46 protein-coding genes are annotated in these 56,797 nt (G+C 63.0%); 28 read left to right on the top strand and 18 right to left on the bottom strand.

Annotation, left to right across the window (positions count from 1 at the left end; all coding sequences use genetic code 11):
• Positions 1–103: 103 nt before the first annotated feature.
• Positions 104–2,878, bottom strand: coding sequence for an AAA family ATPase (locus tag ACF07D_RS12220; protein ID WP_391505086.1), 2,775 nt, complete (start codon positions 2,876–2,878; stop codon positions 104–106).
• Positions 2,879–3,253: 375 nt separating this feature from the next.
• Here ACF07D_RS12220 and ACF07D_RS12215 point away from each other — a divergent pair, with 375 nt between their 5' ends.
• The 5 genes from ACF07D_RS12215 to ACF07D_RS12195 all read left to right on the top strand — a co-directional run bounded on the left by ACF07D_RS12215 (position 3,254) and on the right by ACF07D_RS12195 (position 11,770).
• A complete protein-coding gene (locus ACF07D_RS12215) occupies positions 3,254–6,715 on the top strand; it encodes a hypothetical protein (protein ID WP_391505085.1) in 3,462 nt (1,153 codons plus the stop codon).
• A gap of 101 nt (positions 6,716–6,816) precedes the next feature.
• The gene (locus tag ACF07D_RS12210; protein WP_391505084.1) at positions 6,817–8,340 is read left to right on the top strand and encodes a SpaH/EbpB family LPXTG-anchored major pilin; all 1,524 of its coding nucleotides are present in this window, start codon (positions 6,817–6,819) and stop codon (positions 8,338–8,340) included.
• A gap of 51 nt (positions 8,341–8,391) precedes the next feature.
• Positions 8,392–9,339, top strand: coding sequence for a class C sortase (locus ACF07D_RS12205; protein WP_391505083.1), 948 nt, complete (start codon positions 8,392–8,394; stop codon positions 9,337–9,339).
• Positions 9,336–10,805, top strand: a complete 1,470-nt coding sequence (locus ACF07D_RS12200) for a SpaH/EbpB family LPXTG-anchored major pilin (RefSeq protein ID WP_391505082.1) — start codon at positions 9,336–9,338, stop codon at positions 10,803–10,805. Before ACF07D_RS12205 ends, ACF07D_RS12200 begins: the two co-directional genes overlap by 4 nt.
• A gap of 2 nt (positions 10,806–10,807) precedes the next feature.
• A complete protein-coding gene (locus tag ACF07D_RS12195; RefSeq protein ID WP_391505081.1) occupies positions 10,808–11,770 on the top strand; it encodes a class C sortase in 963 nt (320 codons plus the stop codon).
• 63 nt (positions 11,771–11,833) lie between these two features.
• Here ACF07D_RS12195 and ACF07D_RS12190 read toward each other — a convergent pair whose 3' ends face one another.
• On the bottom strand, positions 11,834–12,154 hold the full coding sequence (locus ACF07D_RS12190; protein ID WP_391505080.1) for a hypothetical protein: 321 nt from the start codon (positions 12,152–12,154) through the stop codon (positions 11,834–11,836).
• A gap of 12 nt (positions 12,155–12,166) precedes the next feature.
• Positions 12,167–13,363 (bottom strand): N-acetylglucosamine-6-phosphate deacetylase, encoded by a 1,197-nt coding sequence (locus ACF07D_RS12185; protein ID WP_391505079.1) that lies wholly within the window; start codon positions 13,361–13,363, stop codon positions 12,167–12,169.
• A 115-nt stretch (positions 13,364–13,478) separates the two neighbouring features.
• Between ACF07D_RS12185 and ACF07D_RS12180 the strand changes: the two genes are divergently transcribed.
• The 4 genes from ACF07D_RS12180 to ccsB all read left to right on the top strand — a co-directional run bounded on the left by ACF07D_RS12180 (position 13,479) and on the right by ccsB (position 16,746).
• Complete coding sequence (locus ACF07D_RS12180; protein WP_255808876.1) at positions 13,479–14,198, top strand: VTT domain-containing protein; 720 nt, start codon at positions 13,479–13,481, stop codon at positions 14,196–14,198.
• A gap of 76 nt (positions 14,199–14,274) precedes the next feature.
• Positions 14,275–14,637 (top strand): helix-turn-helix transcriptional regulator, encoded by a 363-nt coding sequence (locus tag ACF07D_RS12175; protein ID WP_119281678.1) that lies wholly within the window; start codon positions 14,275–14,277, stop codon positions 14,635–14,637.
• Between the two features lie 13 nt (positions 14,638–14,650).
• Positions 14,651–15,643 (top strand): SRPBCC domain-containing protein, encoded by a 993-nt coding sequence (locus tag ACF07D_RS12170; protein WP_391505078.1) that lies wholly within the window; start codon positions 14,651–14,653, stop codon positions 15,641–15,643.
• 134 nt (positions 15,644–15,777) lie between these two features.
• Positions 15,778–16,746 (top strand): c-type cytochrome biogenesis protein CcsB, encoded by a 969-nt coding sequence (ccsB, locus tag ACF07D_RS12165; RefSeq protein ID WP_391505160.1) that lies wholly within the window; start codon positions 15,778–15,780, stop codon positions 16,744–16,746.
• Positions 16,747–17,225: 479 nt separating this feature from the next.
• On the opposite strand, the gene ppk2 is transcribed toward ccsB, so the two are convergent.
• The 10 genes from ppk2 to ACF07D_RS12115 form a co-directional block, all read right to left on the bottom strand.
• Positions 17,226–18,179: a polyphosphate kinase 2 gene (gene ppk2, locus ACF07D_RS12160; RefSeq protein ID WP_391505077.1), complete on the bottom strand. Its 954-nt coding sequence runs from the start codon at positions 18,177–18,179 to the stop codon at positions 17,226–17,228.
• 34 nt (positions 18,180–18,213) lie between these two features.
• Positions 18,214–18,528, bottom strand: a complete 315-nt coding sequence (locus ACF07D_RS12155; RefSeq protein WP_119281675.1) for a metal-sensitive transcriptional regulator — start codon at positions 18,526–18,528, stop codon at positions 18,214–18,216.
• Between the two features lie 9 nt (positions 18,529–18,537).
• Positions 18,538–19,524 (bottom strand): EamA family transporter RarD, encoded by a 987-nt coding sequence (rarD, locus tag ACF07D_RS12150; protein ID WP_255808877.1) that lies wholly within the window; start codon positions 19,522–19,524, stop codon positions 18,538–18,540.
• Entirely contained in the window at positions 19,505–19,957 is a 453-nt protein-coding gene (locus tag ACF07D_RS12145; protein WP_119281673.1) for a GNAT family N-acetyltransferase, read from the bottom strand. The genes rarD and ACF07D_RS12145 overlap by 20 nt, the downstream gene beginning before the upstream one ends.
• Before the next feature lie 40 nt (positions 19,958–19,997).
• Positions 19,998–20,906: an ROK family protein gene (locus ACF07D_RS12140; protein ID WP_255808878.1), complete on the bottom strand. Its 909-nt coding sequence runs from the start codon at positions 20,904–20,906 to the stop codon at positions 19,998–20,000.
• A complete protein-coding gene (locus tag ACF07D_RS12135) occupies positions 20,903–22,411 on the bottom strand; it encodes a glycoside hydrolase family 3 protein (protein WP_391505076.1) in 1,509 nt (502 codons plus the stop codon). Before ACF07D_RS12135 ends, ACF07D_RS12140 begins: the two co-directional genes overlap by 4 nt.
• Entirely contained in the window at positions 22,408–23,328 is a 921-nt protein-coding gene (locus ACF07D_RS12130; RefSeq protein WP_391505075.1) for a carbohydrate ABC transporter permease, read from the bottom strand. Before ACF07D_RS12130 ends, ACF07D_RS12135 begins: the two co-directional genes overlap by 4 nt.
• Entirely contained in the window at positions 23,325–24,188 is an 864-nt protein-coding gene (locus ACF07D_RS12125; protein WP_391505159.1) for a carbohydrate ABC transporter permease, read from the bottom strand. The genes ACF07D_RS12130 and ACF07D_RS12125 overlap by 4 nt, the downstream gene beginning before the upstream one ends.
• A 184-nt stretch (positions 24,189–24,372) precedes the next feature.
• Positions 24,373–25,722: an extracellular solute-binding protein gene (locus ACF07D_RS12120; RefSeq protein WP_119281669.1), complete on the bottom strand. Its 1,350-nt coding sequence runs from the start codon at positions 25,720–25,722 to the stop codon at positions 24,373–24,375.
• A gap of 101 nt (positions 25,723–25,823) precedes the next feature.
• Positions 25,824–27,014: an ROK family transcriptional regulator gene (locus ACF07D_RS12115; RefSeq protein WP_391505074.1), complete on the bottom strand. Its 1,191-nt coding sequence runs from the start codon at positions 27,012–27,014 to the stop codon at positions 25,824–25,826.
• Positions 27,015–27,405: 391 nt separating this feature from the next.
• Here ACF07D_RS12115 and ACF07D_RS12110 point away from each other — a divergent pair, with 391 nt between their 5' ends.
• Both ACF07D_RS12110 and ACF07D_RS12105 read left to right on the top strand, forming a co-directional pair.
• Positions 27,406–31,998 (top strand): ExeM/NucH family extracellular endonuclease, encoded by a 4,593-nt coding sequence (locus ACF07D_RS12110; RefSeq protein WP_391505073.1) that lies wholly within the window; start codon positions 27,406–27,408, stop codon positions 31,996–31,998.
• A gap of 178 nt (positions 31,999–32,176) precedes the next feature.
• Positions 32,177–33,244 (top strand): ABC transporter ATP-binding protein, encoded by a 1,068-nt coding sequence (locus tag ACF07D_RS12105; protein WP_119281666.1) that lies wholly within the window; start codon positions 32,177–32,179, stop codon positions 33,242–33,244.
• Between the two features lie 230 nt (positions 33,245–33,474).
• On the opposite strand, the gene ACF07D_RS12100 is transcribed toward ACF07D_RS12105, so the two are convergent.
• Genes ACF07D_RS12100 through ACF07D_RS12080 form a run of 5 tightly spaced genes read right to left on the bottom strand, consistent with a single transcriptional unit; the run spans position 33,475 to position 38,046 of the window.
• Positions 33,475–34,317 (bottom strand): IclR family transcriptional regulator, encoded by an 843-nt coding sequence (locus tag ACF07D_RS12100; RefSeq protein ID WP_391505072.1) that lies wholly within the window; start codon positions 34,315–34,317, stop codon positions 33,475–33,477.
• Positions 34,318–34,329: 12 nt separating this feature from the next.
• Positions 34,330–35,322: a 2-phospho-L-lactate transferase gene (gene cofD, locus ACF07D_RS12095; protein WP_255808887.1), complete on the bottom strand. Its 993-nt coding sequence runs from the start codon at positions 35,320–35,322 to the stop codon at positions 34,330–34,332.
• Positions 35,319–36,194: an ABC transporter ATP-binding protein gene (locus ACF07D_RS12090; protein ID WP_391505071.1), complete on the bottom strand. Its 876-nt coding sequence runs from the start codon at positions 36,192–36,194 to the stop codon at positions 35,319–35,321. Before ACF07D_RS12090 ends, cofD begins: the two co-directional genes overlap by 4 nt.
• A complete protein-coding gene (locus ACF07D_RS12085; protein ID WP_391505070.1) occupies positions 36,191–37,243 on the bottom strand; it encodes a FecCD family ABC transporter permease in 1,053 nt (350 codons plus the stop codon). The genes ACF07D_RS12090 and ACF07D_RS12085 overlap by 4 nt, the downstream gene beginning before the upstream one ends.
• On the bottom strand, positions 37,240–38,046 hold the full coding sequence (locus tag ACF07D_RS12080; RefSeq protein WP_391505069.1) for an ABC transporter substrate-binding protein: 807 nt from the start codon (positions 38,044–38,046) through the stop codon (positions 37,240–37,242). Before ACF07D_RS12080 ends, ACF07D_RS12085 begins: the two co-directional genes overlap by 4 nt.
• A 389-nt stretch (positions 38,047–38,435) precedes the next feature.
• Between ACF07D_RS12080 and ACF07D_RS12075 the strand changes: the two genes are divergently transcribed.
• The 17 genes from ACF07D_RS12075 to ACF07D_RS11995 all read left to right on the top strand — a co-directional run bounded on the left by ACF07D_RS12075 (position 38,436) and on the right by ACF07D_RS11995 (position 56,336).
• On the top strand, positions 38,436–39,005 hold the full coding sequence (locus tag ACF07D_RS12075; protein WP_391505068.1) for an amino acid synthesis family protein: 570 nt from the start codon (positions 38,436–38,438) through the stop codon (positions 39,003–39,005).
• A 32-nt stretch (positions 39,006–39,037) separates the two neighbouring features.
• A complete protein-coding gene (locus ACF07D_RS12070) occupies positions 39,038–40,402 on the top strand; it encodes an aminotransferase class III-fold pyridoxal phosphate-dependent enzyme (protein WP_255808897.1) in 1,365 nt (454 codons plus the stop codon).
• The gene (gene hydA / locus ACF07D_RS12065) at positions 40,399–41,850 is read left to right on the top strand and encodes a dihydropyrimidinase (RefSeq protein ID WP_391505067.1); all 1,452 of its coding nucleotides are present in this window, start codon (positions 40,399–40,401) and stop codon (positions 41,848–41,850) included. Before ACF07D_RS12070 ends, hydA begins: the two co-directional genes overlap by 4 nt.
• A gap of 57 nt (positions 41,851–41,907) precedes the next feature.
• Positions 41,908–42,912 (top strand): LLM class flavin-dependent oxidoreductase, encoded by a 1,005-nt coding sequence (locus ACF07D_RS12060; RefSeq protein ID WP_255808900.1) that lies wholly within the window; start codon positions 41,908–41,910, stop codon positions 42,910–42,912.
• Positions 42,913–42,921: 9 nt separating this feature from the next.
• Complete coding sequence (npdG, locus tag ACF07D_RS12055) at positions 42,922–43,593, top strand: NADPH-dependent F420 reductase (protein ID WP_255808902.1); 672 nt, start codon at positions 42,922–42,924, stop codon at positions 43,591–43,593.
• Positions 43,593–44,414, top strand: a complete 822-nt coding sequence (locus ACF07D_RS12050) for a carbon-nitrogen hydrolase family protein (RefSeq protein WP_255808903.1) — start codon at positions 43,593–43,595, stop codon at positions 44,412–44,414. The genes npdG and ACF07D_RS12050 overlap by 1 nt, the downstream gene beginning before the upstream one ends.
• 108 nt (positions 44,415–44,522) lie before the next feature.
• Positions 44,523–46,151 (top strand): NCS1 family nucleobase:cation symporter-1, encoded by a 1,629-nt coding sequence (locus ACF07D_RS12045; protein ID WP_391505066.1) that lies wholly within the window; start codon positions 44,523–44,525, stop codon positions 46,149–46,151.
• 42 nt (positions 46,152–46,193) lie between these two features.
• Positions 46,194–47,303, top strand: a complete 1,110-nt coding sequence (locus ACF07D_RS12040) for a zinc-binding dehydrogenase (protein WP_255808905.1) — start codon at positions 46,194–46,196, stop codon at positions 47,301–47,303.
• On the top strand, positions 47,296–48,585 hold the full coding sequence (locus ACF07D_RS12035; RefSeq protein ID WP_255808906.1) for a Glu/Leu/Phe/Val dehydrogenase: 1,290 nt from the start codon (positions 47,296–47,298) through the stop codon (positions 48,583–48,585). The genes ACF07D_RS12040 and ACF07D_RS12035 overlap by 8 nt, the downstream gene beginning before the upstream one ends.
• A 58-nt stretch (positions 48,586–48,643) precedes the next feature.
• Positions 48,644–50,092: an aldehyde dehydrogenase family protein gene (locus tag ACF07D_RS12030; protein ID WP_391505065.1), complete on the top strand. Its 1,449-nt coding sequence runs from the start codon at positions 48,644–48,646 to the stop codon at positions 50,090–50,092.
• A gap of 76 nt (positions 50,093–50,168) precedes the next feature.
• Positions 50,169–50,969, top strand: a complete 801-nt coding sequence (cofE, locus tag ACF07D_RS12025; protein ID WP_255808908.1) for a coenzyme F420-0:L-glutamate ligase — start codon at positions 50,169–50,171, stop codon at positions 50,967–50,969.
• A gap of 4 nt (positions 50,970–50,973) precedes the next feature.
• A complete protein-coding gene (locus ACF07D_RS12020; protein ID WP_391505064.1) occupies positions 50,974–51,606 on the top strand; it encodes an NTP transferase domain-containing protein in 633 nt (210 codons plus the stop codon).
• 267 nt (positions 51,607–51,873) lie between these two features.
• Entirely contained in the window at positions 51,874–52,674 is an 801-nt protein-coding gene (locus ACF07D_RS12015; RefSeq protein ID WP_255808910.1) for an ABC transporter permease, read from the top strand.
• Positions 52,667–53,455 (top strand): ABC transporter ATP-binding protein, encoded by a 789-nt coding sequence (locus ACF07D_RS12010; protein ID WP_391505063.1) that lies wholly within the window; start codon positions 52,667–52,669, stop codon positions 53,453–53,455. Before ACF07D_RS12015 ends, ACF07D_RS12010 begins: the two co-directional genes overlap by 8 nt.
• Positions 53,455–54,273, top strand: a complete 819-nt coding sequence (locus ACF07D_RS12005) for an ABC transporter permease (protein ID WP_255808912.1) — start codon at positions 53,455–53,457, stop codon at positions 54,271–54,273. The genes ACF07D_RS12010 and ACF07D_RS12005 overlap by 1 nt, the downstream gene beginning before the upstream one ends.
• Positions 54,274–54,316: 43 nt before the next feature.
• Positions 54,317–55,468, top strand: coding sequence for an ABC transporter substrate-binding protein (locus ACF07D_RS12000; protein WP_255808914.1), 1,152 nt, complete (start codon positions 54,317–54,319; stop codon positions 55,466–55,468).
• Between the two features lie 4 nt (positions 55,469–55,472).
• Positions 55,473–56,336, top strand: coding sequence for a nitrilase-related carbon-nitrogen hydrolase (locus ACF07D_RS11995; RefSeq protein WP_255808916.1), 864 nt, complete (start codon positions 55,473–55,475; stop codon positions 56,334–56,336).
• Positions 56,337–56,797 lie beyond the last annotated feature (461 nt).

Raw genomic sequence — 56,797 nt, 5'->3', positions numbered from 1 at the left:
TCCGCTGGTCTGCGCGCCCGCCCCCCCCCCCCCCCCCCCCCCCCCGGCGCCGGGGGGGGGGGGGGGGGGCCCCCCCCCCCCCCAACCCCCTCCCGTTTGGCAGTTAAGCGGTTGTTTCTGGCAGCCCGTCGAGCAGGCCCATTCGGCCGGCGCGGAGAATTGCCGCATCGCGATCACGTACGCCGAGTTTCTTGTAGACGGATGCGAGGTGCTTCTTGACAGTTCCCGCTGTAATGAAGAGGCTGGCCGCAGCGTGATTCGCGTTTCGGTGCTCGCTGATCGCGGCCAGGGTGCGAAGCTCCATCTCTGTGAGTTGCTCGTATCTGTACGCACGCGACTTCTCAGGGATGGCGTCGAGCGCATCGACGATGTCGCACGCCCCCGCATCGCGGGCAGCTACGGCAAGCTCGCGAAGTTGCTCGAACGGCACGCTCACGAGCATCGCTGGAAGAAAATACTTGTCAATGAGCGCGGCGGCCGATGCAAGCGAGTTGATCGCCTCCGTGGGACGGCCACAGCCCCACGCAGCAACGGCCGTGATCATTCGCCTGTCGACGCGTTGACGTTTCGTCGTGCCTGGGTCGCCAACGGACTGGGCGATGAGTAGCGCCTCGACGTCGTTGCCCGAGAACAGCGCGAGCCGGGCTCGTTCGAGCCTGAACACTGGTTCCTCGGAGGGAACAGCCGCGAGCAGCGCCTCGGATCTCGCAAGGTTTCCTATCGAGGAGTTCAGCATCGCTTCGAAGTTGATGACGTACTTGCACCACGCCTTCGGGATCGGCGCGCGCCCCTCAGTGTCCTCGAGCCCAGAGGCGAGGTGTGCGAGTGCGAGCTCGGTACCTCGCGAGTCGCGGATCGATGCGGCCTCTGCAATAAGGAGCAGCGGCCACGGCTCAAGCCGGTCGGCTATTGGCGCGAGCCGCTCAACGGCGACCGCGAGTTTTTCCGGGTCGCGGTTCTCCTCAGCGAGGTGGGCTCTCGCGATCTCGATTCCGACCCATGCGATCCCTGGGGCCTGCGCCTTGGTCGAAGCGACGATCTCGTCGTATTCGTGAACGAGCTCGCCTGCTCGGCGAATGTGTCCGTCAATGGTGTCGGTGAAGGCAAGTTCAGAAAGCGCAGCGAGCAACCAGTTGCCGCCGGACTCTGGGTCAGTCACCGTGCGCGTTGATGCGTGAGGGAAGCCGTGCCACGGCGTCGAGAGTTTCCGCTCGGAGCGGCGGCGCAGCCGCTTCAGGTTGCGCCGGGCGCGTCCGAAGTCGCCGACAGACAAGGCTGTCGCTGCTACCTCGCGGTAGAACACCGAAAGCGAGCCGTTGCCCGTCAACACTGCGGGGGACTCGCTGTCGGAGCCGCCCGGAATCGGGAGCGCGGGTACGTGATCGGGTGCGAGTCTTCCCTCGATGTGGTGCATGTAGGCCTCGGCGTCGTCGAGGTTGCCGAGCACACGGTTGAGCACCATCGCCTCGCAGAGGAGCTGCAGATGGATTGGGCCGGGGGGAGTCGATGCGCCCTCGGGGAGGCGGCGCTGCAAGCCAAGCTGCCAGACGCGCAGGAGAAAATTCAGTCGCGACGGGGCGACACCCACACGCGGGTTCTCGAGAAACAAGAGCGCGGCGGTAAGCGTTGGGTGCTCGAGAAGCACCTCCTCAGAGAGCGATCGGAGCGCTCGCATTGCCCCGTCGACCTCGTCAGTGATCGTCGTGAAGTTCTGAGCAAGCGTGATTTCTGCGGCTTCGAACTCCTCTGCCGCACAGAACAATCTGAAGGCGGTGAACGGGGCTGTGCCAGCAATCTCGTGCGCGCGGCTACTGTAGAGACGCTTGCGCTCAGCAACGTCAAGCGCGCTCACTGCGTAGTCAGCGAACGGCGCCCGCACGGATCGGTGGCACCGGTACTCTGGCGCTCCTGTGCTCGTGACTTCCATTAGGAAGCCGTGCTCGGTCAGGTAGTTGAGCGTTTCGCTGACCGTAGGCTCATCGGCGCCAACGATGGAGCGGATCTGGTTGACGCTCAGAAAGTCGATCTGCGCAGCCGCAAGGATGACCCGCCTGGCCTCCTCGCTCATGATCTCGAGCGAGGCCATCGCGAACGCGTTGAGGTTCGCGAGCGGATCGAAGCTGTGGGCCGCGGGCCCGTCCGCCCAGATACGGCCCTCGGCTGTGTCGGAGTAGAGTCCGTCGGCGCCAAGGTTCAGCGCGGCGCGGATTGCGAGCGGCCAGCCTTCTGTCCGTTCAAGCGCGGTCGTGAGGTTGGGGCTCTCCGGAACCCGCAGCGACTGTGTGAGCTCGAGCGCCTCCGCCGACGTGAGGCTCAGGTCATCGACCCCGATCAATCGAACTCGGGTTGTCGCGCTCACGAGGGGGCCGTCGAGGAGTGTCACGCCGCGCCCAATGATGATGAGCGTGAGCAGAGATGACTCTGCCGAGAGCTCAGCGAGGGCCATATCTGTATCTGCCGAGGTTGCGTGGTGGAAATCGTCGATGACGAGCGTGACTGCTGTGTGCAGGCCGCGCGCAAGACGCATCACAGTCGATAGCGGATCGGCGCCCTCGCGCGCGACGTAGTCGGAGCGCGACGCGAGTGCCTCCGCGAGTTCGTTCCAGAGGGCGTGCGGTTCGCGTTTGGAAGAATGCACCCAGAACACGGGAAGTGGCCCGTCGCTGTCGTCACCGAGCCAGTCGGCAATTGTTGCCGTCTTCCCATACCCCGTCGGTGCGTACACGAGCGTCAGCCGCTGCTTCCCCGCGGATCCAGCGGTCTCCTCAACGAGCCGTTCAAGCAGGCGGCACCGGCTCGGCAGGGCAACGCGGCCGCCATCGACGAGCGGGCGTGGCAAATGGGAAGCCGATCCTGAGGCTTCATGTGTGCGCAGCATAGAGCCTTTCTCAGTGGGTTACCGGCCGGGGGTAATGAAGGGGGTAGGTCTCTCAGTAAGGGTGAAGATCAGGGGGAAGGTGCCATCAATGCTAGTGCGCACAGTCCTAGACCACCCTATGCTGAACCTCGGTGCCACGGAACTGTTTTTTTGTACCAAATTTGTTCTGGCTTTGAGCGCCGATATGACGTCGCCGCTGAGGAATGATCCTCGCGGTGACTATCTCTCACCAACGTTGGTCTTGGGGAAGACCACGAGGGTGGCGTCGCACACATGTGCGCGCATAGTAATTGGGGGAACAAAAGGTTGGGGAAGCCTCGCAATAGGGGGATTGCGACGGGCGCGCTCATATTGAGCGCGCTCGTCGGAATCATCATGCCGCTCGCAGACACAGGGATCGCTTCGGCGCAGGCCGTTGAGCGCACCCTGGCGACGCCGGAAACTGACGCTGCACAGCAGCCAGATAACTCTCAGGAGGAGACCTCGGCGGGTGCGCCCGAGGAAACCCCTGCACAGCCCGAGGGCGAGGCAACGACGCCGACGCCCGAAGCAGAAGTGACCGCGCCCAAACCGGAGCAGCCTGCAAAACCCGCGACACCGGCGAAGCCGAAGTCGGCACGAGCGGCTGTCGCTTCGAACGCCCTGAGCTGCGTGCCAGGTGATGTCTACTCGATTTCGAGCGCCGGGCAACTGCAAAAGGTTGCCGTCAACGGCAAGAATGGCGTCGTTGAATCGGTGGGTCAGGCTGCCGGCACAGGGGAGTTCAATGGCCTCGGGATTGGCGATCGCGGTGCAACAGCTTACGCCTACAACCGAACAAACACTGCGGGGTTGTCGCAGGCCAGCAACGCGAATACTGTCTACAAGTTTGATCCAGCCAGTGGACGATGGAGTGCAACGCAGGCCAAGGTATCGTTGTCGTCCTCGGACGTCACAAGTCTGGTTGGTGGTGCAGTTGGGCCCGACGGTTCGTACTGGGTCGGTGGCTTCAACGCTGCTTCAGGATCAATGAGTGCGAACGGCGGGCTGTACTTCCAGCTGTGGAGAATGGCTCCCGGTTCTAATTCAATTGAACCTGTTGGGAAAATCGACCTGAGAAACCTCGTCAGCGGCGAAACTTCGCGTGTCGGCGTGAATGGTGACTTTGCTTTTGACACGGTCGGCAATGTCTATCTTGTGCGCGGTGTTGGAACGCAGTTGCAGGTATTCCGACTTGACAAGGCAAAGCTTGATGCTGGCAGCGGCTACCGAGCTATTGCTGGAGCCGAGCGGGTGGCGAGCGGCACCGCTCCGTTCAGCAATACGAATGGTATTGCCTACGACTCGAGCGGCAGGCTCTTCATCGGAGCAGGCACACAGCTCGGCTACCTGCAGCAAGAAGCCTCAGGCAGTTGGGGATCGCAGAACGTCACGCTGCCGTGGAACTCCGGATTCTCGACAACCGACCTTGCGACATGCAGCTTCCCGCCCACAGTGAAGATCCAGAAGGACCTTCCCGACGGCCGTGCATTCGCGAACGACCAGTTCAAGCTGCAGCTGAAGTCTGGCAACACCGTGCTTGGCGAGGCGACAACAACTGGCAACGACTCGGGCATTCAGGACGAGAAGGTTGGCCCGGTGCCAGTCGCGATCGGGGCGTCGATGTCGTTCACCGAGGTCGCGGGCAACTCGTCCACCGACCTGAAGAACTACGTCACGAGCTGGGAGTGCCTGCTTGATGGCAGGGTGCTCTGGAGCGACAAGAGCCTCGGAACGAGCTTCACAATGCCTGCCGAAGCGGCGGGTAAGGAGATCCTCTGCACGATCAAGAACTCCCTCATGGACGTGTCTAAGACAGCCATCGGGGCGGACGGTAAAGACCTGCCTTCCGGGACACCCGTCGACGAGAACGGCGTTGTCGGATACAAGCTCACTTTTGATAATCGTGCTGGCACGAACCCCGCCGTGGTGAACTACCGCGACTACCTCGCAGACGTGCTTGATGACGCGACGTTCTACAACCCGACGTCTCAGCAGCGTACGACAAGCCCCGTGATCACGCTCAGTGGGACAGGGCTCACGCATGCGTGGTCAGCTGCAGACAAGTGGCTCACAATTGGCGGCACGGTGCCGGCGAAGCAGATGCTCACCCTGACGATGTACGTGAAAGTCAAGGAGAACGCTGACGCGACCGCCGAGCGCCAGGCTGCGACCTCACCGCAAGGATTCTTCCTGCGCAACAAGCTTGCGCGCGGAACTGACCCGAAGCCGCCTACGGACTGCGTGCCTGGCCTGTGCGTCGAGAACCCGATCAATGCGTGGACTGTCACGAAGAGCTCGTTGCCTGCGAGCGGTGCCCGCCTGCACAAGGGCGGCAACGCGCACTACAAGATCACTGCGACGAAGCTCACCGGCACGACGACACTGAATGATCTCGTGCTGACTGACGATGTCACGCACGTGTTCAAGACTGCTGGCTGGGCCCCAGATGCCGCAGTTCCGAGCGGCGCGAAGAAGCACGGCGTCTACCTCTTCAACGCTGACGGCCGCACGATCGGTCTCAACGGTCAGCCAAATACCTCGAGCGCTGATACCTACGCGCCCGTGCAAGATGTTGCCGCCCCCAAGCAGGTCGACGGGCGTTGGATCGTCACCTCTGGCCCCGCCCTGAAGGTGCCGGCTCAGGCAGTGAGCGCCGAGATGTGGTTCGCCGTGCAGGCTGCCGAGAGTCCCGCCGGGATCCCTGACCCCAAAATTTGGCAGGGTGCCGGCAACGCGCCGACGACTGGCTGGACCTTCGTGAACTACGCGACGGGTATTGCGAAGGGTTCGCAGGGCAATGTCTTCGCGCCGAACGCCTGCGTCACCGGCAAGAACGTGCCGAACACCGCACTCGACCCGAAGTCGACGACCCCGGCCGACGCGCAGTTCCCCGCACAGTGCCAGGTGCGGCACGAGCTGAGCCAGAACTACTTCACGATTCGTAAGGACGCGGGCGGCGCCGGACTTGAGCGCTACGCCGACGACGTGATTCCGGGAACCACTGAGAAGTGGGATCCAGACTCGACTGGGCTGTGGAACATGGTTGGCCACAAGTTTGAGGTTCGTAACGACGTCGCCGGGAAGCCAAGTGCGTACCCAGCTGTTGAGCTCTGCCGCACCGACTACGCGGCAGACGGCTGGAACGGCGCGTGGGTGTCGAGCACTCGCGCAGCGGATGCTGGCGCGTGGGACTTCGGGCAGAACTCGAAGACGCTGCAGAAGCTCATCGACTGGAACACGATGAACCCTGACAACCAGAAGCCGTTGTGCGGCACGATCTACCCGATCGCCGACGGAGGTCAGGCTGGTCGCTGGCGCTCGGAGAACCTCTCGGCCGGCAACTTCTGGCTTGTCGAGACGCAGGCACCAAACCAGCAGCGCAGCACCGACGGCAAGCACGTGCGCGACGTCGCTGGCGTGCAGCGGCTCTCCCAGCCGATGCAGTTCACGATCTGGCCCGAGGCAGATGGGCCGGCGAACGGCCAGTCGATGCAGGGCCGCGGGCAGCTCGACGTCTCGAACGGCAAGGGAGGCGTGCTTGACCGGTGTAATCCGGGCGAGACAAACCCGGAGACCGGCGAGATCACGAAGGGTGGCACGGTCGCGGAGCGGCCCACCGCGTGTGTGAACCCCACCGGGTATCTCATGCTCGTGAAGGATCCGGCCCCGGTCCCGCTCCCGATGACAGGCGGCCAGTGGCTTCCGATCGTCCTCGGCGGTGGCGTCGCGGTGCTCATCGCGGCACTGGCTGGAACGGTGTGGTGGCGCAGACGTGCCGACCGTGAACCAGCGCGGGCCGGTCGCCACGCGGCATGAGCCAGGCCGAGCGAGACGCTCACTCTAGACACTCCGAACTCGGGGGCGGAGTAATCACCCCCAAGACCAACACACACCATCGTTTTCAAGAAGGGGAAACAATGTTGCATTCAAGAAAGCGCGGCTTTCTCGCGAGCGCAGGTGCGCTCGCGACCGCCGTGGCACTCGCATTCGGCGGTGCCACAGCTGCTCAGGCGGCACCGGTAGACACGATGCCCGACTCGTCCGGTCTCGTCATCACCAAGCTCGAGCAGCCCGCCGAGAATGGCGCTGCAGCAACTGGCCTCGAGCAGACCGGCCTGACTGCTCAGGCAATCCAGGGAGTCACGTTCGAGGCCTACAAGGTTCCGCTGGCGAAGAACCCGATGACGAACGAGGGCCAGCAGGAGATCGCTGACACGACCCTCACCGCTGCGAAGGCTGCAGTTGCATCGAAGGCAGCAGACCGCACCGGCGTCACCGACGCAGCCGGCGTTGTCCGCTGGGAGGGTGCGCAGGCGCTCGAAGCTGGTCTCTGGCTCGTCCGTGAGACCAACACGCCGGCTGGCGTCGTCGCAGCGGGTGACTTCCTCGTCGCCGCACCGCTCACCCACCCGACCGACCTCAACAAGTGGCTCGACACGATCTACGTGTACCCGAAGAACCACACTGTGCTCGGCCAGAAGACGGTCGAGAATGCCGCTGACCTGAAGGTCGGCGACACCGTCACCTGGACGATCACCGTCGACAACCCGAGCCCGCGCGACAACTCGACCGGCAACTACATTGCGACTGACAAGCTGCAGATTGTCGACGTGCTCGACGACGCGTTCCTGAAGACCGCCGCTGACGGTTCGGGTGTCAAGGTCACCGCGCCTGCGGGTCTCGTGTTCGGCGAGGACTACACCGTAAAGGTTGCAGCCGCAGGCGGCAAGAGCACCGTCACAATCGATTTCACCGCCAAGGGCCTCGACAAGGTCGCTGCGACGAAGACCGCAGACGTCGTGCTCACGCTCGACACCGTCGTCACGCAGCCTGGCGAGATCGAGAACGTCGCGCACTTCTACTCGTCGAAGTCGCAGACCGAGCCGAAGGAAATCCCCGGCACCGAGGTCAAGTACGGCAACTACGCGCTCATCAAGAAGAGCGAGGGCGCCCCTGAGGGCAAGACCGCGAACCTTGCTGGCGCTGAGTTCATGGTGTTCGCATCTGCGAAGGACGCACGCGCTGCAGTGAACGGTGACGCAGACGCGCTCGCGAAGGCGCTCAAGCCTGCTGCAGGCTCGCACAAGGACGGCGTGTGGACGACAGACGCTGAGGGTCGCGTCGACATCACCGGTCTCCGCTACAGCAACTTCGCTGACGGCAAGGAGATCGCGAAGGGCCAGCCCGGTTACCAGTCGTACTGGCTCGTTGAGACCAAGGCACTGAAGGATCACCAGCTGCTTGCCGAGCCCATCGAGTTCACTGTCACGAAGGAGTCTGCAACTCAGACGACTCAGACGATTGTGAACCAGTACGACCGCGGTGGCTTCGTGCTTCCCCTCACCGGTGGCACCGGCACGATCATGCTCACTGTTGCAGGCATCGCGCTGCTCGCCGTTGTGCTCATCGTCGCACGCCGTCGTCAGAACGCCGCGGAGTAACCCCTTCCCTCCGACAGGAAGACGATAGGTAGATGGGAAAGGAGGTGCCCGATGGCTCACGCGCTCATGCTTGATACACCGGGCACCTCCCGACCCGCCAAGCGGCGAAAGCTTGGTGTGCCTGTCGTACTACAGGTCGTCGCGATGATCGGGATTGGCGCGCTTGTGTATCCGGCCGCTGCCGACTGGTTCGCGACGCTCTCGCACAACTCTGAACGATCAGGCTACGTTCGCACTGTCGAGGGATTGAGCGAGGCGCAGCTTGCCGAGGGGCTCAGCGCGGCTCGCAATTACAACGCGAACCTGCCCGCAGGGGCACTCATCGATCCTTACTCGGCTACGGGGGACCCCGTGGCCGCAGCCGCCGACCAGGCCTCCTACAGCGCGTACGAGGATGTGCTTCGGGCGAGCGACAACGGTGTGATCGGCGAGGTCGTGTACCCGCGCCTCGGCATTGGCCTACCGTTGTTCCACGGCACTGGCGATGACGCGATTTCACGCGGGGTTGGGCACCTGTACGGCTCCTCGCTGCCTGTTGGCGGCGAGTCGACGCACTCAGTGCTCACCTCGCACTCTGGGCTCGTGCACGCCTCGCTGTTTACGAAGTTGCCGCAGGCGAAAGTCGGCGACGTCTTCGAGGTGCGCGTGCTTGGCGAAACCCGGTACTACGAGGTCGACGGGCTTGAAACTGTCGAACCTTTTGTCACTGACTCACTCAACGTCGTCGACGGCGAGGATCGGGTCACACTCTTTACTTGCACTCCAATCGGAGTGAACAGTCACCGCTTCTTGGTGCACGGAGTCCGCGTCCCAGCGCCACCAGGCGCGGGGGACACCGACCTTGCGGGTGATGGGCTCGGCGCAGGCTTCCCCTGGTGGGCTGCCGCGTTTGTTGGCGGGTCGGGCGTCGTCGCCTACCTGCTGTTCGCCCCCCGCCGAACCAAGAAGCGTGCGGGCGCTACGATCAACATCGATACTGACGAGAAGAGGAAGTCATGACGGAAGCGCTCACGAACGGCGCATTTCGCGGATCGCGGGGCGGCACTGTTGCAACCCTGCTCGCGGTCCTTTCTCTCGTTTTGGGGATCGGGATCGCCTCACCGGCGAATGCAGCCGACCTCGTACTGCCCGACGGGCCTAAGACGCTTGTGATTCACCCTGGTGTCGAGCCGGATCCGGCTGGCAAGCCAGGCTCTGGGTTGCCGCCAGGCGCTGATGCGCCCACGGGAGTCGCCGGGCACACGTTTGAGATCAAGCGCGTTCCTGGGCTGAAGCTTGAAAAAACAGTCGACTGGAATCGCGCGGTCGACATGAAGCCTGCCACCGCCGCTCGCCTTGTCGCGGGTGAGCCAGTGGCAGGAACCGGGGTGACTGCCGCTGACAACAGCGTTGTGTTCAGCGACCTGCAGACAGGGCTGTACCTCGTCACCGAGACATCCGCGCCGGCCGGGGCGATCCGCGCTGTCCCGTTCCTCGTGATGCTCCCCCTTCCGAACCCGACGAGTGCAGGCGACTGGCTTACGACAGTGCACGTCTACCCCAAGACTGCGTCTGTAGAGACAAAGCTCGGCGTGCGCGACGCCGACGCGGTGACTTGTGGAGATCCAGTCATCTGGTCGGCGCTGAACGTCATCCCTGACGTGCGCGAGCTCTCAAGCTACAGGGTGCAGCACGTGCTCGCGCAGGGCGTCGAGCTCCGCGGTACGGCTGCAGACACGACAGTGGAGATCACGGGTCAGCCCGCGCTCACTGCCGGTGTCGACTACGCCGTGACAGAAACTGAGATCGATGGCCGAGTCGCGCTCGAGACAGTCTTCACTGAGACGGGTATCGCGAAGCTGCTCGTCGACACTTCGGCCGAGGTGCGGATCTCGTTTGCGAGCGCTGTGAACGCGCCGGGCGAGTACACGAACGAGGTGCGGCTCTTCGCGGGCGACGCTGGTGTCGTCACTGACACGGCGACGACGAAGTTCGGCCCGCTTCGCATTCTCGTGCACGAAAAGGGCCATCCGAACAATCTCATCCAGGGCGCAGATTTCAGGCTGTACACGAGCGAGGCTGACGCTCGCGCGTCGAAGCGCCCGGTGACGTTCTCGGACGGCGCCGAACTGCGCACCTCTGCAGACGGCCTCATCACCGTGCCGTGCCTGCGTTACTCGAACTTCGCTGACGGCCTCGACCGCGAGCCCGGAAGCAAGTTGTACCGCGACTACTTCGCGAAGCCCGTGTCCTACCCTGCGGGCTGGACGGGAGAGGACGTGATCCTGCGAGGGAGCGTCATGTCGGCGACTGACCCCGAGACGCTGCGTGCCGTCGTCTGGAAGGCGACCGCGGTCATTCCCCCAGTCCCGGGTCTCTCGGAAACTGGCGGCAAGATCGCGGCCGCCGCGCTGCTCGGCGGCGTCCTCGTCGCAGTCGGTGCCGTCGTCGTAATGCGGCGTCGGCGCGAGCCACAGGGAAGCTGACGATGGCCGAGGCCAGTCAGACTGAGTTCCCCCCTGCGCCCGCAGCGGAGGCAGCAGCGGCTCCCGCACGGGGGCGTGCGCGGCAGCCGAAGCGGCGCACGAAGGGCCAGCTCGCGCTCAACATTGTGTTGCAGGTCGTCGCCATGGTCGCAATCGGTATGCTCGTCTACCCAGACGCGGCCTCGTGGGTTGCGCGAATCGGGCACAACGCCGAAATCTCGGGGTACGTCAAACAGGTGGAGGGCACCGACCCTGCCGAGCGCCAGCGTATTCTCGATGCCGCATACGCCTATAACGACAAGCTCGAGCCCGGGCCACTGACCGACCCGTACATCTCGGTGAATGAGGATGAGGCGAAGCGCAGCGACCTGTACCTCGCTTACGAGGAGATGCTGCGGGTGAGCGGCACCGACGCGATCGGTACCATCAACTACCCACGCCTCGACATCTCGCTCCCCGCCTACCACGGGACTTCGGATCAGGTGATCTCGAAGGGGGCCGGGCACATGTACGGTACTTCGCTGCCGATCGGTGGCCCGTCGACGCGTTCGGTGCTGACTGCCCACTCGGGGTTGCTGCACTCGAAGCTGTTCACGAAGCTCCCGAAGGCACAGGTGGGCGACACGTTCTGGATCAGCGTGCTCGGCGAGGATCACCACTACCGCGTGGAGAGCGTCGAAACCGTGTTGCCGAACGAAACAGACTCACTTGAGATCCGCGAGGGCGAGGACTGGGTCACGCTGTTCACATGCACCCCTATCGGCGTGAACAGTCACAGGTTTATGGTGCATGCAGTCAGGTTGCCCGACTCTGAGGCGCCGCAGAACGAGACCCTCACTGGTGACGGTGTCAGCCTGGGGTTCCCGTGGTGGGCAGTGTGGTTTGTCGGCGGCTCGGGCGCTGTTGCGTGGCTCCTGTTCGCGCCCCCGCGCAAGCGAACGGCGAAGTCACACGCCACCCGGTAGCTGGTCGCGGGCGTCGCCGCTGCGTGGCGAGGGCTCGGTGAGGCCGGGCCTTCCGGGTTGCGGCTAGGAGTCGCTGGCGGCGATTGCCTCGATCAGCTCCGCAGTGAACCTCGAGATGGCCTCGGTGTCGTCCGCGCCGTGGGTCAAGGTGAGGTACGTGTTTGGCTCCCAGCTGGCAACCTCCACGTACTCGGGCACCTCGAGCCGGGCGAGCAACTCGGCCGGGTCCGTGGTCGATGCATAGCTCAGATTGATCGCGGAGTAGGTGACCTGGATCCACCCGTCTGGAGGGAACGTGCCCTCTGCGAAGTAGTCCCGATCTCCGTTGTCGATGGCGTGGTGCAGCACCTCGGTCAGCAGGGCGTGAATCTCTGTGGCGTTCATGCCGAGAGATTATCAGTGCGCCTGGTGAGCCTCGGCAGCTGAACCAACAGTCTGGGCGCTGGCGCCCTCGAGCCACACCCGTTTCACGTGCAACGTGTCGTCGAGCAGCACGGCGTCAGCGCGGTAGCCGGGGCGCAGCGAGCCGAGGTCGTGTGCGCGGTCGACTGCGGCTGCCGGCGTCGCGGTGAGCGCGAGGATCGCCTCCGCGAGCGGGACGCCGCACTCGGCCACGGTGTGGCGGAGGGCGGCGTCGAGTGTGAGGGTGGAACCGGCGATAGCGCCGTCGGCGACAAGACGTGCGACGCCCGCCTCGACACGCACAGGGAGCGAGCCGAGCATGTAGTCACCGTCGTGCGCGCACGCTGCGACCATCGCATCGGTGATGAGGGCGACCCTGCCGGGGGCCTCGTTGAACACGAGTCCCACGAGCGCAGGGTGCACGTGCACGCCATCGTTGATGACCTCGAGTGTGACGTGCTGCGCCTCGAATGCCGCGGCGATCGGGCCCGGGGCCCGGTGGTGCAGACCCGGCATCGCATTAAACGTGTGCGTGAGTATGCTCGCCCCCGCATCGAACGCAGCGCGGGCTTGTTCATACGTCGCGCTCGTATGCCCGACGGCGACCGCGACGCCCGCGTCGACGAAACTCGCGATCGCCGCGGAGGCGCCGGGCAGTTCTGGAGCGAGGGTGATCTGGCGAAGGGTGCCGCGCGCGGCGGCAAGCATCGCCGTAGTCTCGTCGGGCAGTGGCGACCGGAGCATCTCGGGGTCGTGCGCGCCACGGAAGCTGTCGGCGAGGAAGGGCCCCTCAAGGTGACTGCCGAGCACCCCGGGCGTGGTCTCCGTGAGGTCTGCGATCGTGGCGAGGTGCGCCAAGAGGTCGGCGGGGCGGCCAGTCACGAGTGAAAGCACGGCGCGGGTCGTGCCGTGCTCGCGGTGGGTAGCGAGCACGTTCCGGATCGCGTCGGCACCCTCCTCGTTTGCGCTGCCACCTCCGCCGTGCATGTGGATGTCGATAAACCCGGGGGAGAGGGTCGACCCACTGCCGTCGACGAGGTCGCAATCGGGGCCGGCCTCGGCCGCTGCGCGTCGCCAGGAGTCTCCCGCACCGATCTCGCGCACGGTCCCTGCCTCAAACCACACCCAGGCGTTCGCGGTCTCGGCTCCGTCGCTGACGAGCGTGACACTGTGAATGATGGTGGCTTGCATCTTGCCTCACTTCGAACGGACTGCCCAGGTCGCGAGGGCGGCGCGCAGCGGGCAGCATGCCCACAATCCATGTGATTCCGAGTTTACGGCAGGCTGCGGCTGGTAGTTTAAAGGCGTGAATTCGCTCCTCGCTCTGGCCGATCCGCTCACGCTTACCTCGACCCCGGCGCTGTTCGGCATCGACTGGCTCGACCCCGAAACCTTGCTTTCGGCGGGCGGCTGGATCGCGCTGGTGCTTGCCTGCGCATTCGTGTTTCTCGAGACCGGCGTGCTCGTGCTCGCGTTCCTCCCTGGCGACTCGCTGCTATTCACGGTCGGCCTCTTCAGTGCGACAGGCATCATCGACGTGCCGATCTGGATCACGTGCGTGCTGCTCTTCATCTTTGCGTTTGCCGGCGACCAGCTCGGGTTCACGCTCGGGCGCAAGCTCGGCCCAGCGATCTTCAACAGGCCAAAGAGCCGGTTCTTCAACCCTGAGAACGTTGAGCGCACACACGCGTTCTTTGAGAAGCACGGTCCGAAGGCGATCGTCATCGCCCGCTTCCTCCCAATCATTCGCGGATTCGTGCCCGCCGCTGCCGGCGTCGGAAACATGACGCGCAAGCACTTCATGGTCTACAACGCGATCGGCGCGCTGCTCTGGGCGGTGGGAGTGACGCTTCTCGGCTACTTCCTCGGCCAGATCCCGTTCGTGCGCGAGTACAGCGAAGTGTTCATTATCGTGCTCGTGCTGATCCCTGGTATCCCGATCCTGATCGAGATCTGGCGCGCGTTCGCGAGCTGGCGTCGCAAGCGCAGGGGCGCGGCCTCCGATGAGGCGACCGACGCCGCATAGCTAGTCCGCAGCGGTTCGCTGGGTTTTCTGGGCACACCCCTTGCGCTCATCGAGAATCGGCGTAACATACAACCAAATGGTTGTAGTAGCAGAGTATTCAGACGAAGCGGTGGACAGGCTCTTCCGGGCCCTTGCTGACGCCACGCGACGCGACATCGTGCGCAGAACGCTAGCAAGTGAGCTCTCGGTGTCAGACCTCGCGGGCGACTACGAGATGTCATTCGCGGCGGTGCAGAAGCACGTCGCGGTGCTCGAAGCCGCCGACCTCGTCGCGAAGATTCCGCGCGGGAGGGAGCGCATCGTGAGGGCGAAACCCGAGACCATTCGCCGAGCCAGAGAGCTGCTCGGGCACTTCGAACAGCTCTGGCGCGGCCGCATCGACAGGCTCGATGCGCTACTCGCCGAAGATGGCGAACAGTCGCCTTCCGACCCCTCTTGAGAGGAACACCGAAATGCCAATCACCGCAGTTACACAGGACGCCGAAGCGCTCACGCTGACAGTTGTCGCTGACTTCACTGTGCCTGTCCGCAGGCTCTGGGATGCGTACCTCGACCCCCGTCAGATCGAACGCTTCTGGGGGCCGCCAACATACCCGGCAACCTTCACACGCCACGACGGCTACCCGGGCGGCGTCAGCAACTACCGAATGACGGGGCCCGAGGGCGAGATCAGCGCGGGGTACTGGAAGTGGGTGGCAGTGAACGAAGGCACCTCGTTTGAGGTGCGCGACGGCTTCGCGAGCGAGGACGGCGAGCCAAACACCGCGATGCCAGATATGCGAATGGTGTTCGAGTTTGCAGAGACCGCCCTCGGGTCTCGGCTCACGACCACCACGTTCTTTAACACCATCGAGGAGCTCGAACAGCTCCGCGCGATGGGCATGGAAGAGGGGATGCGCCAGGCGATGGCGCAGATCGACGCTGTCGTCGAAGACCTCACCGCATTCGCCGTCGGGTCGGGTACCGAGCTGCAGCTCATCGGCGACACCCAAGCCCGGACGAGCAGAATCGTTCGCGGCACAGTCGAGCAGGTCTGGCGAGCTCATCACGATGCAGACATGCTGCGCCGGTGGCAGCTCGGCCCCGACGGCTGGTCGATGCCAGTGTGCGAGGTCGCCACGGCCGTCGGTGAGCGGCACCGCACCGAGTGGGTGTCAGACAACGGTGAGCAGCGCTTCGGGTTCACAGGAACCGTGCTCGAGATCGAACCACCGCGTCGCTCGGTGACGACCGAGGCGATGTTCACCCCCGAAGATCCCGACGCGGCGCAGAGCCCGGTGACGAGGAACGAGCTCACGCTCATCCCTGTAGCTGGCGGGACTCTCGTGTCGCTGCTCATCACCTACCCAGACACGGCGACCCGCGAGATGATTCTCTCGACAGGCATGGCTGACGGGATGGAGACGAGCTACGCGCGGCTCGACGACGAGCTAGCGGGGCACTAACAACAGCGTGAAGACTCGGGCGGCCTGCTGCAGCGCATCGCGGGCCGCCCGCGCTCCCGTGGCTTCGCGCCCTCGCGGAACCAGCCATACTCTCAGCGAGGAATCCGCTACACGGAGTATCCTGAGGAATTGTGCTGACCGAGCTTGAAACTTACTCAACGATCGCGCTGTATTCAGGCATGATCGTGTACGCGATCGCGTTTGTCTTCTACGTGGTTGACCTCGCGAACCGAAGCGGCGATGCAGAGCTCGCAGCGGCCTCCCCTGCGGCGGGCGTGAAGGCCGCCGCAGGCGGCACCACAACACTCACGAAGCCCCGCCAGAAGGCACCGGCCGCAGCACCCCGGTCGCGCTGGCTGCGCGCGGGCTTTGCACTCACCGTGCTCGGCTTTGCGCTGCACCTCGTCGCGACAGTGCTGCGCGGCATCGCTGCTGACCGGGTCCCGTGGGCGAACATGTATGAGTTCGCGCTCACTGCGACGGTTGCGGTCGTCGGCATCTTTCTGATCGTCCAGTTCTTCGTTGACCTGCGATTCCTCGGCACCCTCGTGACCGGGCTCACGCTCGTGTTCCTCGGTGTAGCGAAGGTCAACTACTACGTCGAGATCGTGCCGCTCGTGCCGGCGCTTGACTCGTACTGGCTTGTCATCCACATCATCGTCGCTGTGCTCGCGGTCGGGTTCTTCACGCTCTCGTTCGGTCTCTCGATTCTGCAACTCCTGCAGGCGCGCCGTGCGAGCTACCTCAAGGCAGGGCAGACGAACTCGCTCGCGTTCATGGGCGGGTTCCCGAACCAGGTTCGCCTCGAGGATCTCGCCTACCGTCTCGCGATCATCGGCTTCGCGTTCTGGACATTCACGCTTATCGCCGGTTCGATCTGGGCCGAGGCGGCTTGGAGCCGCTACTGGGGCTGGGACGTGAAGGAAGTCTGGACCTTCATCATCTGGGTCCTCTACGCGGGCTTCATTCACGCCCGTGCGACGCGCGGCTGGCGCGGCACGCGCTCGGCGTGGCTGAACATCGTCTCCTACGCCGCCGTGATCTTCAACTTCTCGGTCGTGAACGTGTTCTTCAAGGGCCTGCACGCCTACTCGGGTCTGTAAAGATCACGGGGGTCTGGCGGCTAGCCTTCTCGTGGCTTGCGGCCTGCCTGCTCCTCGCCTGCGGCCTGCGGGCTCCTAACTTGCGGCGTGCCGGCTCCTGAATTGTCGCCTGCCGGCTCCTAGCCTGCGGCCTACCGGTCTGCCCGCTCCTAGCTTGCGACTAGCCTCCTCCAAGCACGCGCTTAGACTTCGGCCACAATTGGCTCCGAGGCACGAGCCTGTCAGCAGTAAGCCATGAGATCTGCAGTAGCAATCCCTGCTCCTGCGCAGGAGGGCATGTCTTCTGCAGATCTCATGGCTTGCGGCTGAAGGGTGGCCGCGGAGCCCCGGCGGGCAGGGCTGGATACCCGACGGGCAGGGCTGGATACCCGACGGGCAGGGATGGAGCCCCGGCGGGCAGGGATGGAGACCCGAAAGGCAGCCGTGGAGCCCCGACGGGCGGGCGCGGAACCCGAACGAGCCAGCTCGCCCCGCCGCCCCTACTTGCCGTTCACGACGGGGAACGTGCCAGTCGGCGTCTCGCCGTCATCGTAAACATCGTTGGGTGAGCCGATGATCTTCGAATCTGGCGTGCCGACGACGTCGAGATCCTTGCCCGGGTAATCGAACTTCGCGAGCACCCAACGCATCGCCTCGAGGCGGGCGCGCTTCTTGTCGTTTGACTTCACAACGGTCCACGGAGCGTGAGGCGTGTCTGTGTAGAAGAACATTGCCTCCTTCGCGCGTGTGTAGTCGTCCCACTTGTCGAGGCTCGCGAGGTCGGTGGGCGACAGCTTCCACTGCTTCACCTTGTCTTGTGAACGTGACGTGAAGCGTGCGCGCTGCTCGGCCTTGCCGACTGAGAACCAGAACTTGACGAGGTGGATGCCCGAGTTCACGAGCAGCTCCTCAAAGTCAGGCGCTGACCGAGTGAACTCGAGGTACTGCTGCGGAGTGCAGTAGCCCATGACGCGCTCGACGCCCGCACGGTTGTACCAGGAGCGGTCAAACATCACGATCTCACCCGCGGCTGGGAGGTGCGCGACGTAGCGCTGGAAGTACCACTGGGTCTGCTCGCGGTCAGTGGGGATCTCGAGCGCGACCACGCGCGCGCCGCGCGGGTTCATGTGCTCGGTGAACCGCTTGATCGCCCCGCCCTTGCCTGCGGCGTCGCGGCCCTCGAACACGATGACGATCTTCTCGCCGGACTCCTTGACCCACGCCTGCAGCTTGAGCAGCTCGATCTGCAGCTTGCGCTTGGTCTTTTCGTATTCTTTGCGGCCGAGCTTCTCGTCGTACGGATAGCCGTGACGCCATGGCGCATTAGCCGAGTCGTCGTCAGCCTCGTCAGATCCGAGGAGCTCCTCAAGCTCGTCAATCTCGGGGGTGATATCGACCTGGCCGGCATCTGCCATGTCGAACTCGGGTGTCGGATTGTTGGGCTGATCGCTCATCGCGCTCCTTGTCTGTAGAGACCTGGCGCTTAAATCATCCCACGAAGCGCGATATGGCCTGGGTTGCCTCGCGAAGTTTCTCTTGCGCGACTTCGCCGCCCTCTTCGGCGGCCGAGGCGACGCAGTGACGGAGGTGGTCGTCGAGTAGCGACAGGGCTACGCGCTCGAGCGCCTTTGTTGCGGCTGAGACCTGGGTGAGGATGTCGATGCAGTACTTGTCTTCTTCGACCATGCGGTGAACTCCGCGCACCTGGCCCTCGGCGCGACGCAGTCGCTTGAGCAGGTCTTCTTTGTGCCCAATGTAGCCGTGCTCGTGCCCGTCGGGGACGTGTTCCTGCTGCTCACCCATACGAGCACTTTACCCTGCTGGCGGGGTGGGTGGCTGCGCGGTGGAGCCGCCAGTCCCCTTGCCGCGTGAGCTGCGCACGAGCTGCACAGCGCCGCCGATGACGAGGATCGCGACGGCGCCCCACACTGCCATGTACATTGGCCATTCTCCGCTCGCGATGCGCTCGCCGATAAGCAGCGATGCGACGACGAGCAGAGCGGGCTCGAGGTAGCTCATGAGACCGAAAATGCTGATACTCAAGAAGCGGGAAGCGAGGAGATAGCAGATGAGCGCGAAGCCGCTCCAGAGCGCGAAGACAGGGCCGAGCCACAGCAGGGCGGGGTTCTCGTCGAGGGTGCGCCCGTTTGTGACTTCCGCAACAACGAGCCAGACGGCCACGGGGGCGAGCACGAGAAACTCCCAGAACATGCCGCCAAGGTGGTTGATGTTCAGTGCACGGCGCAGCACGAAGTAGACGGGGTAGCCGAGCGCGACGAGCAGCGTCTCCCACGACACCGAACCGACGCGAACGATCTCCCACGCGACGCCAACTGCTGCGACGCCTGCTGCGAGCCAGTGCCACCAGAGGAGCGTGTCGCGGTACAGGAAGCGGCCCACAATCACGAGGATGAGCGGCAGCAGGAAGTACCCAAGCGCGACGTGGAGGCCGCGGCCGTGCAGGGGAGCCCAGCTGAACACCCACAGCTGCGCTGCGACGAGCAGACCGCAGATCAGGATTGGCACGATGAGGAGCGGCTTTCGCCGCAGTCGTGCCCAAATGTCGGCGATGAGCTGCTGCTGGCGGAATGCCGCAAGCGTCAGCAGAATCAGCGGCAGCGTGAAGAGGTTTCTGATACCCCACAGGGACTCGGCCGATGCGGGCGCGAGTTTTGGCGTAATGAAATAGATTCCGGCAAAGCACAGCGACGAGATGACCGAGACAATGAGCCCACGCTCGGTTGCTGAACGACCCGGGGATGCCCCGCCAGAAAACGACTTAGAGGTCGATCGCCCCAATGACTTCTCCGTAAGGGGTTTCGCCTACGGGTGTGAAGCCGATGTGCAGGAAGAATTCTTCGGGGCCCTCGGCGCCGCGTTCCCAGAGCACGGTGAGGCGGCCGACCTCGCGACGCCTCGCCTCTTCGATGAGCGCGTTGACCGCGAAGGTACCAACGCCCTGGCCCTGAACGTCAGCTTCGACGTTGATGCGCCACAGCGCCGCGCGGAACTCCTCCTGCGGCGCGTCTGGGTCGAAATTGCCGTGGATGAACCCGACGACCTTGTCGTCGAGCAGTACGACTCGCTGCCACGCGCTGTCCTGCGGGGTGACCGCGGCGGCCGCAGCGTAGGAGACGGGCGTGATGAACTGTTCCTGGCCGGGCTTCAGGCCAAGGGTGTTCACCGCAACGATTGTCGCTGCAGAGAGTTCTTCTAGTCGCAGTTCACTCATACCAACAGGCTACCCTGCGAACCCGTCTGCGCAACTGTGACTAATCATTTACTGCAATTGCTGCGCCGATTGCCGCCGCTGGGGAATCCTCGGGGAGTACCTGCAGGCGCTCTGGGAACCGCAGCGCCGCAATAAATTCGGAGGCCGCGGCCCACTCGCTCAGCTGTGCGCGAATCCCATCGAACAACGGCGCGCCAAGGAGGCGGAGGCCGCCGCCGACGACGAACGCGCCTGGGTTGACTGTCAGCCCGAGCACGCGGATCGTCTGCGCTGCGCCCTCAATGAGGTAGGCAAGGGCTTGCTGTGCGTCAGCGTCACCCGCAGCGACGGCTGCGTTGAGCGTGCGGCCGGGGTGCTCGCCTCCCGCAGGCCAGTACGCCTTTAACGCCGAACCACTTGCGACGGTCTCCAGGCATCCGAGCTGCCCGCAGGGGCACGCGCGCATGCGCGGGTCGACGGCGAGGTGACCGATCTCGCCGGCGTAGCCGTCCGCGCCGCGAACCGGCACGCCATCGACTGTGACGCCGGCCGCAAGCCCGGTTCCCAGGTTCAGATAGGCGACGGTGCCGTCGAGCCGCATGATTGCTGCAGCGCCGATCGCGGCGGCTGTCACATCGTTGTCGACCGATACTGGCATGTTGACGATGCGCGAGAGTTCGGGGCCCAGCGCGAGCGACGAGAGGCCCATGTTGTACGCGTTGCGCACAGTTCCAGTGGCGCGATCGACCTGGCCGGGGATCCCGATCCCGACACCGGCGAACTCTGTTCGCGAGATCCCAGAATCGCCGACGAGGCTGGCGACGATGTCACCACTCGCCTGGAGCACGCCTAAGGGCCCGGGGACCGTGGGAACGAGGGCGCGGGCGACGATCTCGCCAGCAGGATCGAGCGCGATGCCCTCGATCTTCGTGCCGCCGATGTCGAGGCCGATGCGCGGAGCGGGTGTCATGAGGGGGTGCTTTCGAGAAGATCAATCAGCGCCGCGCCGACAAGTGCGGAGGAGCCATACGTTGCAAGTTCAGCGTAGTGCGTCGAGTCCTCACTGGGCGCGGGGGCCGCTGGCCAGCCCATTTCCACGACGAGCACCGGGGTACCGACTGCACGAAGCGCCTCAATCCGCGCAAGCACTTCGGCCGCACGATGCAGCTCGCGGCCGATGACGATCACGCCATCGCTTGGGTACGCCTCGCTCGGGTCGAACTGCGCGCGCGCACCGAACGCCGCCGCTGCGGCTGCCTGGCCGGGAAATGGCGTCTCCGCGGCCGCGAAAGGCCCCCACGGCGCGAAGCCGACAGCCATGTTCGCTTCGGAATTAACGCGCAGCACGGCTGCACTCGGGTGCTCGCGCGCCCAGCGCCCAGCTGCCTCAGCGCCGTCGAAGGACGCGGCGACGCGTTTTAGTTCGGCTTCGGTGATTGCCTCGCGTGGTTCGCCGCCGTCGGGTGAGCCCGCGGTAGCGCTCGCTAGCGGTCCCGCCGTCGCACCGAGCGTGCGCACGCGGTGCGCGGCGTCGGCGATCCTGTCGGCACCGAGCCTGCCTTCCGCGACCGCCGCTGCGACGTGCGTCACGATCTCGGTCAGCTGCTCGTGAGTCGTATCGACACCGACGCAGAGCAGGTCGCAGCCGGCGGTGAGCGCGCGCACGGCTGCCTCGGGGATGCCGATCTCGCCGCTTGCTCCCTGCATGTCGAGCGCGTCAGAGACGATGACGCCCGTAAAGCCGAGCTCGCCGCGGAGCAGATCCTGCAGGATCAGCGAGCTGAACGTCGCGGGCACGGCGCTGTCGAGCGCAGTGAGCACAATGTGTGACGTCATCACGCTGCGGGCGCCGGCGGCGAACGCGGCGCCGAACGGCGGCAGATCACGCTCGGCGAGGAGCTCACGCGATGCGGTGACAGTCGGAAGCTCGTGGTGTGAGTCCTGCCCCGTGTCGCCGTGGCCAGGGAAGTGTTTCGGGCAGGCGACCGCGCCCTCACCCTCGAGACCGCGCACCCATGCCGCCACGTGGCGGGAGGCGAGTTCGGGCGTCGGACCGAAGCTTCGTGTCCCGATCACTGGGTTCAACGGGTTGCTGTTCACGTCGGCGACAGGCCCGAGCGCCAGATTGAAACCCGCGCTCAAGATCTCGCGGGCGACACGTCGGCCGATCTCCTCTGAATACGCCTCGTCGTTGACGCGGCCGAGCACGGCCGCACCTGGGTACGGCGATCCTTCGAGGTAGCTCAGCCGGGTCACCTCGCCGCCCTCTTCGTCGATCGCGAGGAGGGCGTGTGGCGCGAGCTCGCGAAGCGCGAGTCCGAGCGAGCGCAGCTGCTCGCGGTCGCGCACGTTGTTGCCGTAGACGCACGCCGACGCAAGGCCCGCGTCGAATGCCTCCGAGAGCCAGGCGGGCGGCTCGAAGCCGACAAAGCCGGGCATAAGCGTCGCGAGGATGTCGCGTTCGAGCTCGCTCATCCCTTCACCGCCCCGCTCACGAGACCGCTCGTCATGCGGCCCTGCACAAACATGAAGAAGATGATGACTGGCACGGCGACGAGCGTCGACGCGGCCATGACCTGGCCCCAATCGATCGCTGTGCTCGCCGACTGCTGGATGAAGCCGCGCAGCCAGAGTGGCAGCGTCTTGTTGTCTGCGTCGAGCAGCACGAGGGCGACAGTGAACTCGTTCCAGGCCTGCAAGAAGGCGTAGATGCCGCTCGCGACGAGGCCAGGCGCGAGCAGCGGGAACGTGATGCGCAGGAACGCCTGGGTGCGGCTCAGGCCATCGACCATCGCCGCCTCCTCGAGGTCCGCTGGGATGCCAGCGACGAAGCCGCGGAGCATCCAGATCGTGAAGGGCACGACGGCCGCGATATAGATGATGCTCACGCCGATGATCGAGTTGAGCAGCCCGAGGCCAGCCATGAGCTTGTACTGGGCGATGAACATGCCCTCTGCTGGCAGCATCTGGATGAACAGCACGGCGAGCACAAAACTGCGGCGGCCCTTGAACCTGAAGCGGCTGATCGCGAGCGCGGCGAGGAACGCGAAGATGAGGCACACGACGACAACGATCGCCGCGATCGACACGCTGATGCCGAGCGCCTTGAAGAATGAGCCGTCAGCGATGACTGCCTGGAAGTTCTTGAGGGAGCCGCCGAACGGGAGGAGCGTCGGCGTCGTCTTCTCGAGGACGACATTCGGCAGCAATGCCGAGTTCACCATCCAGTAGACGGGGAACGCCCAGACAACGGCGAGCAGGACGCCGACGACGTTGAGCACGATTCGCCACGGTTTGCCTGTGCGAAGGCGGCCGCGCGCGGAGACGATCTCGACGGGGGCCGTCATCGTGGTGGTTCGGGGTGCGGAACCCGCGAGTGAGGCCTGGCTCATGACTCGTCGTCCTCCTTGATGAGATTGCGGACGTACGCCCAGCTCAGCACGATTGTGAGCAGCAGCACGAAGATTGACATGGCGCTAGCCATTGCGAAGTCTGAGGAGCCAACGCCGAGCTGGTAGATGTAGGTGCCGAGCACGTCGGTCTTTGACGCGATCGAGCCGCGGTCCTGCAGCAGCTTGATCTGCGTGAAGACGCGAAGGTCCCAGATGATCTGCAGCAGCATGACGATGCCGAGGATCGGCTTGATGATCGGCACGATGATGAGGCGGAGGCGCTGCCATGGGCTCGCGCCGTCCATCTGCGCGGCCTCGAGCACCTCACCCGGAACCTGGGTGAGCCCAGCGTAGACCGAGAACGCGACGAATGGCACGCTCATCCAGACGACGATGATGAGGGCGACAGCGAAGAAGCTGAGGGGCTCCTGCAGCCAGTTGTGGCCGTTGAAGGGGAGCCCGAGGTTTGTGAGCAGCCAGTTGACGAGGCCGCGGCGCCAGTCAAAGATCCAGTTCCAGATTGTCATTGCTGCGACCACTGGCGTTGCCCAGGCGAGCAACAGAGCAATCTGCAACGTGAGGCGAACGCTCTTGGAGGTCGCCTGCATGAGCAGCGCGAGGCCGATGCCGACGACCATCGTCACCGTGGCAGCGGCGAGGCAGAACAGCACGGAGCGCAGCACCACGAACCACGTTGTCGGGTTGCTGAAGAGCGTTGCGTAGTTCTCGAACCAGACCCACTCGGGCGGTGCACCGAACTGCTGGGCGAGCCCGAACTGCTGCATCGAGGTGATGAGCTGCCAGATCACGGGGTACGCCATCGCGAGGAGCACGATGATGCTTGCTGGCAGCAGCAGCATGTAGGGGGCGAGGCGCCGGCGGGGCTTCCGGGGGGCTGGGGCCGTGTGATCCGACGCGGCGGTGCTCTCGCGTGTTCCCGTGCCGACCGGTGGAGCTGTGTCGACGCTCATCGCGGTTCTCCTTGAAACGTTTGGGGGTGTGGACGGGGGCCCGCAGCTGTCGTGCGGGCCCCCGGTGCCGACGTTACTTCTGGTTGAGCAGTGCGTCGAGCTGTGCGTTGGTGTCCTGAGCGAGCTGCTTCAGGTCCTTCGCGTCGCGGATCTTGGAGAAGAACTCCTCCATGATGTTCTTCGACTCGATTGCAGCCCAGCCGGGTGCGGCGGGGGTGAGCTTCGAGTTCGACGCCGACTCGATGAGCGCCTTCGCGAACTGGTCTGAACCGAGCGAATCAGCGAAGTCCGAGTTCGCCGGGCCGAGGCCCTTCTCGCCGAGCATCGTCTGGTACTCCTCGGAGTAGATGATGCGCATGAGATCCTTGGCGAGCTCAGGGTTCTGAGTCTTCGCCGAGATGCCGATGTTCGAGCCGCCTGCGAAGACGGGGGCAGGCTTGCCGTCGTTGCCCGGCAGTACGAGGGTCGCGAACGTATCGTCGTTCCACTCGCGTGCGGGCTCGCCCTTATCGTTGGTGACGAGGTCGCCGATCGACCAGTGTGCCCAGCCCGGAGCCATGATTGTTGCCGCCGCGAGCGAGAGGTCCTCGGTCACGTTGCCGTCCTCATCCTTCACCTGGTCGGAGTCGTTGAGGTACTGGTACTGGTTCGCGTCCTTCATGTCGTTCGGAGCGTTCGACGCGTTGTTGTAGAGATCCTGCAGCTGCTCGAGGCCCTTGAGTGCCTCGGGCGAATCGAGGGTCGCAACCCACTTGCCGTCCTTGAACTCTGCGATCTCGCCGCCGTTCGCGAAGATCCACGAGATGCCGTCGCGCCAATCCTGGCCGCCGAGGAAGAAGCCCGAGAAGTTGTCGATGCCCTTCGGGTTTGCCTTGGTGATCGCCTTGACCGACTCGTTGAACTCGTCGAGCGATGCCGGGGTGATGCTCTGACCTGCGGCATCCCAGACGTCCTTACGGAGGAACGTGTAGCGCGAACCGAAGTAGTAGGGGAGCGTGTAGTTCTTGCCCTCAACGGCTCCAACCTCGACGAACGAGGGGAGCAGCTTATCGCCGCCGAGCTCGTCGTACATGTCGCTGATGTCGAGGAACGCGCCCGCGTTTGTGAATGCCGGCGATTGGGTGTTGCCAATCTCGGTCACATCGGGGGTGTTCTTCTCGTCGGGAAGCTTCGTGGTGAGGTTCGTGATGATGTCGCCCCAGCCCTGCTCCTGGATCTTGAGCGTCGCGCCGGTCTTCTCGTTGAACTCGGTTGCGAGGTACTCGCGAAGCTCGGGCGGGGTGTCACCGCCAATAACCCACATCGTCAGGGTCTTGTCGCTGTTGTTGCCGCTGTCGCCACCCGACGCAGCCGGGCTGCACCCGGCAAGGACGAGAGTCGAAGCCATAGCCGCTGCTGCGAGGCCAACGAGCTTTCTCTTCATTGTTGTGTTCCTTTCGGTGTGCGACTCGGCGGTGGCCGAGACGCGGGTTCGTGTCTTCATCGATACGTGTTGTGTGACTGGGAGTGTGTGTGGCGTCGGGGCTAGCTCACGCCGAGGCGTTCGCGCAGCACGATGGCTGCCGCGCCGCGCAGGATCAGGTCCTCGCCTTGGCTACTCGCCCGGATCACGAGCGTGTCGTGCGAATCGGGCATGGTGCGGCGGGTGAGGATCTCGAATGCGGCGTCGGCGAGGGTGCCGCCGACGAGCTCGGGCGGACCCGAGAGGACGATCTCGGCGAGGTTGAGCATGCCGATGACTGGGGCGAGCGCGACGCCGAGCCGGTTGCCGGCTTCGCGGAGCACAGCCTCGCGGCCTTTGGGCCCCGCTTCGGCGAGCGCGCGGGAGAGCGTTGGAACTGAGAGCCAGTGCTCGAGCACCTGCTCGCGTGCGTAGGGTGCGTCAATACCGAGGTCGGTGCCGACCATGACCTGGCCGATCTCACCTGAGGCGAACTTGCTGCCAGGCACGCTGCGGCCACCGAGCATGATGCCAGCGCCGACGCCGTAGCCGATTCGTACGAGGGCGAAGTCTTCACTCGTGTCGCCGAAGCTGTACTCGGCGAGCGCGGCAACGTTTGCGTCGTTGCCGATCGAGGTCGCCAGCCCGGTGCGCTCCATGAGGATGCGCTTGAGGGGGAGGCCTTCCCAGTCGAAGTTGGGCGCCACGCACACAACCCCGTCGTCGTCGACAACGCCCGGGGTGCCGACGCCGAGACCGAGGATAGGGATTTCGCTCGCGTCTCGCAGGGTGAGGGCGAGGTCTACGACGAGTTCGCAGGCTGCGTCGCCGGTGACTGCGTTGCCGGCCGAGTCGAATCGCGGCGCCTCGACGCGCGCGAGCGTGCGTCCTGCAAGGTCGATAACGGCGCCGCGGAGCAACTTGTCGTCTGAGAGGTCGAGCGCGACGATCGCGTGGGAGCTGCGAGCGAGGTCGACAAGGATCGCTGGCTTTCCTGGCCTGTGGGACTCCTGCTGACCGAGCTCCTCGATGAGGCCTTCACCTATGAGCTCGGCGACGAGGCCCGAGATCGTGACCTTGGTGAGCTGGGTCGTTCGAGCGATGTCTGCGCGGCTGAGCGGGCCAGAGATGTAGAGCGTCTGCAGCACGAGCGTGCGGTTGTGGAGCTTCGTGTCTCCAGGGGTTGCCTTCGCCGCAACCCTGAGATCGCGGGCCCGGCGTGGGTTCATCGCCCATGCAGTGGCGCCCGCGGGACGCGTCGTTACGTGCTTCATATTGGTTAGTAAAGCTAATGAACTAAATAGACGCAAGTCAAGCGGCAAAGTTTTTTTGACGCCACAACGCGAGCGGCGCCCGCGGCACGCGTTTTTGGCCAAGTGAACAGGAAGTTACCCCGGGGCCCGGCTGGCCAGCATGTATAGACAACTTTGGTGATGGCCGCGAGCGTCCTGGCGTGTGGACTGGCGTGTGCGCTGTCCGCCCGCGGCGTGTGCGGCCCCCGAGTCGAGTCCGTGCGAGCAATGTTGCCGTCACATGACTTTTGGGTAACGGGTCTGGCGGGCCGCATTTGGCGCTGCCTAGGCTGCGAGAAGGGCACAGTCAGGGGTAACTGACGTGTGCCCTGCCAATGCCACACGCCACACACAATCGAGGAGTGCAGTACGCATGAAGCAAGACTCACAGAGTCGAACGGGAGAAGCTTTCTTCCGGCGGAGAGAACGAGCGACGGCGCTGGGTCTCACCGCAGCCATCGCGCTCGGAATGGGGATCACGGGAACCGCGCCCGCGTTCGCCGCGCCAGACGGTTCAGGGGTGGTGATCAGCGAAGCCTACCTGTCGGGCGGAAGCCGCGACGCGGCGTTCACGAAGAAATTCGTGGAGCTCTTCAACCCGACCGGCGAGGCAATCACCCTTGACGGCACCTCGCTACAGTACCGACCGGCGGGTGGAACGGCAGCGTTCGGCGGCGTCACACCACTCACCGGCACGATCCCTGCGGGCGGGCACTTCCTTGTCGCCGGCGGTTCGAACGGCGAAGCAGGCGGCGAGCTTCCCGCACCAGACGTGTCCTCGAGCTTCAACCCGAGCGGCAGCGCAGGCACGATTGCCCTTGTCGAGGGGACTACGCCAGTCACCATCCCCGCAGGGCAAGCGGCAGGGGCCGCGGGAGTGATCGACCTGCTCGGCTACGGGACCTCCAACACGTTCGAGGGCGCTGCGGCCGCCGCGCCCTCAGGCAACACCGACGTGAAGTCACTCAACCGCAGCGGCGCCGCCGACACCGACAACAACGCCGCCGACTTCTCCCTCTCAGGCGACATCACGCCGACAAATGCGGCGGGGGCGACCGCGCCTGATCCCGGCACGGACCCTGACCCTGGAACTGACCCCGACCCAGGCACGGATCCGGGAACCACCACTCGCACGATCGCAGAGGTGCAGGGCACCGGTGACGCGTCGCCGCTTGTCGGTCAGACCGTCACCGTCGAGGGTGTCATTACCGCCGACCACCGCACAGGCGGCTACGCCGGCATCGTGATCCAGACCGCGGGCTCGGGCGGCGCGGCCACCGAGCCGCGCACCGCATCCGACGGCATCTTCGTCTACCTGGGCGGCAAGGACGTGCCAGGCGAGATCGGTGACCTCGTCTCGGTCACGGGTGCAGTCAGCGAGTACTACGGGCAGACTCAGATCGCGCCGGCAAACTCGGCAGGAGTCGCCCTCAAGCAGCAGGACGCCGGGCTCCCCGAGCCCACACCGCTGCCCGCCACAGTGGTCGGGGCAGACCGCGAGGCCTACGAGAACATGCTCGTCCGGCCGACTGGAGACTACTTCGTCGCGTCGAGCCATCAGCTCTTCAACTACGGCACGCTCTGGCTGAACCCCGGCGAGATGCAGGTGAAGAGCACGGAGACCTCGCGGCCAGGCGCTGAAGCCGACGCGATCGCCGCGGCGAATCGCGCGAGTCGGATCCTGCTCGACGACGGCTACTCGATCCAGACCACGAACAACGCCCACCCAGGAGAACAGCCGTACTTCACCGCCGACACTGTCGTGCGCAACGGCGACACCGTCGAGTTCGGCGACCTGAGCTTTGTACTGCAGTACGGCTTCGACGAGTGGCGGCTCCAGCCAGTTACCCCGCTCGACAGCACCTCGCCTGCGGCGCAGAAGGTGACGTTTGAGTCAAAGAACACGCGCCCCGAAGCGCCGAAGGTCTCAGGCGACGCGCGCGTCGCAGCGTTCAACGTCTACAACTACTTCACCACACTGAAGAGCGAAAACAAGGACGCGCGTGGCGCGACGACGGCGAAGCAGTTCGAGACGCAGAAATCGAAGATCGTCTCGGCGATCAACAGCCTCGACGCCGACGTCGTCGGGCTCATGGAGATCGAGAATTCGGTGAAGTTCGGGGAGCCCGCCGACACCGCTCTGAAGGATCTCGTCGACGGGCTGAACGCCGCAACCGGCGAAAAGACGTGGGACTACGTGCCGACCCCGAAGTCGCTGCACAACGCCGCCACAACCGACTTCATCACGAACGCGATCATCTACAAGAAGAACGCGGTCACCCCGAAGGGCGACGCTCAGACGATCGTCGATGAGAGCGTCTGGGGCAATGCGCGAGAGCCCATCGCGCAGGCATTCGACTTCGACGGACGCACGGTCACAGTCGTCTCGAACCACTTCAAGTCGAAGTCGGGCAAGGAGCCCGAGCCCGCCGACGGCCAGGGGCACTTCAACGCCGACCGCGTGAAGCAGGCGAAGTCGCTCCTCGCGTTCACGAAGGAACTCGAGAAGTCGACGGGCAGCGCAGACATGCTGCTCGTCGGTGACTTCAACGCCTACGGCCAGGAGGACCCGGTATTCGAGTTCACCTCGCAGGGGTGGATTGATACTGTGTCGGCGCTCGCCGCAGGCCAGTACAGCTACTCATTCAACGGCGAGCTCGGTTCGCTCGATCACGTCTTGGCGTCGCCATCACTTTCCGACTCGCTCGGTGAGGCAGCGATCTGGGCGGCGAACTCGGCCGAGTGGGGTGACCGGGGCTACGGCTTCGGCGCCGCCGAGGCAGGCACGCCGTACCGCGCGAGCGACCACGACCCGATCATCGTGGGCATCACCACGACGCCGCAGCCGGTGAGTATTGATATCGCAACGATCAACGACTTCCACGGCCGCATTGAGGCCGACGGGAAGGCAGCTGGGGCCGCGGTGATCGCAGGCGCCGTCAAGGAGTTCGAGCGGCAGAACCCGAACTTCATCTTCGCTGGTGCAGGCGACCTCATCGGTGCCTCCACCTTCACGTCCTTCATTCAGCAGGACGAGCCGACGATCGACGCACTCAACCTCGCCGGGCTCGACGTGAGCGCCGCGGGTAACCACGAGTTCGACGAGGGCTGGGAAGACCTCAAGGGTCGCGTACAGGATCGCGCCGACTGGGAGTACATCTCTGCGAATGTGTTCGTTACCGAGACGGGCGAGCCCGCGCTCGCGCCGTCGTGGGTCAAGGAGGTCGACGGCGTGAACGTTGGCTTCGTCGGCGCCGTCACTGAGGATCTCGACACGCTCGTGTCGCCCGAGGGCATTAAAGACCTCGAGGTGCGCAGCGTCGCAGACTCCGTGAACCAGGCGGCTGCCGCGCTGCGCGACGGCAACGCCGCGAACGGTGAGGCCGATGTCGTGATCCTGCTCGTACACGAGGGGGCCGCGACCGCCGACCTCGCGAGCATCACGCCAGAGTCGCAGCTCGGCAAGATCGTGAACGGTGTCGGCGACGACGTCGACGCGATCGTCTCCGCGCACACCCACCTTGCCTACAACCACGTCATTGATGGCCGCCCGGTCGTCTCGGCTGGCCAGTACGGTGAGAACCTTGGGCTCATGAACCTCAAGGTCGACCGCGAGTCGAAGGAGCTCATCTCGATCACGAACGAGATCAAGCCTCTCGTCGTCGACGGGAAGCCGCAGTACGCGGCCGACCCCGAGGTGCAGGCGATCGTCGACGCTGCGAAGGCCGAGGCCGACGTGCTCGGCGGCGTCTCGGTCGGCAGTATCACTGCCGACTTCAACCGCGCGCGCCAGAGCGACGGCAAGACCGAGAACCGCGGTGGCGAGTCGACGATCGGCAACTTTGTCGCTGACGTGCACAAGTGGTCGACCGACGCCGACATCGCGCTCATGAACCCGGGCGGGATCCGCGCGAACCTGAGCTACGCGTCGACAGGTGAAAACGACCCAGACGGCAACGTCACGTACCGCGAGGCCGCGACGGTGCAACCGTTCGCGAACACGCTCGTGACGCTGAAGCTCACGGGCCAGCAGGTGAAAGACATCCTCGAAGAGCAGTGGCAGCCAGAGGGATCGGCGCGGCCGTTCCTGAAGCTCGGACTCTCCGAGGGGCTGAGCTACACGTACGACCCGGAGGGCGAGCGCGGCGCGCACGTCACCTCGATCACGCTCGACGGTGGGCCGCTCGACCTCGGTGCGACGTACACGGTCGCAGCGAACGCGTTCCTTGCGGGCGGCGGTGACAACTTCGTGTCGTTCCGCAAGGGTACCGACGTGAAGGACACTGGCCGTAGCGACCTGCAGTCGATGGTCGAGTGGTTCGCAATCAACAAGGAGGCGACGCCGGATCTCGGCAAGCGCGCGGTCGGCGTGCAGTTGAGCCCGCCGCCAGCGGCCGCTGCGCAGCTCTCGGCGCGCGTGAGCGTTGCAGCCTTGGGCACTGGCGAGTACACCGCCGGCGACGAGGTCACCGTCTCGCTCACCTCGCTCGCGTTCTCGGGCGGCGAAGTCCCGGCAGAGTCTGTCTCAGCTGAGATCGACGGGAAGCAGGTCGCGACCGCGCCGGTCGACCCGACGGTCACCGACGCGTGGGACAAGGCTGGAAGCGCCACGCTCACCTTCGCTGTTCCGGCCGGCCTGAAGGGGAACCAGACGATCGAGATCGCGACGAGCGACGGGGCGACCCGTGTCTCGATCCCGATCGCGGTCGCCGGTGGTGACACCGAGAACCCCGGCACGGAAGAGCCCGGCACCGAGAACCCGGGTACTGAGACCCCTGGCACCGGTGGTCCCGGCGGCGAGAAGCCAGGCACCCCCGGGTCAGGCGCTGGCGGCGGTTCGACGGGCGGTGGCCTGTCGAACACCGGTCAGGAGCTCGGCTGGATCGGCGGCGCGACGGTGCTGCTCCTCGCGCTCGGCGGTGGCCTGCTGGTCGCCGCCCGCCGGAAGCAGCACGCCGCGCAGTAGCCGCTGAAGGCTCGCGCACGGCAGTGTGCAGCGCCCAAACGCCCGCCCCACCAAATGCAGGTGGGGCGGGCGTTTGCCTGTGTTAGCCTGTCCTTGCCCAATGATGGGCAGCGGCGGAGGATTCTGCCGTCATTCCACTACGGATCGTCCGGCACGTACCTGCCGGTGGAGGAAAACAATGGCATCAGTCACGTTTGAAGGCATTACTCGCGTCTACCCGGGCACAGACCGCCCGTCGGTTGACAAGCTCAGCCTCGACATCGAAGACGGCGAATTTCTCGTGCTCGTCGGTCCCTCCGGCTGCGGCAAGTCGACAACGCTGCGCATGCTCGCCGGCCTCGAAGAGGTGAACGAGGGCCGAATCCTCATCGGTGATTCAGACGTCACTGACGTCGCCCCGAAGGATCGCGACATCGCGATGGTCTTCCAGAACTACGCGCTCTACCCGCACATGACAGTCGCCGACAACATGGGCTTCGCCCTGAAGATTGCTGGCGTCTCGAAGGAGGAGCGGGCCGAGCGTGTGCTCGAGGCTGCGAAGCTCCTCGACCTCGAAGACTACCTCGACCGCAAGCCGAAGGCGCTCTCCGGTGGCCAGCGCCAGCGCGTCGCGATGGGCCGCGCGATCGTGCGCCAGCCCCGCGTGTTCCTCATGGACGAGCCGCTGTCGAACCTCGACGCAAAGCTCCGCGTGCAGACCCGTACCCAGATTGCATCGCTTCAGCGTCGCCTTGGGGTCACCACCGTCTACGTGACCCACGACCAGACCGAGGCGCTCACCATGGGTGACCGTATCGCCGTGCTCAAGGACGGCCTGCTGCAGCAGGTCGGCACCCCGAGTGAGCTCTACGAAACTCCAGTCAACGTCTTCGTTGCGGGCTTCATCGGCTCGCCCGCGATGAACCTCTTCCCGACGACGCTCACCGCCGAGGGTGCAGTCTTCGGCTCGCTCACGGTGCCGGTGCCCGCTGGCGGCGCGACGTCGAACGCTGTCACAGTCGGCATCCGCCCTGAAGACCTCGTGCTTGCGGCACCTGGCGAGGCTGGCCTCACGGTGCAGATCGATCTCGTCGAAGAGCTTGGCGCTGACGGCTACCTCTACGGTCACACGACCGGGGGAGAGGGCACCCAGATCGTCGCTCGAGTTGACGGCCGCAATCACCCGCAGGCAGGCGAGACCGTCACCCTCGTACCGAACCCCGCGCACCTGCACGTGTTCGACACCGCAACTGGCAACCGTATCTAATCGGGGCGGGGCGCGGGCGTTGTGCTTGCTCCCTGTGCTGCCCGCCCCGCCTCGCCGCCGCACCCCGCCTCGCCGCCGCACTCCGCCTCGCCGCCGCGAAAGAGTAGCGTTCCTGCACAAGACCCCGTTTCCAGCGGTAGGTTTCGGGCATTCTCGCGAGAAACCTGCTCTTTGGCTGGGGTGGGCTGGGGAATTGGCGAGGGCGTGAACTCGCCGTCACCAGCTTTGGGCTAGAAGATGACCCGCTGGCTGGTGAAAGCATCCGCGGGAGTTGAGGGCTGGAGCTGCGCGGAAGCGGTGAGGAGCTTGGCGGTTTGGGCGGCAGCTTCAATTGCGAGCTGCCCCAGCCTGCGAACCGTGTCCGGGGTGATGCGGTAGGTGGGCCCACCAATCCAAATCGCAAAACGGGGCAAATCACCAATGAGGACGGGTGCCGCTACGGAGGCGGCGTCTCGTTCTAGGGCTCCATAAAGCCAGGAGTAACCGTGGGTACGGGCTGGCTCGAGGGTGTCGATGAACATCTCAAGCGTCGAAGGATTCTCCTTCGGGTAGCTCGGTTCGAGAAGCTCGCGCACTACTTCGGGGTCGCGATATGACAACAAAGACTTGCCAGTGGAGGTGAGCCACGGAGGTTGCACTCGCGGCGTTGACTTGAGGGTCTGGCCAATAAGAGAGGGGCCCACGTTCTGCAGCAGGACCACGATGTCGTTGTCCTGCAGCATGTCGAACCCTGTCGTCTCCCCTGAAGCGTTCGACAGATTGGTCAAGATCTCGCGGATCGCCCGGAGCGTGCCTGTCTCCGTGAGTAGACCGCCGATGACTGATAGCGAGCCGACCGAAATGCGCGTCTTCTTCGTTTCATCATCCGTCACCAACATGCCTTCTTCTTCCAGCGTGGTGATGATGCGGAAGCAAGTTGCCTTAGGCACGCCTGACAGGCGAGTGAGTTCGCTGAGCCCGATCCCTTGCGGAAAAGTCGAGATTACTCGGAGCACGCGCATGGATCTATTGAGAAGTCCGTCGCGGCCTTTGCCTGTGTCTTCTGCGGTGTCGGGGCTCGTTGTTGAGGTCACAATCGCACTATATCAAACCGATAGTCCACTTTTGGAGGCGTTTGTGAGCGTCGTCACGGACTCCATGAGCGCGTCAATGATGCGGTTGTCGGCTTCGTCCTGGCTGAAGAGAAGCGGCACATGTGTAATGAGCCCAGCAAACGTGTTTGGCAGGTTCTCGTCAAGGGGGTCTGCAAGCCAAGCGTCGAGCAATCCGCCGGTGGAGCGGTCACCGTACCGCGCCGCGACTGCAGGTGAGGCGCATTCGACGCCAACGACGGCAAGGCAGCGGTCGAGCCATCCCCGGACCGGGCGGCCACCGATAACCGGTGAGAGTCCTATCACCGGCGCCGCGGCCTCGGCGATAGCCGCGCGAATGCCGGGTATTGCAAGAATCGGATCGATTGAGACGACTGGGTTGGAGGGGGCGATCACGATGATGTCGGCAGTGGCAAGTGATTCGAGCACGCCAGGCGCGGGCTTTGAATCCGTAGCGTGGGGAAATGCGAACGCGGTTGGTGAGGGATTCGCCTGGTTCCGCACCCACCACTCTTGAAACCCCATGGGAGCTGAAGCAGCGTGCTCGACGATTGTTGGCGAGGGGTCATCCGTTGCTGGAAGTACTGTGAAGCTGACGCCGTAGCGAGAATTTAGGAGGCGGGTCGCCTCGCTGAGCGAATGGCCGTTTTCGAGGAGCTGCGTGCGCATGAGATTGTGGGCGATATCTAAGTCACCGAGCTGGAACCAGCCCTCCTCCGGAAGAACGCGTGATATCTCGGTCAAGGTTCGGGTTGAATCGTCGGCCCTTCCCCACCCGCGCCCCTTGTCTCCCATGTCAGCAAGGTGATATGCCACCGAGTCTAGGTCGGGAGAGATGCGCAGGCCCATGTGAGTGAAATCGTCGCCCACATTCACAATCGCCGTGCAATTGAACGGACGACCGGAAGCTTCATTCCACGAATGGAGCGCTCTGGCGAACCTGGCGCCCCCAACGCCTCCGCTAAGGAACGTAATATTTCGGGTCATGTCAGTGCCTCCAAGGGTTCGATTGGTGCCCGCAAGGCAGCCGGTGGATCGTCGCGGGTCCCCGCGAGTTGTGCAGCCTCTGTGGCCTGCGAAGTGCGAGGTGGGAAGTCGTGTCGAAGGAGGTAGCGGCTTCTACTGCCGTCACTGGTGTGGATCATGTCCACGCCCCAATGATTTTGAATCATCGCGGGCGTGACCACACTTGCCGTTGGCCCCGCCGCGACAACGCTGCCGCAGTTCACAATGGCGGCACGGTCGGTGAACACCGAGGCAAGGTCGAGGTCGTGCAGGCTGACGATGAGTGCAACGCTGGTGCTCGCAAGAGTGCGAAGAAGCTCGACTGTGTCGCGGATGGCTGCAAGGTCGAGGTGGTTCGTCGGCTCGTCAAGGAGGAGGGCGCGTGGTTCCTGCGCGAGCGCACGAGCAATCTTCGCCCGTTGATGCTGGCCGCCGGAGAGTCTGTCGATCGATGTGTGCTGGATGGAGTCGAGCCCGCATTGTTCAAGCGCGTGATCGACGACATACCTGTCCGTTCGGGTGGTCGTGCGGAGCCAGCCGGTAAACGGGACGCGGCCAAGCTGTACGAACTGCCGAATCGAAAGATCCGAAGGGGCAGTGGAATCCTGCGCGACGAACGCAACGCGCCTTGCCCACTCGCGTTGCCCGAGCTTGGCCCGAGAAACACCATCCCACGAGACGGCCCGACGAGACTCCGGAAGGTGCCCTGCGAGGCTGTGGAGCAGTGTGCTTTTCCCGGCGCCGTTCGGGCCGAGGAGCCCAAAGATCTCGCCAGGGCGGAAATCGAGTGCGGGAACGGAGAGCTTAAAGTCGTGCCCGCGGCTTGCTGAGAAGGGGAGCGTGTGAAGGGTCATGAGTGTCCTTTCTGCTGCCGAAACATGATGACTCCAAACGCGATAGCGCCGAGCACGGAAGTGGTGATCCCGACCGGAAGCTCTTGTGGTTGCGCCGCGATGCGTGAGAGCGTGTCAGCCCACGTGAGAAGCAGCGCGCCAATGAGCGCAGAGGCCACGAGGTGCCTCGTGACGCTCCCAGAGGCAAACGGTCGAGCAAGGTGAGGAACGATAAGGCCGACAAAGCCGATCGCGCCAGAGACCGAGACCATTCCTGCCGCGACAAGCGCCGCGAGGGAGAGAACCCACGCCCGTGAGACCCGCACATTGATTCCTAGCGACTCGATGTCGTTGTCACTGAGCTTGAACACTCCGAGCAAACGGGATGAGGTCGCCAACGCCGACCCGAAGACTGCTAGCGTGACGGCCGCGATCAAAACGGTGCTCCAGTTTGAGCCGCCAAGTGACCCGAGTAGCCAGTGCAGTACCTGGCGGTAGCTGTCGCTGTCTGGGGATTGGAAAATGATGAAAGAAGTGCATGCGCTGAACAGTGCCGTGGTGGCCACTCCGGCAAGAATCACTCTTTCCGACGATGATCGGCGTTGACTACCGCTGAGGAAGAGAGTGGCGGCGAGCGCGAGTGCTCCGCCCACGAAGGCGGCAAATGGGAGCGCGAGTGTAAGCCCAAGCAAAATGACTGAGACCGCTCCAAGCGAGGCTCCCGAGGATACGCCGAGTAGGTAGGGCTCAGCGAGCGGGTTGCGAAGCACCGTTTGTAATGCAACACCAGAGACTGCGAGCCCCGCGCCAACACATGCCGCTGTGAGTACGCGCGGAAGCCTGACTTGCGTCAGGATGACTTCGTGGGTGCTCCAAGAGGTGGGATCAGTGCTCAGCGCCGAGGCAAGCGTTTGCCAGGGGATAGGGACTGCTCCGACAGAAGCGGCAAGAAAGAGCGAGGCAAGGAGCGCTGCGAGCAACAGGGCGGCGGCAACGGTGAAGCGTGACCTTGCGGACGTTGCCCGCGGTGGAGCTGCCTGCCCGCGTTGACGCACCTGCTCGCTTGTCACTGTGAGGCCGCTGCGTTTGCGATTGACTCGACGGCGTCGATGTTTCGCACGCCGGCCTCCGTGGTTGCGAAGTCGACAACGATAAAGCGCTCGTCTTTCACTGCGCGCATCGAGCTGGCTGCTGGGTGACCTTCGAGCAACGCCCGCTTCTTCTCCGCGGAGTTCCATGGCGCGTCTACCAGCACGATGACATCGGGATCGCTTGCGACAAAGCTCTCCCAGGGCATGCTGAACCAGCTTTGCGCTTCCGACTCTGCAACATTCGTGAGACCTGCTGCCCGCATGATCATGCTGGGAGTTCCAGTGCCACCGCCGACGAACGGCACGTCCTCGCCAGAGCTAAACCAGAGGGCGGATAGTGCGCCGTCGTTCTTTGGAATAGCTTTCAGCCTGCTGCGCTGATCACTGATGATTGACTCTGCTTCGTTGCTTGCATCGAACATCGCCCCGACCTCCGAGATCATGTCGAATACGTCATCGAACTCGAGCGGATCGGAGTTCTCGCTGCCAAACACGCAGGCGGGTGGAGCAACGTAGGTGTTGATGCCGAGACCCAGGAGCTCCGTTCGAGTACCCAGCCCGTCCTGGCCGAGGTTCGACTCCCAGCCAGCGAACACAAAGTCGGGCTCTGCGGCAAGGAGTACCTCACGGCTGGGAAGCTGGTCTGCCAGCACATTCGGTTCCCACTCTGCTGGTGCGAGGCCCTGCGGCACGGGACCATCAAGCATCGCAGAGCCAACGATGCGGCTTGACTGACCGAGGGCCAGCAGCAGTTCGAGCGGCGTTGATTTCACGGTGACCACGCGCTCAGGCGGGACGTCGAGTTCAACAGTGAACCCGCAGTTGTCTATGGCGGAAGCTGGCCCTGGAGTGACCTGTGCGGGGGCCTCCGGAGAGAGTGATGAGCACCCAGGGAGAAGCGCTAGAGCGCCGACAGTGAGAAGTGAGACCGTACATTTGAACCGACGGTTCGTTTTAATTTTCATCGTTGAAAACCAATGCCTTGAGTTGGCCGCTGGGTCGCGGGGGTTCGTTGGTGCCTCATAGTCTGAGGAATTTAAAGGATAGCGCAAGGCGTCCGTGGTGGATAGTGTGGATTCCTCGGAGCTCAAGGGGTTAAGAAAAATGAGCTTGCAAAAATTATGAACCGATGGTTCACTGTATTTACGTCGCTAATGTCAGGGAGGACATGATGTCACTACAGATCCGCAAACTCGTTCGTTTGGTCGAGGAAATCCACAGCGAGAACGGTCAGCAGCTCGCCAAACCACACCGTGTTGCAGTTGCCGCGGCTGTCATTGCGAACCCGTATGGCGCGGGCTACGTTGAAGATGTCGTCACGCTCGCTGACGAGCTTGGGGAAGCGATCGGGGGACTACTTGGCCCCGAATGTGTTCGGCTCTTGGACGATGAGGTTGAGGCCTTTGGTAAGGCAGCGTTGGTGGGCGTCGACGGCGAAACCGAGCACGGATCTGCGTTGATCCACAACCTGCGGTTTGGCAACGTATTCCGGCGTGCAGCCGGCGGAACGGAACTGTTGCCTGCAGCGGAAAAGATTGGCTTGCAGGGAGCTTCCATCGACGTTCCGTTGAAGCACAAGACTGACGCCAAGACGCGTTCGCATCATCAGACGGTCACCTTCCGCATTGAAGATGCCCCGCGTGCTGACGAGATTGTTGTCGCCTGCATCGCAGCGAATTCGGGGCGACCGCTTGCTCGTCTTGCGACCTTCGGGGCCGAGGCTCCCGTGAGCATCGCCTAATGGCGAAGGCACCGACGAAAAGAGTCAGAATTATGAACGCAGTCGCATGGTCAAAAGAAGAGCTCGTCGCGGCAGACAGTGAGTTCGTCATCCACTCGTGGTCGAAGCAGGGTGGTCTCAACGCCCGCCCCATCAAAGGCGCCGAGGGATCCTGGTTCTGGGATTACGATGGCAATCGTTTCCTGGACTTTCAGTCGCAGCTGGTGAACAGCAATCTTGGACACCAGAACCCCAAGCTTGTGCAGGCGATCAAAGATCAGGCTGACACGATGTGCTACATCGGGCCGGGATTTGCCGAGGAACAGCGAGCCCGTCTGGCGCAGAAACTCGCAGAGATTACGCCAGGTGACCTGAAGATGAGTTTCTTCACCACAGGTGGTGCCGCTGCGAACGAGAACGCCATCAGACTCGCGCGCCATGTCACGGGGCGCAACAAGATTGTTGCGCGATATCGCTCCTACCACGGGGCGACCGCGGGCGCGATCGCCTTGACCGGGGACCCGCGTCGTTGGCACGCTGAGCCCTCGATGCCGGGCGTGGTCCGAATGCTTGATCCTTACACTTACAGGTGCCCGGCGGGCCACCCCTCCCCGTGTCCTGTCTGCTCTGGTGGACCGCACCTGGAAGAGATTTTGCAGTTCGAGGACCCGTACTCGGTTGCCGCCGTCATTCTCGAACCAGTCACTGGGACTAACGGCCTCATCTACCCTGGTGAGAACTACCTGAGATCGATTCGTGAGGTGTGCAACAAGTACGGCATCATCCTCATTTTCGACGAAGTGATGGCTGGTTTCGGTCGCACGGGTGAGCTGTTCGCCTGTGACCACTGGGGCGTTACCCCAGACATTCTGATCACCGCAAAGGGGCTCAACTCAGGGTATGTCCCTCTCGGAGCGATGACAGTTTCGTCGAAGATCTCTGACTGGCTTCAGGACAATAAATTCTGGGGAGGGCTCACCTATGCGGGGCATCCTCTCGCGTGCGCCTCAGCTGTCGCGTCGCTCGAGATCATGGAAGAAGAAGGGGTTGTCGACAACGCGCGGCGCCAGGGCGAGCGACTTGGAGCCGGCCTCGCTGAACTTGCGAAACGCCACCCGTCTATTGGTGACATTCGTGGGCGTGGACTGTTCTATGGGCTCGAACTGGTTCGGAACCGTGACACCCGCGAGCCGCTCGTGCCGTTCAACGCGGTTGGGGAAGCCGCCAAGCCGATGCAGGAGATCAACAAGGCTGCAATGGCGAAGGGGCTGTACCTGGCATCGAACTTCAATGTGCTTCGGCTTACGCCGCCCCTCGTGATCAACGACGAGGAGATTAACTTGGCGCTCGAGATCCTCGACGAGGTGCTCGACATCGCCGATGTACACTACGACACTGCGGGAGGCCCCGCATCATGACGATGGAATCAGCGACAAACGCGGGGCACACTACACTCATCGCCGGTGGCACCGTGGTGAACGCGGAAGGCTTCGTCCGTGCTGATGTGCTGGTGCGCGGCGAACGGATCGTTGGCATCGGGGTTGAGCAAGCGTGGGATGCTGACGAGACGATCGACGCAACCGGGAAGTACATTTTGCCTGGTGGAATCGACGTTCACACTCACCTTGAGTATCCAATTGACGGCTTTACGACGCGAACGGCTGATGACTTCGCAACAGGCTCGGTTGCCGCTGCGTTCGGTGGCACTACTACCTTTATCGACTTCGTCAAGAAGCGCCCAGACGCTTCGCTGTTCGACACTTTTGTTGAGCGGCGCTCGATCGCAGAATCCAAGAGTGTTGTCGATTTTGGACTGCATGCGATCGTGCCGCCATTGGTTCAGCAGCCGGATGTCCACGACGATCTTGTTCGGCTCTTCACCGAGCAAGGCGTGTCGAGCTGGAAGTTCTTTATGGCGTACCCGGGTACGCAGATGGTTGAAGACGACGAACTTCTCGCTGGAATGGACCTCGCTCTCAAGCTCGGTGCGTTCCCGATGGTGCACGCTGAAAACGGGCACATGGTGAACCGGGCCGCTCAGCAGCTTCTGGATGAAGGGAAGACTGCCGAGATTTACCACGTCGATGCTCACGGCCATTCCCAGGAGGCTGAGGCGGTTCACCGGGCGATTGTGCTCGCTGCAGAAGTGGGCACGCCCCTGTACGTTGTTCACGTCTCGAGCGAGCAGGCTGCGGCCGAAATCGCAGCTGCGCGCAGTGAGGGCCTGCCCGTTTGGGGTGAAACTTGCCCGCAGTATCTCGTCACCGCGCTGGAAGATTATCAAGAGCTGGGGGAGCGGGCCGCTGGCTACATTTGCTCACCACCGATTCGTGAACGAGCAAATCAGGCCGCCCTCTGGAAATACCTTGGTGCAGACGGACTCTCGACGCTCGCGACGGACCATGCTGCGTTCTGTATGGAGCAGCCCGAAGACTTGCCTCCGCAGAAGCTTCGGTCTCCAGGGTATTTCCCGAAGACTCCGAATGGGGTGCCCGGACTCGAAGACCGCATGATGGTCGCCTGGGAAGCCGGCGTCGTGGGCGGAGCGCTCGACCTCTGCAGGTTTGTCGAGATCACGGCTGCTCGACCCGCCAAACTCTTTGGAATGTACCCCAACAAGGGAACGATCTCCGTCGGGGCAGACGCGGACATCGTGGTGTGGGACCCTGAGGCAGACCACACGATCACCGCTGCGGGTGGACATTCCCGAACCGACTACAACCTCTATGAGGGTATGCGCGTAAGCGGCCTTCCCGTAACGGTCATGAGCCGTGGGCGGACGCTGATCCTTGACCGTGAGCTGCAGGAGGTGGCCCGGACAACCCGTGGCCGCTACCTCTCTCGCGGCGCAGCCCAACTTTTCTAACCCACCGCTTACTGCCGCCAACGCAGGTTGGCAGAGCACCCCACGAAAGGCATCACAATGAAGTTTCCCATTGGAATCCATGTCGGCGACCGGATGACGCTCCCCGAGACATACGAGGTCGCGCAGTACACCGATGAGAAGGGTTTCGACTCGTTCTGGGTTGCAGAGGGCCGAATGGCTCGCGACGGCATTGTGCCCGCCGCGATTGTTGCTTCACAGACCAAGCAGATTCGCATCGGTACCGGCGTTGTCAACAATAAGAGTCGTAACGTCGCGCTCATGGGTGTGACATTCAAGACGCTCGACGAAGTCGCACCCGGTCGTGCGATTCTCGGCATTGGTGCGTGGTGGGAACCGCTCGCCACGAAGCTTGGCGCGCCCATCCGCAAACCTGTCGCCTCGATGCGCGAATACATTACGATCCTCAAGCAGCTCTTCAACAACGACACTGTGACGTTCAATGGTGAGTTCTACACGATCGACGGTGTTCGCTTCGACAGCATGTATCGCGAGAACACTGAGGTGCCGGTGCCGATCTATGTCGGTGCCGTCGGCCCGCGCATGCTTGAGCTTTCGGGTGAGATCGCAGACGGCGTACACATGGACTTCCTGTTGCCCCCCTCATACCTCGAAGGTGCGAAGCAAGCGATTGATGCCGGCCTCGCGAAGCGAACAGACGGTAAGTCAGAGATCGATCTGACACAGATCATCGCGTGCAGCGTGAACGATAAGGACCCGCAGGAAGCGATCGACCACTGCAAAGCCTTCTTGACCCTGTACCTGATGCAGCAGCCGCACATTGCCGCGCACTCGGGCGTCGAACCGGAGCTTGTCGAAGAGATTCAAAAGATCGCTGGTTGGCCTGCAACGAAGGAGGATATCCGACGTGCGATGCAGCTCGTCCCCAACGAGCTCGTGCAGAATGTCACTGCCTGCGGGTCGACGGACACGGTCGTGCAGAAGCTCGAAGAATACCGTGAGGCAGGGGTGCGAGTGCCTGTCCTCTCGACTCACGGAGACCACCGTACGACGCTCGTCAACATCACCGAAGCGCTGCAGTAGGGAACCGGCATGACCATCGCAATTGTTGGGGGCACTGGCCCCCAGGGAAGCGGGATCGGGCTGCGGCTCGCCCTTGCTGGTGAGACCGTGATCCTTGGATCACGCGACGGTGAGCGGGCAGCGACCGAAGCTGCCAAACTTACCTCCGAGCACGCGCCGCTGGGAGCAATCACCGGAGCGAACAACCGGGACGCAGTGGCCTCCGCCGACACCGTTATCCTCGCTGTGCCCTATAAGGGACACGAAGAACTCGTAGGCGGACTTGCTGACGTCATCGGGCACAAGCTCGTGGTGAGCTGCGTGAACCCGCTCTCATTCGACAAACAAGGTCCGGTTGGTACACAAATCCCCGATCTGAGCGCAGCCGAGGAAGCCGCGAGGCTGCTTCCCGAAGCAAATGTGACGGGTGCGTTTCACCACCTCTCGGCAGTCAACCTGCACAAGGTAGAGACTGACCTGAGCCACGAGGACGTGCTCGTTTGCGGCAACGACGAGTCGGGGAAGGCAGAGGTGATGCGCCTCGCATCGCTCGTGACTGGCGGTCGTGGCATCGATGTTGGAGCGCTTCGGCTAGCGCGGCACCTTGAGCCGTTCACTGCGGTGCTCATCTCGGTGAATAAGAAGTACCGCACCAATTCGAGCGTGGCGCTCACCGGCGTCCCTCAGACTGGAGAGAAGTAATGAAACTGGCAGCACTTCAACTGCGTGCGACAGATGACCGCGAGGCGACGCTTATGCGCGCCGGCGAGCTTATCGACGAGGCTGCCGTGCAAGGCGCGAAGGTCGTGCTCATGCCCGAGTTCTTCGCGATTCCCTTCGTGCAGCCTGAACCAGACCCCGCATACATCAAGTGGGCCGAGGATTTTGACGGACCCTCGAATGAGCTCGTGCGAGTGAAATCAGCGCAGCACGGCATCACGATCGTGTCGTCCTTCTTCGAAGGAACTGACCTGCCAGGTGTGTTCCACAACACTGCTGTGACGTTTGTGAACGGCGAGGCGCGTCATACCTACCGTAAGTCACATCTTCCGTTTTCGAATGGGTTCCCAGAGAAGTTTTATTTCAGGCCCGGTCAGGAAGCCCCTTCCGCTGTCGACACAGGTGAGGTGTCTGTTGGCACGATCATCTGCTACGAGAGGCACTTCCCCGAACTGTCTCGAGCCGTTGCGATGGCTGGTGGCGAGGTGCTCTGTGTGCCTGTTGCTTCCGCCTCTGCGCCGATGAAGGAGGTCTTCCAGCTCGAGCTCCGGGCGCACGCCGCCTTCAACCAGTTCTTTGTGATCTGCTCGAACCGGGTCGGTCTCGAAGGCACGAAGGATTACTTTGGCCTGAGCGCGGTTTACGGGCCTGACGGCACGGTGCTCGCGCAGGTCGCTGACGGTGAGGAAGGGGTCGCCGTCGCGGAAGTCGATCTCGATGAGATGCGTGCTTCGCGCATGCGACGTCCGTTCTTCCGCGACCGCCGGCCAGAACTCTACTCGGCCCTGACTGAGCAGTACTAGCCGAGCTGGGCGACGCGCGTTTTCATGCGCGCGTCGTCCGACTCGGGGTAGCGGCGTCACCGAAGACGGCCGACCCACACACAACAGACTTTCATCTCAGAGGTTTTCATGACAATCAACGAAGATTCAACCGGGCGCATTGAGCTCGTATCGACCCAAAACATTGAGACGAGTCGTCTCTACAACGATGACCTTGCGCCCGTCCCGTTGGCAGGCCGCACTTGGCACACCTACAACTATGCTGCGCTGTGGATGAGTATCGCCCACGGCATCCCGACCTATTACCTTGCATCCGGGCTCATTGACATGGGTATGAGTTGGGTGCAGGCCGTTGGCATTATCGGGCTTGGCAACCTGATCGTGATGATCCCCCTACTTCTTAACAGCCATGCTGGTGCGAAGTACGGGATTCCGTTTCCCATCATCGCGCGGGCGGCATTTGGAATTCGCGGAGCCAACGTCCCTGCGATCATTCGGGCTCTGTCTGCCTGCGGATGGTTCGGGATCCAGACCTGGGTCGGTGGACAAGCCATCTTTACCTTGAGCTCGGTATTCTTTGGCAGTTGGTGGTCAGAGGCCACGCCGATCGGAGGCCACCCCTGGACGATGTGGGTGTCGTTTGGCATCTTTTGGCTCATTCAGATGGGCCTCGTTCTTCGAGGTATTGAGTCGATTCGAACACTTGAGAACTGGGCCGCGCCGCTCATCCTTGTCGTCGCGTTCATCCTGATGATCTGGGTGATGAACCTCGCGGGAGATCTCGGAACCGTGCTGACCCCGCACTCCACACTCGGCTGGGGGCCGGAGTTCTGGACGATTTTCCCCGGCGCGCTTATGGGCATGATCGCCTTCTACGCCACGATGTCAGTGAATATCTCGGATTTCACTCGTTTTGCGCGCTCGCAGAAGGCACATATTGTTGGCCAGTCTGTTGGACTCACTCCCACTGTCGTCGTCTTCACAACCATTGGCGCCCTGACCACGGCTGCGACGGTTGAGGTTTGGGGTCGTCCAATTTGGGACCCTGTTGAGCTCGTCGGGATGATTCCGAACGCGGTCGTCGTCTTCTTTAGCCTGCTGTGTGTCATCGTTGCTACGGTCGCCGTCAACGTGGCTGCGAACACGGTCGGCCCGGCGTACGATTTCTCGAATGCATTCCCGCGCTTCGTCAGTTTCAAGATGGGCGGTCTCATCACTGGTGTGATCGCGATTCTCATGCAGCCCTGGAACCTTATGGCGAGCTCCAACCTCTACATTTTTGTGTGGCTTGGCATTACGGGTGCCTTCCTCGGGTCTGTCGGCGGGATTCTTGTAACTGAGTATTGGATTAACCGTAAGCGCTACCTCAACGTGGAAGAGCTCTACCAGTACGGGGGGCGGTACACCTACACCCGCGGCTTCAACTGGCGCGCCCTCACCGCTATGGCCGTTGCGCTCGTGTTGTCGGTAGGTGGAGCGTACTCCGATCCTGCGACCGGTGGACCTTTCCCGGAACACGGACTAATTCCCGTGCTCAAGCCACTCTTCGACCTCAACTGGGCGGTCGCTTTCCTCACCGGGTTACTCGTGCACCTGCTGCTCTCAAAGGCGTTCCCACCCGCTTCGTTCGCGCTCGATGAGGCTGATCGAGCGACGGGACAGCCTGGTACGGGAGCAATCCAGGTGCCCGGGATGCAGGAGCCGGCGGCCAGATACAGTGCCCCCAGCAGCCCCAAATCTGCAGACACCGAAGTCTGACACAGGCCCCCGATTTACGAAATCACACAAAGGACAGCAGCAATGAAAACACCAGCAGCGGCCGTGCTCAACGCAGGCGAGGAGTGGACGGTTACCGAGATCGATCTCGCAGAACCGCAGGCGGGGGAGGTGCTCGTCGAGTTTACTCATGCGGGCCTGTGCTTTTCAGACGAGCATCTCAGGCACGGCGGGCTCGGTGAGCTCCCTGCAGTCGGCGGACACGAGGGGGCTGGAATCGTGCGTGCACTCGGCCCGGGCGTCACGAGTCTGGCTGTCGGAGATCATGTTGCAGCCGCGTTTGTGCCCACATGTGGTCAATGCGACTGGTGCGTCACCGGCCACTCGAACCTCTGCACACAATCCGCAAATGCTCCCGGCGCGGCAGACCGGAGTCTGTACCGCTTCTCAACGGGAGGTGAAGCGATTGCGGCCAATTGTGGGCTCGGCACGTTTGCACAGTTCTCTGTCGTCTCAGAACGCTCACTTATTGCAGTCGATCCTTCGATCCCGCTATCCGTTGTCGCGGTCGCGAGTTGCGGGGTGCTGACCGGATGGGGCGCCGCAGTGCATGCCGCAGAGGTCTCTGTTGGCGACGTCGTAATCGTGCTCGGTGGCGGTGGGGTTGGGGTGAACGCCGTGCAGGGAGCCCGTCTGTCTGGTGCGCGAGAAGTCATCATGGTGGATACGAACCCGGCGAAGCTCGAAACTGCCACGCTTTTTGGTGCGAGTCGGACCTTCCAGTCGATGGATGACGCAGCGGAGTACGCTCGCGAGATCAACGGCGTCGTTGGAGGCGCGGACGCCGTGATTGTTTGCACTGGAAACACGGTCGAACCGATCGTGACGGCCGCCTACGGTGCTCTCGGAACCCGCGGGCGACTCGTGCTCGCAGGTATGTCGCAGGACGTTATGGAGAAGAATGTGCAACTGCCAGGAACACAGATCATCTTCAGAGAGCAGACGATCCGCGGAACGATCTATGGCTCGTGCAACCCGCGGCGAGATGTACCGTTGCTGCTTGACCTCTACAAGCGGGGGCTTTTGAAACTCGATGAGCTTGTCTCGCGGGAGTACTCGCTGTCGGATATCAATGAGGGTTTCGAGGATCTTCGAAAGGGTCGGAACCTGAGAGGAGTAGTCGCACATGGTTAGTGCAACGTTGTCGGCCGCCGCTGTGGACGAGGCTCGTACGGGCCCCCACGAAGCGGCGCTCCGCACACTGCGACAGGCTACTGAACACCTCGGACTGAGTGATGTGGTGCGGCAAGCGTATGCTCATTGCAAACGAGAGGTCGCCGTGTCGTTCCCGGTGCGTATGGACGACGGCAGCAGCCGTATCGTTACGGGCTACCGAGTGCATCACAATACCGCGCTTGGCCCGGCAAAGGGCGGTATTAGGTTCTCCCAGAACGTCGACATTGATGAGGTCCGGGCGCTCTCCATGTGGATGACCTGGAAGTGCGCGTTGCTCGGAATTCCATACGGCGGAGCAAAGGGCGGGCTTGCGATCAACCCCCGCGATTTCAGCAAAGCAGAGCTGGAGCGTGTGACACGTCGTTATACACGCGAGCTTGCGGATGTCTTTGGGCCGGACAAAGACATCCCCGCGCCCGACATCGGCACAGATCAACAGGTCATGGCTTGGATCCTTGACGAGTATTCGGTGGTCGCAGGACATCTTGCTCACGGTGTTGTTACCGGGAAGCCGCTCGAGCTTGGCGGGTCGCTAGGCCGAGCACTCGCCACCTCGCGTGGCGTGACTGAGATCGCCTTGGCTGCGGTCCGCGAAGAGATCGGCGAACCGACTGGGGCGACCGCGATCGTGCAGGGGTTTGGCAAGGTCGGAGAGGGAGTTGCGCAGCTCCTCCACGAGGCAGGAGTGCGGGTCGTTGCGGTGAGCGATGAGTTCGGAGCGCTGAGCAATGTGGACGGCCTCGACATTCCCGCACTGCAGCTTCACGTTGTAGAACATGGTCGCCTCGAGGGCTTCGCTGGTGCGATAGCCCGAGAGCGGGACTCGGTCTTGTTTGATGAGGCAGACCTGCTCGTTCCCGCTGCGGTCGAGGGCGTGTTACACGAGGGCAACGCTCACCTTGTTCGGGCGCGCATAGTTGTGGAAGGCGCGAATGGGCCAACCACGCCAGAGGGAGACCGACTCCTCGGCGAACGAGGGATTATCGTTGTCCCCGATATCCTCGCCAATGCAGGCGGTGTTGTGGTGTCGTACTTCGAATGGGCACAAGCCAACCAGGGATACCGTTGGAGTGAGCAGGTTGTCGAGGAACGTCTTCAGCAGCGAATGCTTTCTGCCTGGAATCGGGTGAAAGCATTCGCCGACAACGAAGATCTAGATCTTCGCGCGGCTGCGACAGTGCTTGCTGTCTCTGAAGTGCACCGAGCCCAACAGCTGCGCGAAGAACTTGTCGCCGGCTAGCAACTGACAGATTTGGGTGGCAACAGAGACCGTTCGCCACCAGAACACGGAGAAAACAATGGAACGGAATGAACTCTATGTTGGAGGGTCGTGGGTCACGCCAAGCACTTCCAGCCGCGGGGAGAACGTCGACTCGAACACAGAGGAACACCTAGGGAGCTACGCTCTGGCGGGCCCAGAAGAGGTCGATCGTGCGGTGGCAGCAGCGCGCGCTACGCTCAACGACCGCAATGGCTGGGCGGGGTACTCGCCCCAGCAGCGAGCCGCCGTAATGCGTCGGTTCGCCGACGCGATTGAACGACAACGGGACGCGATTGGCGGTCTCATCTCCCGAGAGGTCGGAACTCCATTCGAGCGTTCGCGGTTCAGCAATGCCGACACTGCTTCGTCGCTTCTGCGGTTCTACGCCGACATCATCGGGTCAACTGAGCTGGAGGATTTGCGGCCTGCCGGCCGGGGGCATTCGCTTGTGCGCCGCGAGGCCATCGGTGTCGTCGGGATGATCGCGCCCTGGAATTTTCCGCTCAGCACGTTGTTCTTCAAGCTTGCTCCTGCGCTCGCCGCTGGATGCACCGCCGTGATCAAGCCAGCATCGCTCACCGCGCTGAACTCGTTTCTGATTGCTGATGCGGCGGCCGAAGCGGGTATTCCCGCTGGCGTGATCAACATCCTGCCGTGTGACCGTGCGACGGGTGACCACCTCATCGGACATCCCGGGATCGACAAGATCGCGTTCACTGGCTCGACGCCTGTCGGTCGCAAGATTGGGCGTATGTGTGGCGAGAACCTGAAGCCAGTCACGCTCGAACTTGGTGGAAAATCGGCAGCGCTGCTGCTCGAGGACGCTTCCATCGACACGCTCATTTCCGAGTTGCACGACTTGAGCTTCTCGAACAACGGACAGGCCTGCACGAATAACTCACGCCTTATCGTGCCCGATGTGCTGTACGACGATGTCGTCGATGCCGTTGCGGCCGAGGTAGACCGATGGAAGGTAGGGAACTCGTTTGACCCGGAGACAGTCATTGGGCCGGTCGTGAGCGCAGGGCATCGCGAATCCATTGAACGCTACTACCGGATCGCGCGCGAGGAAGGTGGACGGGCTGTTGCGGGCGGGAACGCCGTGACCGGCAGGGGGTTCTTCGTCGAGCCGACCGTGTTCGCAGATGTAACACCCGACATGACGATCTTCCGCGAAGAGGTGTTCGGCCCGGCTGTATCGATCACGCGCTACAGCGGGGACCTCGAGGAGGGAATCGATCTCGCCAACGACTCGGAGTACGGGCTGTCGGGCGCCGTCTACACCGCCGACGAGACCCTAGGCATCGAAACCGCGCGGCGCATTGAGACTGGGACCGTTGCGTACAACATGTCGAACTTCGACATTGGTGCACCGTTCGGGGGTAGGAAGAACTCAGGGGTGGGCTTCGAGCTCGGTGCGGAAGCAATCATCCCGTACCTGCACTACAAGACGATCTTCACGCCGCAGGTTCCCGCGGGGTTCTGATCGTCCGCGCGGGGAGCCGGAACCCCCGGGCTCCCCTCGATCACCACAACTCACGTATCGCAAAGGAGCGAGGCGCATGCAACGAACACCTGGGTTAGAGATTATTCCGCTCATTGGCCTGCCCGAATTCACGCCGGACCACTCACTCGCGACGGAGATTGTTCGTTCGCTCGTTGGAATTGCGGTCGATGACGGTGACGTGCTTGCTGTCACAAGCAAGGTTGTCTCAAAGGTTGAGGACTGTTTCATCCCTGCCTCGGAACGCGCCAAACTCATCGAACGAGATACGGTCCGCGTTGTCGCGCGTATGCGCGGTCCCAACGCGTCTGCAATCGTCGAGAACCGCCTCGGGGTGGTCGCCGCAGCCGCGGGCGTGGACGCAAGTAACGTTGCTGGAGACTGGGTGCTCGCGCTCCCCGAGGATCCTGATGCGTCTGCTCGAAGGCTCGCGAACGAACTAAGAGATGCACTCGGCATTGATCTTGGGATCGTGATCACGGACACTGTCGGTCGGCCGTGGCGCTACGGGCAAACTGACATTGCGATCGGAAGTGCGAATGTTGCCCTCTACGCAGACGAGCGGGGAGGCGTGGACACCGCAGGGAAACCGCTTACGGTCACACAACGCTGCGTCGCTGATGAGATCGCAGCTGCTTCAGACCTCGTGAAAGGAAAGACAGCCGGAATCCCCGTAGCCCTCGTGCGGGGGTTGGGCGAGTATGTTGTTCCTGGGACTGATCAGCGCGCCCGGCATATCAACCGAGACCTCGAGTTGGATCTTTTCTCCCTCGGAACGCAAGAGGCTTTCGAAGAAGGGTACCGGTCCGCACTCGCCGCAGTTGCGGCGGGCAAGGTGCTGGACCCTCGGGCGGAGTAGGCCGATGGACGCTGCGACTGGGTGGACCGCTATCGTTCCTGTTCGCGGGTTTGGCACTGCGAAATCACGGTTGCGACCCGACCTGCCCGCTTCAACTGTGTCGGATATTGCGCGGCGTCTTGCCCAGGGATGCGTGAGAACCTTGAAACGTACGGCGCAAGTCGACGAGGTTATCGTCGTGTCTGACGTTGCAGTTCAGGAGCACTTTCCAGATGCTCAAGTGATCTTCCTTGTGCAGCAGGTTGGGGGCGGGCTCAACGGGGCCGTCCGCGAGGGGCTCGCGCTAGCTGCCAGGCGCAGTCCCCGTGCCCCACGTCTGGTGATCCATGCTGACCTTCCCGGGATCAACCCTCAGGCCGTGGACTCGCTCCTTGCCGACCTGCCAACCGGGGGCAAAGACGTTTACATTCCGGATCGTGCTGGCACAGGAACGACTGCTCTTGCTTTGCGCGCAGGCAGCCGACGCCCGGTTGGGTTTGGGGTGGGCTCTGCCGCGCGCCACTTGGCCCTCGGGTACGCACCGGTCAGGCTGCCGGCTGACAGCGTGCTGCGCAATGACCTCGACACGCTCGAGAGCTTGCGGGCACTTCGGTGGGGGTCAACCATCGACCTTTTCTCCGAGAATCCCGCGGCCTGAGCGCAAGAATCGAACCCCGTTCGGCGCACAAAGCTGTGTGATCGAAATGTGATGAGATTCGTAGCTGCGGATTCCGGAGCCGTCGGCTACCATAAATAGAACCAATGGTTCACTTTTGAAAGGGATGCAATGGCGCAGACCACATTGGCTCGGCCTTTAGCCAGTCAAAATAAGGAATTTAGGGATAAGCCGCGAGGGCCTTCCCGTCAAGGTATTCAAGCGGTCTATCGATTCATAATCACCGTTCTCGTTGCGATCCTGTCAGTTGTGCTGCTATGGGAAGGGTATAAGGCTCTTGGAACGCTCACCGGAGACAAGGTTCCGTTCACGCAGATTCCGCTGCCAATCTCAAGCTCTGACTACGCCATGCCCCATGTCGGAGTCATTCTTGGGGCGCTGGCTGAGCCCACAAGCGGAGGGGGCGGACAGACGCTCTTTGGGTATCTACTTACCCAGCTCTCTGTCACTCTCCGCGAGGCCGGAATTGGGCTCGTCATAGGCGCGTTTATCGGCTGTGTCCTGGCAGTTGCTCTTCGCGAGGTCGTTGTTCTGAGCCGCGGGCTGCTTCCGTGGCTCGTAATGTCACAAACCATCCCGCTTGTCGCATTGGCACCGATCATTGTTGTCTGGGCGGGTGCTGCTGGGCTCCCGAGCTGGGTCGCCGTCACCATCATTGCCGCGTACCTCTCGTTCTTTCCCGTTGTGATCAATATGCTTACTGGGCTGAACAGCCCTGACCCTGTGCAAGTGGAATTGATGCAGAGCGTCTCGGCCTCGCGCTGGCAGATCTTGTGGTGGCTGCGTTTCCCCTCCGCAGTGCCAAGCCTGTTCACTGGTTTGCGGCTGGCTGCGACTGCGTCGGTGATTGGTGCAATCGTTGGTGAGCTGTCCGCGGGAACGGGACTGGGGATTGGCCGGGCCATCCTTACAGCCGCGTATTACTACAGCAACTCTCCGGAGACACTTTTCGCCGCGGTACTCGTGGCCTCTCTCGGCGGGGTTGTCTTCGTGCAAATCATTACTCTCGTAGAACTCTTCGTACTGAGAAAGAGGAACGTCAATGGCTAACGCAATTTCCATCACAAACGCCAGTAAGACCTTTCACGTGTCTGGCCAGGCAATCCCGGCGCTCGCAGATATCAACCTTGATATCGAAGAGGGGGCCTTTGTCTCGCTACTCGGCCCTTCTGGATGCGGTAAGAGCACCCTGTTGAGGCTCATTGGTGACCTGCTTGACCCTGACGAGGGAGCGGTTGAAATCTTTGGCAAGAGTGCAAAGACGAGCCGTCGTGACCGTGACTACGGCATGGTCTTTCAGCAGCCGGGACTCATGGACTGGCGCACCATCCAACAAAACGTAGAGCTCCCGCTGCAGGTTGCAGGCGTGAATGCGCAAAAGCGCGCGTCAAAGGCTCGTGAGCTGCTTGAGCTCGTGCGGTTGGACGGATTCGAAAACCACAGGCCACGTCAGCTCTCGGGCGGAATGCAGCAGCGAGCCGCAATCGCCCGTGCTCTTTCCTTCGAGCCCAAGATCTTGTTGATGGACGAGCCGCTGGGGGCCCTCGACGAGATGAACCGTGAGTATCTGCAGAGAGAATTGTTGCGAATCTGGCGTGAGACTGGCACGACGATCGTGTTCGTTACGCACAGCGTTTCTGAGGCCACGTTCCTCTCCACCGAGGTAGTCGTGATGTCCCCACGCCCAGGGCGTATCGCAACGCGCATCCCCATTGACCTGCCGTACCCGCGGGTCGATGACACTCGTTCGAGCGAGGCGTTTCATGACGCCGAGACTCATGTTCGCGAGGCGCTGCATTCCGTACTCGAACCGACTGTGGCGGGTGTCTGATGACCGCAACACAGGCAATCGGGATCGGACGACAGCCGACGGTCCGGCTCGGGCAACTCCCCAAGCTCAAAGCCGCCGTACCCGCTCTCGTTGTTGGCCTTATCGTACTGGTGGGGTGGGAGTTGATCGTGCGAGGCGCAAACGTGCCAACGTACATTCTGCCGGCACCATCAGGGATCGTTGCCCGGTTCTTCTCTGACTTCGGTGCGCTCGTGTCAGCAGCTCGTGTTACCACCGTGGGCGTCTTTGGTGGGATCCTGCTTGGGGCGAGCCTGGCGATTGTCGCTTCCCTCGTTGTGAGCCTGTTCGAACGATTCGCGAAGACGGCGCTTGTTCTCGTTGCGATACTCAGCTGCGCTCCCGTGGTTGCTCTCGCACCGATCTTTAACGCGTGGTTTGGGAGTACGAACATTTTCTCCAAGATTGCCGTTGCGGCGATCATGGTGTTCTTCCCAGTGATGGTGAACACAACAAGAGGGCTGTTGGCGGTGAATCCGTTGCACCGGGAGCTCCTTGACTCTCTTGGCGCCTCGCGTCGCCAACTTCTGCTCTACGTTCGGATCCCTGGTGCGCTCCCGTCGCTCATCGACGGGCTCAAAGTCGGCGCGACGCTCTCGGTGATCGGCATCATTGTTGCCGAGTACTTTGGCGGCACAGCGAACGCTCTCGGTGTGATGATTGCGAACTCCGCAGCGCTCTCACAGTTCACTCTCACTTGGGCCGCTGTATTCGCAGCGAGCATTCTTGGCCTTGTCGCCTACGGAGTCGTTCTGCTCGTGGGCCGTGTGCTCGTGCCATGGCAGCAGACAGTTTTGTAAATACCTATACCGAAGTTCTGTACCTCAATTAAAGGAGACATCAATGAAGATGCAACACCTCTCTAGCCGGGCTCTGCTCGCGCTTGGGGCAACGTCAGCCCTCGTCGTCGGGCTCGCTGGCTGCTCGGGTATGTCGGACCCGGGAAGCTCGAGTCAGCCCGCAAATGAGAATTGCGAAAAGGTCGACGACGTCACCGTTGTGCTGCAGTGGGTCGCGCAGGCGCAGTTCGCCGGGTACTTTGCCGCTGCCGAGGAGGGATTTTATGCGGATCAATGCCTGAACGTCACGATTCAGGAGGGAGGCACGAATGTCGTGCCCCAACAGGTTCTCGCGTCAGGCAACGCGCAGTTTGCGGTGAGTCACGTGGTGAAGAGCATGGCCTCTCGGGAAGAGGGCGCGGACATTGTGAACATTTCGCAGATCTTCCAGCACGGAGCGTATCTCGAAGTGGCGTGGGCCGACTCCGGGATCGAAAAGCTCCAGGACTTTGTGGGGAAGAAGGTCGGTTCCTGGGGCGGCGGCAACGACCTGACCTTGAGATCGGCCCTCGAAGGCGAGGGTGTCGACTTCGAGAAGGACTTTGATGTCGTCCAGCAGCCGTTCGACATGTCGCTGCTGTTGAACCGCGAAGCTGACGTCGTTCAGGCGAAGACGTACAACGAGTATGCACAGCTGCTCGCCACGAAGAACCCCGACACGGGCGAGCTCTACCAGCCCGAGGACTTCTCTGTCATTAACCTCCAGGAGCTCGGCTACCAGACACTGGAGGACGGGATCTACGCGGGAGGAAAGTGGCTCAACGAAGGCGACAACGCTGACATCGCAGCCCGATTCCTCGCCGCAACTTATCAGGGGTGGGCTTCGTGCCGCGACGATGCCAAGCAGTGCGTTGGCTACGTTCTCGAACGGGGCAGCGCGCTCGGAGAGAGCCACCAGATGTGGATGATGAATGAGATCAATAAGCTCATCTGGGATGGGGCAACGGCAGAGATCGGAACGCTCAAGCAGGCTGATTGGGACCAGACGATCGACATAGCTTTGGCTGGCGGAGTGATCTCGGAGAAGCCTGATGCGGACGCCTTCCGGACCGATGTTCACACAGCAGCACTTGGATTGCTCGAGGAAAGTGACGTCGATTTGATCGGGGCTGACTTCGAACCGATGACGGTTACTCTCACCGAGGGCGGGAAGTAAACCGATGGTTGACCCGGACGAACGCTCGAGCACTAGCATCGTCGTAGCGTGCGCGCAGACGGACCCAATTCTGGGCGACATCGAAGCAAACACTGACATGACGGTGGAAGCTATCCGGGGCGCGGTAGCGCTCGGAGCGGACGTTATTGTCCTTCCAGAGTGTGCGAGTGGGGGCTGGGCGTTCGCCGACCGGGCAGAGTCTGCGGCTGCTGCGCAACCGCTCACCGGCTCGACAATTCGCGCCTGGGAACAGTTGGCCAAGGAGCACAACGTCTGGGTCAGCGGCGGCTTCGGCGAGAAGGCAGACGGGGGCGCGCTGTACAACAGCGCGGTGCTCGTTGGTCCGAACGGGGTCGAATCGCTCTACCGCAAGGTCCATCTTTGGAACTCGGAGAACCTGGCGTTTGATCCAGGCAACCTTGGGTACCCCGTTACCGAAACCCCGTTTGGACGGGTGGGGATGTTGATCTGCTACGACGCGTGGGTACCTGAGAGCTTTCGATCGCTGGCCGTGGAGGGTGCCGACCTGGTTCTCGCTCCGAGTGACTGGGTACCCAACCCACACCAACCCGCCGACATGCCGCCCCTTGCGCACCTCATGGTCACCGCAGGAGCGCACAGCAATCAAATGTATGTCGCAGCTGCAAGTAGGTACGGCATCGAGCGCGGACAGCAGTTCATCGGAAGCAGCATGATCGCCGATCACACCGGATGGCCGTTGGCACGGGCCGGAGGGGGCAAAGAGATCATCGTCGCGCAGATTGACCCCATAGGCTCTCGTAGCGCACGTCGAAACGACCCCTTCAACAGGCCGCTATGGGACCGGCGTGTAAGCCAGTACGAGATGGGTGAGGTCAGAGCACGCTGACACGAATACGGCGGCCTGGGGCAGGTTCCGCGAACGCGGGATCAACCCCAGGCCGCCTTCGTTGTTCCCATTTCCTGGCCGGCCTGGCGCGTGCTCGCGTAGTGGTCGAGCGCACCGTCGCGCATCGCCGCCCGAAGCACCTCGATCTCTGTCTAGTTGGGCAGCACGATCGACTGATCGTCACCATGGATGAGAGACATAGTCTTCGCGGACGGACCCAGGCGAGCTCTTCGGGGCCTTGTGAATCAAGTTGCTGCGGCGGGTAGCTGGATCTTGTCGTGCGGGGGCTGCGGGGCACGCTCTCCCTAGCCGCCGCGAAAGAGTAGTGTTCCTGCCAAACGGCCTGTTTTCAGCGGTAGGTTTCGGGGCGGTTTCAGGGTGTTAGTGCAACACCAGCCAATAGCTCGTTCAGTTTCTCACGAGGCGTCGCCCACCCCAACGTTTCCCGTGGACGATCATTC

The organism is Leucobacter sp. NPDC015123 (assembly GCF_043080205.1).
GTDB classification, from domain to species: domain Bacteria; phylum Actinomycetota; class Actinomycetes; order Actinomycetales; family Microbacteriaceae; genus Leucobacter; species Leucobacter aridicollis_A.
The sequence above is the reverse complement of the archived record's forward strand: the minus strand, read 5'-3'. Positions and strand labels throughout refer to the sequence as shown.

Bases quoted from the DNA above. Each gene is read 5' to 3' on its own strand.
- cofE (WP_255808908.1), top strand. From the start codon at position 50,169: ATGCAACGAACACCTGGGTTAGAGATTATTCCGCTCATTGGCCTGCCC.
- ACF07D_RS12210 (WP_391505084.1), top strand. From the start codon at position 6,817: ATGTTGCATTCAAGAAAGCGCGGCTTTCTCGCGAGCGCAGGTGCGCTC.
- ACF07D_RS12130 (WP_391505075.1), bottom strand. From the start codon at position 23,328: ATGAGCCAGGCCTCACTCGCGGGTTCCGCACCCCGAACCACCACGATG.
- ACF07D_RS12205 (WP_391505083.1), top strand. From the start codon at position 8,392: ATGGCTCACGCGCTCATGCTTGATACACCGGGCACCTCCCGACCCGCC.
- ACF07D_RS12135 (WP_391505076.1), bottom strand. From the start codon at position 22,411: ATGAGCGAGCTCGAACGCGACATCCTCGCGACGCTTATGCCCGGCTTT.
- ACF07D_RS12030 (WP_391505065.1), top strand. From the start codon at position 48,644: ATGGAACGGAATGAACTCTATGTTGGAGGGTCGTGGGTCACGCCAAGC.
- ACF07D_RS12195 (WP_391505081.1), top strand. From the start codon at position 10,808: ATGGCCGAGGCCAGTCAGACTGAGTTCCCCCCTGCGCCCGCAGCGGAG.
- ACF07D_RS12190 (WP_391505080.1), bottom strand. From the start codon at position 12,154: ATGAACGCCACAGAGATTCACGCCCTGCTGACCGAGGTGCTGCACCAC.
- ACF07D_RS12075 (WP_391505068.1), top strand. From the start codon at position 38,436: ATGTCACTACAGATCCGCAAACTCGTTCGTTTGGTCGAGGAAATCCAC.
- ACF07D_RS12115 (WP_391505074.1), bottom strand. From the start codon at position 27,014: ATGAAGCACGTAACGACGCGTCCCGCGGGCGCCACTGCATGGGCGATG.
- ACF07D_RS12120 (WP_119281669.1), bottom strand. From the start codon at position 25,722: ATGAAGAGAAAGCTCGTTGGCCTCGCAGCAGCGGCTATGGCTTCGACT.
- ACF07D_RS12010 (WP_391505063.1), top strand. From the start codon at position 52,667: ATGGCTAACGCAATTTCCATCACAAACGCCAGTAAGACCTTTCACGTG.
- ACF07D_RS12045 (WP_391505066.1), top strand. From the start codon at position 44,523: ATGACAATCAACGAAGATTCAACCGGGCGCATTGAGCTCGTATCGACC.
- ACF07D_RS12000 (WP_255808914.1), top strand. From the start codon at position 54,317: ATGAAGATGCAACACCTCTCTAGCCGGGCTCTGCTCGCGCTTGGGGCA.
- npdG (WP_255808902.1), top strand. From the start codon at position 42,922: ATGACCATCGCAATTGTTGGGGGCACTGGCCCCCAGGGAAGCGGGATC.
- ACF07D_RS12170 (WP_391505078.1), top strand. From the start codon at position 14,651: ATGCCAATCACCGCAGTTACACAGGACGCCGAAGCGCTCACGCTGACA.
- ACF07D_RS12185 (WP_391505079.1), bottom strand. From the start codon at position 13,363: ATGCAAGCCACCATCATTCACAGTGTCACGCTCGTCAGCGACGGAGCC.
- hydA (WP_391505067.1), top strand. From the start codon at position 40,399: ATGACGATGGAATCAGCGACAAACGCGGGGCACACTACACTCATCGCC.
- ACF07D_RS12005 (WP_255808912.1), top strand. From the start codon at position 53,455: ATGACCGCAACACAGGCAATCGGGATCGGACGACAGCCGACGGTCCGG.
- ACF07D_RS12125 (WP_391505159.1), bottom strand. From the start codon at position 24,188: ATGCTGCTGCTGCCAGCAAGCATCATCGTGCTCCTCGCGATGGCGTAC.
- ACF07D_RS12110 (WP_391505073.1), top strand. From the start codon at position 27,406: ATGAAGCAAGACTCACAGAGTCGAACGGGAGAAGCTTTCTTCCGGCGG.
- ACF07D_RS12145 (WP_119281673.1), bottom strand. From the start codon at position 19,957: ATGAGTGAACTGCGACTAGAAGAACTCTCTGCAGCGACAATCGTTGCG.
- ACF07D_RS12140 (WP_255808878.1), bottom strand. From the start codon at position 20,906: ATGACACCCGCTCCGCGCATCGGCCTCGACATCGGCGGCACGAAGATC.
- ppk2 (WP_391505077.1), bottom strand. From the start codon at position 18,179: ATGAGCGATCAGCCCAACAATCCGACACCCGAGTTCGACATGGCAGAT.
- ACF07D_RS12050 (WP_255808903.1), top strand. From the start codon at position 43,593: ATGAAACTGGCAGCACTTCAACTGCGTGCGACAGATGACCGCGAGGCG.
- cofD (WP_255808887.1), bottom strand. From the start codon at position 35,322: ATGACCCGAAATATTACGTTCCTTAGCGGAGGCGTTGGGGGCGCCAGG.
- ACF07D_RS12040 (WP_255808905.1), top strand. From the start codon at position 46,194: ATGAAAACACCAGCAGCGGCCGTGCTCAACGCAGGCGAGGAGTGGACG.
- ACF07D_RS12155 (WP_119281675.1), bottom strand. From the start codon at position 18,528: ATGGGTGAGCAGCAGGAACACGTCCCCGACGGGCACGAGCACGGCTAC.
- ACF07D_RS12105 (WP_119281666.1), top strand. From the start codon at position 32,177: ATGGCATCAGTCACGTTTGAAGGCATTACTCGCGTCTACCCGGGCACA.
- ACF07D_RS12090 (WP_391505071.1), bottom strand. From the start codon at position 36,194: ATGACCCTTCACACGCTCCCCTTCTCAGCAAGCCGCGGGCACGACTTT.
- ACF07D_RS12035 (WP_255808906.1), top strand. From the start codon at position 47,296: ATGGTTAGTGCAACGTTGTCGGCCGCCGCTGTGGACGAGGCTCGTACG.
- ACF07D_RS12060 (WP_255808900.1), top strand. From the start codon at position 41,908: ATGAAGTTTCCCATTGGAATCCATGTCGGCGACCGGATGACGCTCCCC.
- ACF07D_RS12200 (WP_391505082.1), top strand. From the start codon at position 9,336: ATGACGGAAGCGCTCACGAACGGCGCATTTCGCGGATCGCGGGGCGGC.
- ACF07D_RS12070 (WP_255808897.1), top strand. From the start codon at position 39,038: ATGAACGCAGTCGCATGGTCAAAAGAAGAGCTCGTCGCGGCAGACAGT.
- ACF07D_RS11995 (WP_255808916.1), top strand. From the start codon at position 55,473: ATGGTTGACCCGGACGAACGCTCGAGCACTAGCATCGTCGTAGCGTGC.
- ACF07D_RS12175 (WP_119281678.1), top strand. From the start codon at position 14,275: ATGGTTGTAGTAGCAGAGTATTCAGACGAAGCGGTGGACAGGCTCTTC.
- ACF07D_RS12220 (WP_391505086.1), bottom strand. From the start codon at position 2,878: ATGCTGCGCACACATGAAGCCTCAGGATCGGCTTCCCATTTGCCACGC.
- ACF07D_RS12020 (WP_391505064.1), top strand. From the start codon at position 50,974: ATGGACGCTGCGACTGGGTGGACCGCTATCGTTCCTGTTCGCGGGTTT.
- ACF07D_RS12215 (WP_391505085.1), top strand. From the start codon at position 3,254: ATGCCGCTCGCAGACACAGGGATCGCTTCGGCGCAGGCCGTTGAGCGC.